Below are 56,409 nucleotides of genomic sequence, written 5' to 3' on the forward strand. Positions count from 1 at the left end.
AGCTGCGCGACAGCGCCGGCACGGTCTTCCTGGTCAGCCACTCGATCGGCTCGATCCGGGACACCTGCGAGCGGACCATCTGGCTGGAGAGCGGCGTCCTGAAGATGGACGGCCCCACCAAGGAGGTCTGCGACGCGTACGAGAACCAGAAGTAGCGCGCCGGAGCGCACCGCACCGGGTTCCGCCCGCGGCGGTGCGCTCCGGCGTCCGCGTTAAGGTTTTCGGATCCATCCCCTTTCACCCAGAGTGAGGTACGGCAATGACGCAGGACCACACCACCGCACCGGACGCCACGCCGGCGAGCCCGGCACCCTGGCGCCCCGCACGTACGGTGGCCGTGATCCTCGCCGGGGGGACCGGCACGCGCCTCGGGCTGGGCATCCCGAAGCAGCTCCTCAAGATCGCCGGTAAGCCGATCATCGAGCACACGCTGGCCGTCTTCGAGGCCGCGGCCGAGATCGACGAGATCATCGTGCTGATGGCGACCGGGCACGTGGACGACGCGCAGCGCATCGTCGCCGACGCCGGCTTCCGCAAGGTCAGCAAGGTGATCGAGGGCGGCGAGACCCGCAACGACACCACCCGCATCGCGCTCGACGCGGTCGGCGAGGGCGACGTCAACATCCTCTTCCACGACGCGGTCCGCCCGCTGGTCAGCGCCCGGATCGTGCGCGAGTGCGTGAACGCGCTCTGGACCTACTCGGCGGTGGACGTGGCCATCCCGTCCGCCGACACGATCGTCCAGGTGGACGCGGACGACTGCATCACCGACATCCCGGTCCGCGCCCGGCTGCGCCGCGGCCAGACCCCGCAGGCGTTCCGCTCCGGCACGATCCGCGAGGCGTACCGCCGCGCCGAGGGCGACCCCGACTTCGCCGCCACCGACGACTGCGGCGTGGTGCTGCGCTACCTGCCCGGCACGCCGATCAAGGTGATCGACGGCTCGGACGAGAACATCAAGGTCACCCACCCGGTCGACGTGCACCTGGCCGACAAGCTGTTCCAGCTCGCCGCCGCCCAGGCGCCCCGGCTGACCGACCACCGCAGCTACGCCGAGGAGCTGACCGGCCGGACCATCGTGGTCTTCGGCGGCAGCTACGGCATCGGCCACGACCTGGCCGAGCTGGCCCGCGGCTACGGCGCCCAGGTCTTCCCGTTCAGCCGCTCCACCACCGGCACGCACGTCGAGCGCGGCGAGGACGTGGCCGCCGCGCTGAAGACCGCGTTCGAGGCGACCGGCCGGATCGACCACGTGGTGGTCACGGCCGGCATCCTGGAGAAGGGCGCGCTGGCCGAGATGGACGAGGAGACGATGGACCGTCTCCTGCACGTCAACTTCGTCGGCCCGGTCACCATCGCGCGCCAGTCGCTGCCGTACCTCCAGCAGACCAAGGGCCAGTTGCTGCTCTACACGTCCAGCTCCTACACCCGCGGCCGGGCCCGCTACGCGCTCTACTCGGCCACCAAGGCCGCGCTGGTCAACCTGACCCAGGCGCTCGCCGACGAATGGGCCGAGTTCGGCGTACGGGTCAACTGCGTCAACCCGGAGCGCACCGCCACCCCGATGCGGACGCGGGCGTTCGGCGAGGAGCCGGAGCACACGCTGCTCTCCTCCGAGGCGGTCGCGCAGGCGTCCCTGGACGTGCTGATCTCCGAGCTGACCGGCCAGGTGGTCGACGTACGCCGGTCCCCCGGCGAGCAGGTGGCCGCGGTACCGGCCCAGCCGGGCCCGCACCGGTCCGAGCTGTCCGCCGACGCCTGAACCCGACGGGACGTACCAGATGCGTGGTGACCTGGTCCGCAAGCTGCTCGCCCGGGTGCTGACCACCGGGCTGGCGGTGCTGGCCTTCCTCGTCGTGGCGCTCACCGGGGCCACCGGCTGGGGCCTGGCCCTGGCCGTCGCGGCCCTCGCCGCCACCGCGTGGGAGCGCCGCGTCCGGCCGTCGGCCGACGGTCTCGCCGAGACGGTGCTCGTCGCCGCCGGCATCCTCGTCGGCTACAGCCGTCGCCTCGACGACGGCTTCGACCCGGCCCTCGCGGCCACCGCGCTCGTCCTGCTCGGCCTGGTGCTGCTGGTCGGCCCGCTGCGACAGGCCGGCGCGCTGGAGATCCGGGCGGCGAACCTCCCGGTCCGCACGTGGACGCCGGTCGTGGCCGCCCGGCTCGGCGACGCGCTGCTGGTGCTGCTCGCCCTGGTGGCGCTCGCCGCTGCCCTGGCCCTGCCGGCCGTCACGGCGCTCGCCGCCACGCTGCTCGTCGGCGCCGGCTGCGGGGCGGTCGCGCTCGACCTCGCCCGGCGCCGGTTCCGGCCGCCCGCCGGAGGTGGCCCGGTCGGCCGCGCCCTGCGCCGCCACCAGCCCGAGTTCGTGCTGCACTTCTCCGCCCCACCCGGCTCGGAATATCAGGTCACCATGTGGCTGCCGTACCTGGAGCGGATCGGGCGCCCGTTCGTGGTGGTGCTGCGCGAGCCGGAACTCCTGCCCGCGGTCGCCGCCGCCACCCGCGCCCCGGTGGTCCTCTGTCCCACGCTGAAGGCGCTGGACGAGGCACTGGTGCCCAGCCTGCGCGTGGCGTTCTACGTCAACCACGGCGCGAAGAACGCCCACCTGATCCGGTTCAACCAGCTCACCCACGTGCAGCTGCACCACGGCGACAGCGACAAGGCGCCGAGCGCCAACCCGGTCTCGGCCATCTTCGACAAGATCTTCGTGGCCGGGCAGGCGGCTATCGACAGGTACGCCCGCGCCGGCGTGGAGATCCCCGCCGACAAGTTCGTCGTGGTCGGTCGTCCCCAGGTCGAGGCGATCGAGGTACGCCGAAAGCCGGTCACCTCGTCGGCGCATCCCACGGTCCTCTACACCCCGACCTGGACCGGGCACCACGCCGACGCCAACTACTGCTCGCTGCCGGTGGCCGAGACGCTGATCCGCCGGCTGATCGACCGCGGGGTCGCGGTGATCCTGCGCGCCCACCCGTACACCGACAAGAACCCGGGCTCGGCCCGTCAGCTCGCACGGCTCACCGAACTGCTCGCCGCCGACCGGGCCAAGACCGGCCGGCCGCACCTGTGGGGCGCCGCCGCGAGCCGCGAGCTGACGCTCACCGAGTGCGTCAACCGCGCCGACGCGCTGGTCTCCGACGTCTCCGGGGTCATCTCCGACTGGCTCTACTCCGGCAAGCCGTACGCGGTCACCGACACCGGCGCCGACGGCGAGCACTTCGTCGAGCGGTTCCCGCTCGCCGCGTCCGGCTACGTGCTGCGGCGGGACATGTCGAACGTGGACGAGGTGCTCACCGACCTGCTGGCCGCCGACCCGAAGGCGGCGCAGCGCTGGGCGGCGCGGACGCGCTACCTGGGTGACTTCCCCGCCGACGGGTACGCCGAGGCGTTCCTCGCCGCCGCCCGCCGGGAGCTGGAACCCGACCGGGCGGTCCCGGCGCCACGCGCCGTGGTGTAGGCCCGCTCAGAGGTACGGGTCGAGCAGGGCGAGCACCGCAGCCGGGTCCTCGACGTGCGCGCTGTGGCCCAGCCCGGGCAGCGTGGCCACCGGCACGCCCAGCTCCTTGAGCTGCGCGTCGGTCACCAGCGGGTCCAGCTCGCCCCGGGCCAGCAGCACCGGCACATCGGTGGCCCCCAGCAGAGCCGGCAGCCGGGGCTCACCGACCGCGAACGCGGCCGGGTCCATCGCGAGCCGCCAGCGGCCGTCCTCCCGCCGCAGCCCCGCCTCCACCACCGGATGGTCCGGGGCGAACAGCCCGGCGAGCCCGGACACCCGCAGGTAGCGGCGGGCCGCCTCGTCGCGGGTGGCGAACCAGGTGACCGGCCGGGCGGCCAGCTCCGCCGACTTCGCCAGCTCGGCCGGGGACCAGACCGCCTTGATGCCGAGCCCCACCACCGCGTCGATCGGAAGACCCCGCTGCCGGGCGGCGAGCGCCAGCGCCACCATCCCGCCGAGCGAGTGCCCGAGCAGCACGAGCCGGTCGTCGGGACCGAGCCGGACCGGGCCGAGCCCGTCGGCCACGCGCTGGGCCAGCGCCTCGAACGAGTAGCCGTCGAGCGGCGGCGACCAGCCGTGACCGGCCAGATCGGGGGCGAGCCAGCGGCCGGGCCAGCGGCGTTCCAGCAGCGGCGCCCAGGGCAGCCACACCTCGCCGGTGGCACCCATGCCGTGCAGGAGAACCAGATGCCGGTCACCCGTCGTATCGCCCATTGACGCAGTCTGCCACCGCCCGCCCCGCCCACGCGAGACGCGAACCCCCACGACGCGCTCCGCCCTGCCGCCCTCTCCGCGCGCGATCTTGCACTTCGGCACCCCCGCATACCTCGCCAACCGGGCGACTCGCGGGCCCGAACCGCAAGATCGCGGGGCGGGACGGTGACAGCGACGAAGGCCGGCCCCCGGAGCGGAGTGCCGGCCTTCGTGCTGGGACGGTCAGGCGGAGTAGCCACGGCTGGCGATCCAGTGCGCCAGGTCGATCGTGGTGACCCAGTACGACGGCAGCGACGGGTCGGCCGAGTCGGCGATCCGTACGAGCCGGCCGTCGTTCTTGTAGCCGACCACGGCGACGTAGTGACCGCCCGGGAACGAGTGCCAGCCGCCGTTGGTGTCGGTGACGTCACCGGCCACGTTGGCGACGACCGCGCGGCCGTTGCTGATCGCCTCGACCACGTCGGCCTGGAGCCGGTCCATCTGAGCCGGGGTGGCCGAGCCGGCGGGAATCATGCGGGTCCGGTACGGGTTGCCCTTGACCTGCTGGTTGAGCACTCGGGTGGTGTCCTCGGCCGAGTTGGTGCCCATCTCGGTGGTGCCGAGCGGGCCGGCGAGCGCGTCCTGGCTGCGCTCGATGCCGGTAGCGCTGAGCGCGTTGCGCACGGCGGCCGGGCCGCAGTAGAAGTAGTTGATCTGCGCCTGGTAGGCGTAGTCCAGCGCCTTGCTCGACGGCGGCTTCGGCTTTGCCTTCGCAGTGGTGTCCGGGTCCGCCGCCGCCTTCGCCGACGGGGAGGCGCTGGACGACGCGCTCGGCGCGGCGGAGGCACTGGGCGACGCCGGCGGGACGGCGGTCCGGGCCCCGCCGCGGCCGGCGGGCTGCTCGCCGAGGCGGGCGGCGCCGAGTTCGGCGACCGATGCGGTGTTCTCCTGGACCGGCGCGTCGTCACCAACGGTGGCGACGGCGCCGGCGCCGACGGCCAGCACGAGCGCGGCGGCCGATCCGGCGATCATCTGGTACGGGCGTTCGGTGACGATCCGTCGTAGCTGACGCTTCAGGTGGTGCTTCACGAAATCCTCCACGGGGCGTGAGCGGCGCACGCCGGCCCGGCACGCGGAGGAACTCACGCGTGCCGGCGGGGCCGGATGGCCGGGGGATCGGGAACGCCCGTGACGCCGGGCGCCCAAGGGGGCGGTCGCGGTCGCGCGTCAGGCGAGCGCGGGCGTTACGTCGCCGTGGAGGCGGCGGGACGATCGGGGGGTGGGCACGAGGTCGGTGCTCCTTCCGTGGCCGCCGACCGGGTTAGCTGACGGATTCGGGCGGGAAGTACGCCCTACCGCGAGCCGTGGGCTCGCGGATTCACCCCGATGTTGCTCATGGGTCCCCGGTTCGTGAGACACGATTGGGCGGGTCGGCGCGGCGTCGCCGTCGGCGATCGGTTACCGCTTCGACGCGCCGACACTACCGGCGGGTATTGCCCCCTGCCAAACGTCCCCACCTGGGCAAACGTGATCCGCGATAACGGATTTCGGAACAGCCGGTTACTGACTTCGCTCGATGGGACAAGCGGTTTTCACGTCACCTCGCGGCGGAAAGCGGACAGACGGCGACCAGCCGACCCGCAATCGCGTGACTCGATGGCCCGTTCTGCGCGCGGCGTCCGATTCGGCGTCCCCTGTCGCCGGGCCCACCACATTCCGGGTAACGATTCGGTCGAGACGACCGTCTCAGCCCACCCGGGCCGGACGCCACCGGGCACGCCGGACCGGTACGGGCACCGGCAGCGGGTTCGTCGCCGCGCTCCGGTACGCCGGAACGGGCCACAGCGCCGCGCTGGCCGCGTACGCCTCAGCGGCGAGCGCACGGGCGGCCCCGGCGGCCAGTTCCGCGTCCCGCCAGGCCTGCCGCTCCCGCGCGGCGGCGCTCTCCCACCCGGCCCGGCGCCCGTCCCGGACGGTGCGGGCCAGCACGATCTCCTGCTCGGCCGGGTGCCGGCGCGGATCCCAGCCGTTGCGGCGGGCCAGCACGTCGGCGAGCTGACGGGCGCTCAGGTCGCCCCGCCAGTGCGCCGTCATGGCGGCGTGGCGCAGCCAGCGCTCCCGGGTCGCGTACTCGGCAGGGGTCCGGGGTGTGCGCGGGGCGGCCAGCGCGGCGGCGCCGGCCAGGCGCCGGGCGGCGCCGTCCGCCTCGTCGTACGCGGTCCAGGCCCGGTCCGCCTCGTCCTGCGCGGCCAGCCACTGCTCCCGGCGGCGCCGGGCCGTCTGGGTGGCCCCGGCGGCGGCCACCGCCACCTCCTCGGCGTACCGGATCAGGTCGTCGCGGCCGACGGCGTCGGCGTCGGCCGGCTCGGGGGCGGCCTCCGGCGCGGCGTCGCGTTCGGGCCGGGCCACGAGCGCGGCGAGCAGGCCGAGGGCGAGCAGCAGCAGGAAGGACCAGATGGCGGCGGCCTCGGGCACGGAGATGAGGAAGTGGTACAGAGCAGTCTGCGACATGGTCGGCACCTCACGGGAAGGACCTGGCGGGAGGACCGCACGACCGGCCGGGGCGTGCCGCGGAGCGGCAGGGCGGCGGGTGCGGGGCGTGGGTTCGGTGGGTGCGTGGAACGGGTGCGGCCCGTGGGTGGATCAGCGGGCGGGCGGGGCCCGCGGGCCGGCCGGCGCGGCGACCCGGCCCGCCGCCACGGGTACAAATTACCGCCGATCCCCCACCGGCGCACCGCCCCACGGCGTGTCGCGGATCGACCGGCCGACGGGGAACGTGGTCAGTCCGGGTGACGCCGCGCGGTCGCGGCGGGACGAGCCGATCAGGCGCATCATCGGCACCTCCACCCAGCGGTGCAGCGCGGCGGCCAGCGCGAGCGTGACCACCAGGAAGCCGAGCACCGCGAGCGGGCCGCGCCAGCCGGTCAGCCCGGTCCCCCAGTGCCCGGTCAGCCGCAGCACGGTGACCATGACCAGCACGTGGACCAGGTAGAACGCGAACGAGACCTCGCCGAGCCAGACCATCGCGCGGGACCGCCAGGGGGTGGGCAGGCCGCGCACGTCCGCGTCCGCCGCGGCGGCGATGACCAGCAGGTACGCCACCGCGAGCAGGGCGGCCCAGAACTCGGCCGGGATCCACAGCGCGGCGACCACCCAGGTGGCGACGAAGACGCCGGTGGCGACGGCGAGGTTGGGTCCGCGCCAGCGGCGCCGGCGCATCAGCTCGGCGGCGGCCACCCCCATCCAGAACTCCAGCGACCGGGTCACCGGGAAGATCTGGGTGAACCACCACCGCTGCTCCTCGGGCACCAGCTGCTGGCCGGGCCACAGCGCCAGGATGAGCAGCGGCGCCGCGACCAGCACGGTCCGCAGCACCCCGGTACGGGCGCGGCGCAGCCACGGCACCACGAGCGGCAGGCACAGGTAGAAGGCCAGCTCGCAGGAGAGCGACCAGCTCACGTTGTTGACGCTGTAGAAGTAGCCGCCCAGCGGGATCCACGCCTGGACCAGGAAGAAGTTGGCGATCGCGGCCCACGGCACGATCGGGTCGGCGAACCAGGCCGCGACCGCCAGCGCGGCCACGAACGTCACCACGTGGTTCGGGTAGATCTTGGCGAGCCGGCGGCGCAGGAACGTCCACGCGCGTTCCCCGTCCCGGTACGACCAGACCAGCACGAACCCGCTGAGGATGAAGAAGAACTCCACGCCGGACAGGCCGAGGCTGAACGCCTTGTCCATCACCGGCTTCAGGTGCGGCTCGGCGATGATCCCCATGGTGCCGGCGTGGAAGGCGAAGACCAGCAGCGCGGCGACCCACCGCAATCCGGTCAGCGACGGCAGTCGTGGGGCACGGGTGACGGTCGGCGCGCTGGTCATTCCGGGCACCCTACCCCGGGGAACCGGGACGTTCCCGGCGAGCCGACGTCCAGCGGACCACCCAGGGGCGGCGGATAGGATTCCGTTCCTGCACGCGCGGGCACCCACCCGGCTCTCGCCCGCACGTCGTGCCGTACGGAAGGTGAGCGAACCGGATGCACCAGCGGATCCTGCTCCGCGCCCGCAAGGGCGCGTTCGACGTCCTCACGCCGGAGGAGACGTTCGCCGGCAACTGGATCGGGGACAACAGCGGCAACCTGGTCTTCAGCCACGCCGCGCACAAGCTGCTCGCCACGTCCACGGCCGAGATCACGCCGACCCGCACCCCGGCCGACCCGCGCCTGGCTGACGAGATCAACGAGCGGTACGACGTCTTCGTGGTTCCGCTGGCGAACGCGTTCCGCCGCAGCTTCGTGCACCGCCTGACGCCGCTGACCAGGCTGATCGAGCGACTGAAGATCCCGGTGGTGGTGCTCGGCGTCGGCGTGCAGACGAACGTCGACGGCGACCGCGAGTACCTGCGGCCGATCGACGAGCCGGTGCGCGCGTTCTGCAAGGCCGTGCTGGACCGGTCGCACAGCATCGGCGTGCGCGGTGAGGTGACCGAGAGCTACCTCAACGCGCTGGGCTTCTCCGCGGTGGAGCAGATCGGCTGCCCGTCGATGTTCCTGCACGGCGACTCGTTCCACCTGGAGAAGACCCGCCCGGAGCTGACCGCCGAGTCGAAGATCGCGATCAACGTCTCCCCGTACGTCCGCTCGATGGCCTCGGTGGTCCGCCACCACCAGGAGCGCTACCCGAACCTCTGCTACGTGCCGCAGGACCTGCGGACACTCGGCACCCTGCTCTACGGCGACGCGCCCGAGCACCGGGGCCAGAGCAGCGACATCCCGCTGCACACCTCGCACCGGCTGTTCGCCGAGGACAAGGTGCGCATGTTCGTCGACCCGTGGACCTGGTTCTCGCACCTGTCCGGGTACGACTTCGCGTTCGGCACCCGCATCCACGGCACCATCAGCGCGCTCGTCGCCGGCACGCCCGGCTACCTGTTCGCCCACGACTCGCGCACCCTGGAACTGGCCCGCTACTTCGGCATCCCGCACCGGATCATGCGGGACGTGCCGGCCGACGTCGACGCCGCCGACCTCTACGCGGAGGCCGACTACACCGCGCTGAACGACGGCCACAAGGCCCGCTTCGAGACGATCACCGCGTTCCTGCGCAAGCACGACCTCGGCACCTCGTTCGCCGACGGCGACAGCGCCGCGCGCTTCGACCGCCGGGTCGGCGAAACGGTGTTCCCGCCGGCTGTCCGGCCCGCCGCCACCACCCCACCGGCCGAACTGCTGACCCGCATCGAGCGGCTGCGCGACGAGAACGCCAAGCTCACCGCCACCCTCGACGCGATGCGCTCGCAGCAGCTCCGGGAGCGGATCAAGCAGGCCGTCCCGGGCAAGGTTCGCCGGATGCTGCGGCGCTGATCGTCGTACGCCTGTTCGAGCGCGGGGTACGATCGGCTGCGTGTCCGACGCGTACCAGCCCTCGATACTCGACCTGGCCGAGCAGGGCCCGGCCCTGGGCCCGCTCGCCGGGGTGCTGCGCCGGCACGAGCTGAGCCGGGGCGCCTGGGTCGACCACCTGCCCGGCTGGGTGCGCGGCTCCGACGCGGTGCTCGACACGCTGCGCCACGACGTGCCCTGGCGGGCCGAGCGCCGCACCATGTACGACACCGAGGTCGACGTGCCCCGGCTGCTCTGCTGGTACGCCGCCGGCCGGCCGCTGCCGCACCCGGTGCTCACCGCCGCCCGCGACGCGCTCACCCGGCACTACGCGCCCGAACTGGGCGAGCCGTTCGTCACCGCCGGCATGTGCCTCTACCGCGACGGCCACGACAGCGTGGCCTGGCACGGCGACACCCAGGGCCGCTCCGCCCACACCGACACCATGGTGGCGATCGTCTCGTTCGGCTCCCCGCGCGCGCTGCTGCTGCGCCCTCGCGGCGGGGGCGGCGGCAGCCTGCGGTTCCCGCTCGGCCACGGCGACCTCGTCGTGATGGGTGGCTCCTGCCAGCGCACCTGGGAACACGCGGTGCCGAAGACCACCCGCCCGGTGGGCCCCCGAATCAGCGTCCAGTTCCGTCCCACCGGCGTCGCCTGAGCCCGGGCCGGGCCCACGGCCCCGCAGGGCACCTGCTAGAAACAACTCTCAGGGTCGATCACGCCCCCGTCACCCGATGACGCGAAGGGCGCCCGATGTCCGAGTCCCCCACTTCCCGCTGGTCCCCGTGGATCCTGCACGGCGACGGTCGCCAGGTACGCCCCGGCGACGTGGTCGCGCCCGACGAGCGGCTCTCCTGGCCGCGCACCATCGGCGTCGGCGTGCAGCACGTGGTCGCCATGTTCGGCGCCACCTTCACCGTCCCGCTGATCACCGGCTTCCCGCCCGCCACCACGCTGCTCTTCTCCGGCCTCGGCACGCTGCTGTTCCTGCTGATCACCGGCAACCGGCTGCCGTCGTACCTCGGCTCGTCGTTCGCGTTCATCGCGCCGGTGCTGGCGGCGAAGACCGACGGCGGCATCGGCGCGGCCCTCGGCGGCATCGTGGTCGCGGGCGTCGCGCTCGCGCTCGTCGGCGTGGTGGTGCAGGTCGCCGGCTCCCGCTGGATCGACGCCCTCATGCCGCCGGTCGTCACCGGCGCGATCGTCATGCTGATCGGCCTCAACCTCGCGCCGGTGGCCTGGGACGGCGGCGGCTCCGGCACCGGCGTGAAGGCGCAGCCGCTGATCGCCGTGGTCACGCTCGCCGCGATCCTGCTCACCACAGTGCTGTTCCGCGGCTTCGTGGCGCGGCTGTCGATCCTCATCGGCGTGGTGGTCGGCTGGGTGCTCGCCGCACTGACCGGCAACCTCGACCAGCAGGCGGTCAGCGGCCTGCGCCAGGCGGCCTGGATCGGTTTCCCCGAGTTCCACACGCCGACCTTCGACGTGCGCGCCGTCGTGCTGGTCATCCCGGTGATCCTGGTGCTGATCGCGGAGAACGCCGGGCACGTGAAGGCGGTCGCCGCGATGACCGGCCGCAACCTGGATCGCGACATGGGCCGGGCGCTGCTCGGCGACGGCGTCGCGACGGTGCTGGCCGGCTCCGGTGGCGGTTCCGGCACCACCACGTACGCGGAGAACATCGGCGTGATGGCGGCGACCCGCGTCTACTCCACGGCCGCGTACTGGGTGGCCGGCGGCACGGCGATCCTGCTCGGGCTCTGCCCGAAGTTCGGCGCGCTGATCCTGACCGTCCCGGCCGGCGTGCTCGGTGGCGCCACCACCGCCCTGTACGGCCTGATCGCCATCCTGGGCGCCCGGATCTGGATCGAGAGCCGGGTCGACTTCCACGACCCGATCAACCTGTTCACCGCCGCGGTGGCGGTGATCATCGGCGCCGCCAACTACACGCTGACGGCCGGCGACCTGTCGTTCAATGGCATCGCGCTGGGCACCACCGCCGCCCTGGTCATCTACCACGGCATGCGCCTGATCGCCCGCCTGCGCGGCACCACCCCCCAGTCCCGCCAGTCCCCCGACCCCGAACTCTGACCCCGCGGGGGCTTTCAGCCCCGCCCTCGCCCGCCCTCGCCCGCCCTCGCCCCGTTGATCATGAAGTTAGCGGCACAAATTGCCCGATTCACGCCCGCCAACTTCATGGTCAACGGGCAATGGGGGTGCGATCGAGGCACCCGGAGGGCCCGACCACGTCGATCATGAGGTTAGCGGCATTTAGTGTCCGTTTTGTCGCCGCTAACCTCATGATCGACCGTGCAGGGTGAGGGCGAGTGCCCAGACACCCGGAACTCGCCAGCCGCCCAGGGCGCCCAGTCCGCCAGGGGCGCCCGCTGCGGTGATCAAGGAGTTTGCGGTCGCGGAAGGCGTGAAAAGGCCGCTAACTCCTTGATCAACCGAGTTGGGAGGGGCCGGGAAGGGCGCAGCGGCAAGGGCGGGGAGGGCGGGTCGGGTGGCCTGAGGGCTGGGCGGCCAGGACCAGGCCGTCGGGCGGGGTGCGGGCGATGGCGGCAGACGAGCGAGAGCGACCGACCGGTTGGGGCGGGTGGGCCGGGCCACCCGCCCCTGCCTCGTCAGTCGCGGTCGATGTGGTGGCCTACGACGGTGGGGCCGAGCATCACGGCGAAACCGGAGCCGTCGCGGCGCGGGTCAGCCGGGGGCAGCTCCACCGGGTCGCCGGTGGCGGTCGCACCCACCGGCCGCGGACCGATCCACGCCACCGACAGGTCCTCCTCACCCTTGAGGAACCGCTGCGCGCGGACGCCGCCGGTCGCCCTTCCCTTCGCCGGGTACGCCTTGAACGGCGTCACCTTCACCGTGGCGCCGGTCGAGGTGACCACCATCGGCTCGCCGTGCGCCGCGTCGTCGGTGCGGATCGCGCCGAAGAAGACCGCCCGTGCGTCGCCCGGCAGGTTGATGCCGGCCATGCCGCCGCCCTTGAGCCCTTGCGGGCGCACCACCGATGCGGCGAAGCGCAGCAGCGACGCCTCCGAGGAGACGAACGCCAGTGTCTCGGCGCCGTCGGTCAGCCAGGTCGCGCCGACCACCTCGTCGCCGTCGCGCAGCGAGATCACCTCGAACTCGTCGGAGCGGACCGGCCAGTCCGGGGCGCACACCTTGACGACGCCCGCCCGGGTACCGAGCGCCAGGCCGGGCGACCCCTGCGCGGACGGCCCCAGCGGCGCGAGCCCGACCACCGTCTCGCCCGGCTCCAGCGGCGCCAGCTCCGCCGCCGACATGCCGCCGCGCAGCGACACCGTGCCGGACTGCTCCGGCAGCACCGGCAGCGGCAACACGTCGATCTTGAACGCGCGGCCGGCGCTGGTCACCAGCAGCACGCGACCCCGGGCGGTGGAGTGCACGATCGCGCGTACCGCGTCGTGCTTGACCCGGCCGCTGCGCCGGCGCGCCTCGGCGGCCTCCTCCGACTCGGCCGCGGTCCGCGCCACCAACCCGGTGGCGGACAGGATCACCTGGCACGGGTCGTCGGCGACCTCCAGCGGACCGGCCGGCACCGAGGCGGCGAGCACCTCCTTGAGGTCGCCGTCGACGAGCGTGGTGCGTCGCGGCGCGCCGAACTGCTTGACCACGGCGGCCAGCTCGTCGGAGACCACCTTCCGCAGCACCTTCTCGTCGTCCAGGATCTTCGACAGCTCGGCGATCTCGCCGCGCAGCTTCTCCTGCTCGGCCTCCAGCTCCAGCCGGTCGTACTTGGTCAGCCGGCGCAGCGGGGTGTCCAGGATGTAGGCGGCCTGGATCTCGGAGAGCTTGAACCGCCGCATCAGGCCGTCCTTGGCCGCCTGGGCGTCCTCGCTGGCCCGGATCAGCTTGACCACCCGGTCGATGTCGAGCAGGGCGATCAGCAGGCCGTCGACCAGGTGCAGGCGTTCCTCCCGCTTGCGCTTGCGGTACGCGCTGCGCCGGGTCACCACCTCGTAGCGGTGCGCCAGGAACACGTCGAGCAGCTCCTTGAGCCCCAGCGTGCGGGGCTGGCCGTCGACGAGCACCAGGTTGTTCACGCCGAACGACTGCTCCAGCGGGGTGAGCCGGTAGAGGTCGGCCAGCAACGCCTGCGGGTTCACGCCGACCTTGCACTCCACCACCAGGCGGGTGCCGTTCTCCCGGTCGGTGAGGTCCTTGACGTCGGCGATGCCGGTGAGCCGCTTCGTCTTGTTCACCTCGTTGGTGATGGCCGCGATGACCTTCTCGGCACCGACCCCGTACGGCAGCTCGGTGACCGTGATGGCCTGCCGGCCACGGCTGCCCTCCAGCGGGCCGATCTCCACCCGCCCGCGCATGCGCACCACGCCGCGTCCGGTCTCGTACGCGCGGCGCACCTCGTCCAGGCCGAGCAGCAGTCCGCCGGTCGGCAGGTCGGGGCCGGGCACGAACTCCATGAGCTTGTCGAGTGTGGCGTCCGGGTGGTTGATCAGCCAGCGGGCGGCCTGGACCACCTCGCCGAGGTTGTGCGGGATCATGTTGGTGGCCATGCCGACCGCGATGCCGGAGGCGCCGTTGACGAGCAGGTTCGGGAACGCCGCCGGCAGCACCGTGGGCTGGGTCAGCGAGCCGTCGTAGTTCGGCTCGACGTCGACGGTGTCCTCGCCCAGTTCGCCGGTGAGCAGCATCGCCTCCCGGGACATCCGGGCCTCGGTGTAGCGCGCCGCGGCCGGCCCGTCGTCCGGGCTGCCGAAGTTGCCGTGCCCGTCGATGAGCGGGACGTTGAGCGAGAAGTCCTGCGCCAGCCGCACCATCGCGTCGTAGATGGCGGTGTCGCCGTGCGGGTGGTACTTGCCCATCACGTCGCCGACGATCCGGGCGCTCTTGACGTGGCCGCGGTCCGGGCGGTGGCCCTGCTCGTACATCGACCACAGGATGCGCCGGTGCACCGGCTTGAGCCCGTCGCGCGCGTCGGGCAGGGCGCGGGAGTGGATGACCGAGAACGCGTACTCCAGGTAGGAGTCCGAGACCTCGGTGACCAGCGGGTTGTCGAAGACGCGGGCGCCGGCCTGGTCGAAGGCGGCCAGATCCGCCTTCGCGCGGTCGTCCTTGCGGCGTGCCATGGTGTGCGTTCCTTCCGAGAACCCGTTGGTCAGGCGTCGATGGCGTCGCGGTCGACCCGGTCGGCGGAGTCGATCAGCCAGTTGCGGCGGGGCTCGACCTTCTCCCCCATGAGCAGTTCGAGGATCCGCTCGGCGGCCTCGACGTCGTCGAGCGTGATCCGGCGGACCGCCCGGGTGGCCGGGTTCATGGTGGTCTCCCACAACTCGTCGGCGTCCATCTCACCGAGGCCCTTGAAGCGCGGGATCGGCGTGACGATCTGCTTGCCGGCCTTCTCCAGCTTGCGGACCGTCGCCTCCATCTCCGCCTGGGTGTAGGTGTAGACGGTCTGCGGGCTGCGCCCCCTAGTGGTGATCTTGTGCAGGGGCGGCATCGCCGCGTAGAGCCGCCCGGCCTCGACCAGCGGTCGCATGTAGCGGGCGAACAACGTGATCAGCAGGGTGCGGATGTGGGCGCCGTCGACATCGGCGTCGGCCATGATGAGCACCCGGCCGTAGCGCAGGGCGGACAGGTCGAACGTCCGCCCGGAGCCGGCGCCGAGCACCTGCACGATGGCCGCGCACTCGGCGTTGTCCAGCACCTGCTGGAGGCTGGCCTTCTGCACGTTGAGGATCTTGCCGCGGATCGGCAGCAGCGCCTGGTACTCCGAGGACCGGGCGAGGCGCCCCGTCCCGAGGGCGCTGTCCCCCTCCACGATGAACAGTTCGCTTCTCTCGATGCCCGCGGCTCGGCAGTCGACCAGCTTGGCCGGCATGGCCGCGCCCTCCAGCGCGGTCTTGCGGCGGGCGGCGTCCTTCTGCTGCTTCTGGGTGAGCCGGACGCGGGCCGCGTCGACGATCTTCTGGAGCACCGTCCGCGCCTCGGCCTTGGTCCGGCGGTCGTCCAGCCAGCTCTTGAGGTGCGCCTCGACCAGGCCCTGGAGCACCTTGGTGATGCCAGCGGTGGACAGCTCGTCCTTTGTCTGCGAGGTGAACTGCGGCTCGGGGATGCGCACGTGCACCACGGCGGTCATGCCCTCCAGGACGTCGTCCAGGCTGGGCGCGTCCTCCTTGGGCTTGAGCAGGCCGCGGGCGTTGCGGGCGGCCTCGGCGAGGGTACGGGCCAGCGCCCGCTCGAAGCCCTTGCGGTGGGTGCCCCCGTGGGCGTTGCGGATGGTGTTGGTGAAGCACTCGACGGTGCGCTCGTAGCCGGTGCCCCAGCGGAACGCCACCTCGACCTCGGCGCGGCGCTGCACGTTGGACTGCATGACGCCGTTGGCGTCGGCGGCGTTCTCCCGGTAGGTGCCCTCGCCGGTGACCAGCAGCGTGCCGGAGACCGGCCGGTCGCCGGCCGGGGCGAGGTATTCCACCATGTCGGTGAGTCCGTCGGGGAAGTGGAAGCGCTCCTCGACGGGTTCCTCGCCGGTCTCGTCGCGCAGCCGGTAGGCCACACCGGGGACGAGGAACGCGGTGTTGCGCAGCTTGAGCCGGACCGCCTCGGTGTCGAGCCCGGCGCCGGTCTCGAAGTAGCGGGGGTCGTGCCACCAGCGGATCGAGGTGCCGGTGCGCTGGCCGCGCTTCATCGCGCCGATGATCTGGAGGCCGGGGCCGGGTGTGAACGGCGCGTCCGGACCGTCGCCGTCGAAGACGCCCGGCACGCCGTGGCGGAACGACATGGCGTGGACCTTGCCGCCGCGCCGGACCGTGACGTCGAAACGACGGGACAGCGCGTTGACCGCCGACGCGCCGACGCCGTGCAGACCGCCGGAGGTCTTGTAGCCGGAGCCGCCGAACTTGCCGCCCGCGTGCAGGCGGGTCAGCACCAGCTCGACGCCGGAGATGCCGGACTTGGCGTGCACGTCGGTGGGGATGCCGCGGCCGTCGTCGTCGACCTGGACCGAGCCGTCGGCGTGCAGGATCACGTCGACCTTCGTGGCGTGACCGGCGACACCCTCGTCGGTGGAGTTGTCGAGGATCTCGTTGACGAGGTGACCCACGCCACGGCTGTCGGTGGAGCCGATGTACATGCCGGGGCGCTTCCGGACGGCGTCGAGGCCCTCCAGATGCGTCAGGTCGTCGGCCCCGTAGAGGGTCTCAGGCTGTGCGGTCAACTGGTCGTACTCCCAGGTCTCGGCGGTGTGGTGCCGTTCACCGTGTGATCCCCCCACGATGATCGCCGGGCGCGGCGCGCCGCAGCGAGCCTAGCCGGGTGCCCCGACAGGTCGGCGGCACCGGGGCGGTGCGTTGCGCGATCGACCTGCCGGCCCGGTCCGCGGCGCGGCCGCGTACGGCGGCACCGGCGGGACGGGCGGGGCGTCCAGGCGGCACAACGACCTGGGCACCGGATGTCTTCCCCGACGAGGGCGGCGCATGTCGAGCCATTGACGTCCGTCACACGCTCGTGATCTGATCGCCACTCTGAAGAATCTTTCACCTTTCGATGTTGTGGAGGGTCGGGCATGTCCCTGTTCCGTCGTTCCGTGCTCGCGGCGGCGGTGGCGCTCGCCGCTGTCGCGTTACCCGCCGCCGCGGCACCCGCCCAGCCGGCCGCCGCCGCGCTGCCCACCGCCGCGGTGGCGCTGGGTGACAGCTTCATCAGTGGGGAGGGCGCCGGGGCGTACGCGCCGGTGGTGGACGTCAACGGGGTGGCCCAGGGCTTCCCCGGCTGGTCCGCCGCCAACGCCAACGCCTACTTCTGCCACCGTTCGCCGAACGCCTCGCTGTTCCAGGCCGACCTGCCCGGCATCTCCGCGCGGTTCAACCTGGCCTGCTCGGGAGGCCAGCCGTACGACATCGCAGGCGCCTCGGCCACCCGCACGAAGGGACGGCAGGTGGCCGCGCAGCTCGACCAGCTCCGGACGGTGGCGCGGACCCACGACATCGACCTGGTGCTGGTCGGCCTCGGCTCGAACAACAGCTCGTTCACCTTCGGCAGCGTGGCGGAGAAGTGCGCCAACCGGTTCATCGCCGACGCGTGGACCGGCTGGTGGGAGTTCTGGGCGTACCTGGGCGGGCCGGTGGAGCAGAAGCCGTGCACGGACGCCGACCTGGGCACCGCCGCGCAGTTCGCCGCCGCCACCGCGGAGACCACCGCGGCGCTGCGGCAGCTGCTCACCACGCTGGACGAGATCGATGCCGACGGCCGGCACCGGGTGGTCTTCCAGGACTACACCAACCCGCTGCCGTTCGAGCTGGACCAGAGCTACTGGACCGAGGACAGCCGCGACGACACCCGGGACAAGTTCCGCGCGCTGGGCGCCGAGCGGTACGCGGCCGGCTGCCCGATCCACCGGGCCAGCCTGGCACCCGGACACCGCTTCTCCCAGGGGCTCGGCACGCTCGTCGGCTCGGTACGCGGCACGCTCGCCGGCGAGTTCCCGCAGGACGACCTGGTCTACCTGAACGTGCAGCGCGCGTTCGACGGCGCCCGGCTCTGCGAGTCGACCGGCAGCCCGGCCAACGCGCTGGCCACGCCGATCCGGCTGATGGACGGGCCGACCGGCACGTTCGTGACCAGCCTGTCCGGATACGACAAGCTGGACATCCAGCGCATCGCCAACGCCTGCGGCACGTACTTCCAGACCTGCCAGGAGTCGTGGCACCCGAACGCCGCCGGGCACCGGGTGCTCGGCCGGTGCCTGGCCGGGGCGGCGGCGACCGGCGCCCGTACCGTCGCCTGCGTCCGCGCCCCGGACGGCACGGTGACCGTGAGCTGAGCCCGAACGGCCGGCGCCCCGCGAGGGCGCCGGCCGAGCCCGGCCGGCACGCGGGCGCGGCCCGGTGCGGCGCGTCAGGCCCGGATCGCGGCGCCGAGGACGTGCGGCGAAGCCGGTGCGGGCAGCCCGGCCGGCGGAAATCGGAAACGGTCCAGCTCGGTCACCGTGAACCCGGCGGCCCGGATCGCGGCCACCGTGTCCCGCGCGGTGTGGCACCCGGCGCAGCACAGCGGCCACAGTGTCGCGTCGGCCAGGCGCTGGGCCCGGCGCAGGCCCGGCGTCTGGGCCACCACATGTTCGTAGAAGCGCAGCTCGCCCCCGGGCCGCAGCACCCGGCACGCCTCGGCGAGCGCGACGGCCTGGTCCGGCACCGAGCAGAGCACGAGCGACAGCACCACGGCGTCGGCGGCGCCGTCGGCGACCGGCAGCGCCTCGGCCAGTCCGGCGGCGACGGTCACCGGCACCGGGGCGGCGGGCGCGGCGGCGCGGGCCAGTGCGCGCAGGCGCGGTTCCGGCTCGACGGCGAGCACGTGGCTCACCCCCGGCGGGTAGTGGGTCAGGTTGCGCCCGTTGCCGGCGCCGATCTCCACCACCCGGCCGTGCAGTCCGGCGACGAGGCGGGCGCGGTGCCCGGCCATGCCGGCCTGGTCCATGGCGACGCTGGCGCGGGCGAACAACCGGGCGAAGATCGGATGGGAGACGGCCATCAGCGACCGGCCGGCGGGTTGCCGAGGCTGAGCAGGAGCGGGCCGGCGGCACCGTCGACCAGGTCGCCGAGGCGTACCCCGTCGAGCACGGCGAGGAAGGCGGCCTGCGCGCGGCGCAGCTCACCGCGGAGCCGGCACTCCGCGACCAGCGGGCAGACCGGCTGGGCGCAGTCGACCACCTCGCCGTCGCCCTCGAAGGCGCGGACCACCCGGCCGACGGTGAGGTCACCGGCGTGCTCGGCGAAGGCCACGCCGCCGGAGCGGCCCCGGATGGTCACCAGGACACCGATGCGCTGCAGCCGCTGCACCACCTTCGCGACGTGGCTGCGAGGCAGCTCCAGCCGGGTGGCGAGCTCGTCGACGGTGGCCCGGACCGGGGACGCGGCGGTCAGCATGGCGATCCGCAGCGCCATGTCGGTCGACCGGTTCAGCCTCACGCACCGACCCTAGCCATTCGGCGCGTCCGCGACACAAGCGGATTCACGGTGACCTATGCCACTGCGCTCCCGGGACCTTCGACCCTGAAAGAGGAATAGACAAGTCCTGTTTCGTGGGATCGACCTGTTCGAGCCCTGGAAGGAGATTCGGTAGTGCTCTCGGAATCCTCAACGGCAGTCGTGACCGCCACCCTGCCCGTCGTGCAGGCGCACGGCGAGGCCATCACCGGCCGCTTCTACAAGCGGATGTTCGACGCCCACCCGGAACTGCTCGACCTGTTCAACCGGGGCAACCAGGCCACCGGGGCGCAGAAGGCCGCCCTCGCCTCGGCCGTGGTCGCGTACGCGGCGCACCTGACCGGCGGGGCCGGCACGCCGTGGGGGCCGGTCCTGGACCGGATCGCGCACAAGCACGCCTCGCTCGGCATCACCGCCACCCAGTACCCGATCGTCGGCCGGCATCTGCTCGCCGCCGTCGGCGAGGTGCTCGGCGACGCCGTCACCGCGGAGGTGGCCGCCGCCTGGGACGAGGTCTACTGGCTGCTGGCCTGCGAGCTGATCGCCCGCGAGGCGCGGCTCTACGCCGGCGCCGGCGTGCCCGAGGCCGCGCCGGTGTGGCGGGAGTGGCGGGTGACCGGCCGCACCCAGGAGAGCGCCGACGTCGTCTCGCTCACCCTCGCGCCGGCCGACGGCGGCGCCGCGCCCGGCTTCACCCCCGGCCGGTACGTCTCGGTCGCGGTCGACCTGGACGGCGGCCGGGGACAGCAGATCCGCCAGTACAGCCTCTCCGGCCGTCCCGGCGCCACGGAGTGGCGGATCACCGTGAAGCGGGTACGCGGCGAGGCCGGCGCACCCGACGGCATGGTCTCCGGTCACCTGCACGACCGGGTGGCCGCCGGCGACACGTTGCGGCTCAGCCCGGCGTTCGGTGAGGTCGACGCCACCGGCGACGAAGGGCCGCTGCTGCTGGTCAGCGCCGGTATCGGGCTCACCCCCGCGATGGCGGCGCTGGCCCACCTGGCGGACCGGGACCCCGGGCGTCAGGTGACACTGGCGCACGCCGACCGGCACGCCGAGGCGCACGCGTTGCGCGCGGAACTGCCGGCGCTCCAGCGGCGGCTGCCGAACCTGGCCGTCCACCTCTGGTATCTCGACGCCGCCGGGGCCGACCTGCCCGGCCTGAAGGCGCAGGTGTCCGCCGGGCTGATCGACCCGGACCGGCTCCCGCTGCCCGCCGGGGTGGCCGTGCACCTGTGCGGTCCGGTGGCGTTCATGAACCTGGTCCGGAGCAACCTGCTGCGCCGGGGCGTGCCGGCCGAGCGGATCGCGTACGAGGTGTTCGGCCCCGGGATGCTGCCGGACTGAGCGCACCGCCACGAAACAGGACCTGAGCAGCCCCGCTTTTCGATACGGGGCACGCGTCGCTGCCCCGCCCAGGGCAAGGAGCCTCCACAGCGGAGGCGGCGGGCCCGCGGAGAAGTCGACGATCTGCTGGTTAGGGGCGGGTCCCGAGGGTAGGGGTCCACCCATGCGTGTCCTCGGCATCAATGCGATTTCATGACCCGGCCGCGGCCCTGGTGGCCGACGGCCGGGTCGTGGCCGCCGCCGGGGAGGAGCGGTTCAGCCGCCGCGAGCACGGCAGACCGGCTCGACGCGGCCACGTGCTCCTTCGCTCCGGGCCTGTGCCGCGACGCGGCCGGCTCCACGAGTAGAAGGTGATGACGCTCGATGGAAGAGGAGACATGCGCATCGCGATGATTTCCGCGCACGCCGACCCACTCGCCGCCCTCGGCGAGGAGGAAGCGGGCGGTCAGCACACGCACGTGGCGGAACTCGCGTCCGCGCTCACCCACGCGGGCCACGACGTCCGTGTCTACACCCGCCGCGACTCCCCCGCGCTGCCCGAGGCGGTGCCCGCGCCGGACGGCTACCAGGTGTGCCACGTGCCGGCCGGTCCCGCCCGGCGAGTGCCGAAGGACGAACTGCTGCCGTACATGGGCGAGTTCGGCAACTGGCTGGCCGGCACCTGGCGCCACGGCGACTGGACGCCGGACGTGGCACACGCGCACTTCTGGATGAGCGGGCTGGCCACCGTGCACGCCGGCCGCCGCACCGGTGTGCCGACGGTGCTGACGTACCACGCGCTCGGCACCGTCAAGCGTCGCCACCAGGGCGCCCGGGACACCAGCCCACCAGGGCGCGTCGGCTACGAGCGGGCGCTCGGCCGGGCGGTGGACCGGGTGGTCGTGCAGTGCTCCGACGAGGTCGCGGAGCTGGTCCGGATGGGTGTGCCCCGCTCCCGGATGGCGCTCGTGCCGTCCGGCGTCAACGAGGCGGTGTTCCGCCCGGACGGCCCGGTCGCGCCCCGCGACCCGGCCCGCCCGCGCATCCTCACCGTCGGGCGGATGGTCGAGCGCAAGGGCTTCCTGGACGTGGTCCGGGCGCTGCCCGCGGTGCCGGACGCGGAGTGCGTGGTGGCCGGCGGCCCGCCGGCCCACCTGTTGCCCGCGGACTCGTTCGCGCGCCGGCTGTCCGCGCTCGCCGACTCGTGCGGCGTGGCCGACCGCGTACGGCTGCTCGGCGGCGTGCCCCGCGAGGAGATGGGCGCCTGGTACCGGTCGGCGGACGTACTGGTGGCCGCCCCCTGGTACGAGCCGTTCGGGCTCACCCCGCTGGAGGGGATGGCCTGCGGCGTGCCGGTGATCGGCACGAACGTGGGCGGCATCGCCGACAGCGTGGTGGACGGACTCACCGGTGACCTGGTGCCGCCGCGCGATCCACGCGCGATCGGTACCGCGCTGCGCCGGCTGCTCGGCGACAACGTGCGCCGGTTCACGTACGCCACTGCCGCGCTGGACCGCATCCGCAGCCGGTACTCCTGGAGGCGCTGCGCCGAGCAGCTCAGCGCCGTCTACGGCACGTTGACCAGCGCGGCCCGGCCCACACCGGCGGTGGCGTGAGGACACACCCCGACCAGCTCGGGACGCACCTGAGCCTGGCCGCCGCGGACGAGGGTGTGCGCCGGCCCACCCTTCCTACCCGGCGGTAGGTTCGGGCCGTACGCTTGTCCGGGTGAGCGGGGACTACACCCAGGAGTTCGTGGACGTCGACGGCGCACGCATCGGCGTGCAGGTCTACCCGGAGCCGGCCGGTCCACCCGGCGCCCCGGTGGTGCTGATCTGGCCCGCCATGGGCGTGCGCGCCCGCTACTACCGGCCGTTCGCCGCCGCGCTGCGCGACGCCGGGCTCGCGGTGATCGTGGCCGACCTGCGCGGCACCGGCGAGAGCACCCCCGCGCCGTCGCGCGCCTGCCGCTACGGCTACCAGGAGATGTCCACCGACATCGGCGCCGTGCTCGACGCGCTCAAGCCCCGGCTCGACGGCCGCACCCGGGTGTTGCTCGGGCACTCCCTCGGCGGCCAGGTCGCGGTGCTGCACCAGGCGCTGCACGACGCCGAGCGGGTGGACGGGCTGGCCCTGGTGGCGGTGGGACTGCCGTGGTGGCGGCGGTACCCGGGCCTGCGCGGGTGGGGCGTGCTGCCGTACACCCAGGCGATCGCGGCGACGGCCCGGCTGCTCGGCGTCTGGCCGGGCTGGGGTTTCGGCGGCCGGCAGGCCGTCGGCGTGATCCGGGACTGGGCGCACACCGCCCGCACCGGCCGGTTCCCGGCGCTGGACGGGGTGGACGCGGAGGCCGCCGTGCGGCGGATCCGCACACCGGTGCTCGCGGTGAGCGTCGACGACGACCAGTACACGCCGCACGAGACGCTCGACCACCTGTGCGAGAAGCTGACCGGCGCGCCGGTGACGCGGCACCGCTACACGGTGACCGAGGCGGGCGCGTCGCTCGACCACTTCACCTGGGTACGCGCGTCAGCGCCACTGGCCGCCCGGATCGCCGCGTTCGCGGGCACGCTCCCCCGCCGGTGAGCCACGCCCGGGCGTGAGTCGCCCGATCGTGGGTATGCCGCTTCGCCCGAACACGGCGGAGGGGGATCTGATGTCAGAACGGCACACCACGCTGCGCTCGATGCACGACCTGGGCCTGGCGGCCTGGTTCGGCGGTTCCCTGATGGGGGCACTCGGCGTCAACGGCGCGGCGGCGCGGATCAACGACACGACCGAGCGGCTTCCGGTGGCCTCGGCCGGGTGGGCGCGGTGGACACCGGTGAACGCGGCGGCGATCGGCGCGCACCTGGCCGGCGCGGTCGGCGAACTGGTCACCGAGAGCCCGCGGATGGCCCGCCAGGCGGGCGTGGGGAAGATGAGCGCGGTGAAGACCGCACTCACCGTCGGCGCGCTGGCGGTGACCGGCTACAGCCGGCTGGTCGGCATGCGGCTGGAGCGGGCCGGCGGGCCGCCGGTCGAGGGGACCACCGAACCCAACCACCACACCCCGGCGAACGTCGCCGCCAGCCAGCGGCAGATGAAGCTGCTCCAGTGGGCGGTCCCGGCGCTGACCGGCGCGCTCGTCGTGGTGTCGGCGTACATGGGCGAGCAGCAGAAGCCGGGCCAGGTGTTCCGGGGCATGCTGGACCGCGCGGGTGGGCTGATGTCCGCGCCGAAGAACATCGGCAAGGCGGCCGCCGTGGGCGCGGCCGGACGTCATCTGGTCGGGGCGGCCCGTTGACCACCGCGCGGCCGGCGACCCACATCGGGGTGGGTCACCGGCCGCGCGGTGCACCGGGACCCGAACCGGCCGCTGGCGGCGGCGCGGGCACAGCAGGCGAGGTGAGGTGACCATGACCAGCAGGAACCGGCCGGGTACGGACGACGGGCGCGGGCCGGAGTCGGCGGCGCCGTGGGGCACCACCGACGGCTTCGACGCCGACCCGCCGTGGGGAGCGGGCGACAGCGACCCGATGGACGAGGGCAGCGAGGAGACCGCGGTGCCCGAGGGGCGGCTCGGTGAACGACGGGCGGCCGGGACCCGGCCGGGCGGGCCGAAGGCCGGGCGGCACGGGTTCGGATCGGTCGAGCCGACCCGGACGCCCATGGCCGGACCGGGTGCGCCGCCGGATCCGGCCCCGTCCGGGCGGACGTTCCCGGACGACAGCGCGGACGGCGACCTCGGCGACAACGCGCTGGAGGAGGCGACCGGGATGCGCCCGGAGACGCGCCCCTGAGAGCTCAGGAGCCGGTGCCGTCCTCACCCGGCCGGCCCGGCGCCGACGGCTCGTTGTCCGGCACCGGCGACTCGGCCACCGGGTGCCCGGTGTCGTCGACCAGGCCCGGCGCCATGCTGCCGCCGTGCGCCTCCTCGGCCTCCCGGGTCGCTCGCGGGTCTCGCTCGTCCTCGCCGTGCCGCTTCTCCACAGCTCCCCCTTCGCGGTCGTCCATGCATCCGGCGGTACCCGGACGACGGCCGGGGAAACGTCAGGCGCGCGCGGCGGCGGACGCGACGCCGAGCAGGTCGGCCAGGCGGGCGGCGTCGCGCTGGGCCTGGTCGCCGCAGCAGTTGTTCATCAGCACATGCAGCTCGGCGCACCGGTCGGCCAGCTCGCGCAGCAGCACCGACCAGTGCCGCAGCTCCCGCTCGCCGTAGGCGTAGCGGAACCGCTCCTGCTTGTCTCCGCTCTCCCAGGCGGTGCTGTGCCCGTGGAACCGGATCACAGCCAGGTCGGTGGTGGCGACCAGGATCGGCGGCACCGAGGAGACGTGCCCCTGCGGCATGTCCACGCACGCGTACCCGAGGTCGTGGTCGCGCAGGAACGTCACGGTGTCGGCCATCGCGTCCCCGTCGAACCACGACGAGTGCCGTAGCTCGACGGTTACCGGCCAGGGACGGCAGCGCCGTGCGGCGTCCAGGATCCGCCGCCGGGCCGCCTCGCTCCGCGCCAGCCACGGCGGGAACTGCAACAGCACGGCGCCGAGCCGGTCGGCCGCCGCGAGCGGCGCCAGCGCCGCGTGGAACCGGTCCCACAACTCGTCGTACGCCCCGGCGGGCAGGTCGCGCCAGCGGATCCGGCTCGGACCGCCGGCCGGACGCAGGTCGCGGGGCAGCGCGTCGACCGGCGTGTGATGGCCAGTGAACATGCGGAACGCCTTGACGTCGAAGGTGAACCCGTCCGGGGTGGCGGCCGCCCACCCCGCCGTGGTCTCCGGCACCGGCACCGCGTAGTACGACGTGTCCACCTCGACCAGTCCGAACCGTTCGGCGTACCAGCCCAGCCTGCCGGCGGGAGTGTTGACCCCGCGCGGATACCAGCCGGAGCGAATCAGCATCTGGTCCGCCCACGAGGACGTGCCCACCTTGATGACACCCATGTAGTTCAGTTCACCGCTACCGCCGGACATCGGCAACTGGAGATGCCTGACCGGCCGTGACCGGCGGCGGGGGTGAACGACCTCACCGCGTCTGCGGCGTCGGAGTGTGACACCGGGCCGGGTGACGGCGCTGAGGGTGACGAGATGGACGCATCCGGCCTGGACCAGGAGACCGTCGAGCGGTTGCTCGCCGGTCGTTCCGGCGACGCGCCGTCCGCTCCCCTGGGCCTGGTCGCCGTGCTGGCCGCGGTCCGGACCGCGCCCGGCGCGGGCGAACTCGACGGCGAGGCGGCAGCGGTGGCGGCGTTCCACGCGGCCCGGCGGGTACGTCGGCGCCGCCGGTTCCGGTTCGCCGCCCGGGTGGCCGTGTCCGCGCTCGCCGCGACCCTCACCAGCGGCGTCGCGATCGCCGCGACCGGTAACCTGCGGCCCGCCACCCGCCCGGCGGCGCCACCGGCCGTCACCGCGCCGCCCACGCCGTCGGCCCGTCCGAGCCCGCCGGCCGGCACGCCGGCGCGCCGGACCCCGCAACCGTCCGCACCACCCGGCCTGTGCGTCGCGTACCGGGCCCTGGCCGAAACGGAACGAGGCCGCGCCCTGGCCGCGCCCGCCTTCACCGACCTCGTCGCCGCAGCCGGGGGCCGCAGCCGCGTGCCGGACTACTGCGCCGGGCTGCTCGGCGACACCGATCCGCCGGGCCGGGCCGGCACACGGGGCGGCGGCAGGCCCGCGCCTCCGGTCCGCCCGTCCGGCGGGCCGCCGCAGGTGGACGTCCCCGCGCCCGGGCACGCCGGCCGCCCGGCCGGCACCCCGCCCGGGCGGCGTACCGGCTGATAACTTGCCCCGGTGACCTCCCGGCGTCGCCTACCGGCGATCCTCCTCCGCCTCGCAGTGGTGCTCGCCGTGCCGGCCGGCATCGTGCTCACCGCCCTGGGCCCCGCCACGGTGACCGGGCTGCTGCCGTACTTCACCATTCAGAGCAACGTGGCGGTCGGTCTCCTCGCCGGGTGCGCCGCCTGGCGCGCGCTACGCGACCGGCCGGAGCCGTCGAGTGTCGTCAAGGGAGCGGTGACCCTCTACATCACCATCACCGGCACCGTCTACCACCTGGTGCTGGCCAACCCGGCGAGCCCGTTCGCCATGACCCAGCCGGACCGGCAACCGGGCGAGTGGTGGGGCAACCAGTTGCTGCACACAGTGGTGCCGCTGCTGGCGGTCGCCGACTGGGCGCTGTTCGACAGGCGCGGCCGGCTGCGCCCCCGGCACGCCGCCTGGTGGCTGGCGTTCCCGGTCGGATACCTGGGATTCGCGCTCGCACGCGGCCTGATCGTGGACAGCTACCCGTACCCGTTCATCGACGCGGGCGAGCTGGGCTACGACGGGGTGGCGGTCAGCGCGGCCGGGTTCGCCGCGGTGTTCTGGCTGCTGGGCCTGCTGTTCGTGGGCGTGGACCGGCTGCTCGCCCGGGCCGGCCGTGCCGAAGCGGCGCAGCCGCCACCCGCAGCCGGCCCGGTGGAGCCGCCGGTGGCCCAGCGGGAGACCAGCGGCACGGGCTGAGCGGCGGGCCGGTCAGGCGGCCGGGCGGGCCGGCCGGCCCCCGCCGCGTTCCCGGCCGTACGAGTCGGCCCGCCCCCACCGGCCCGGCACGTCGAGCAGCTCGATGGGTCCGAAACCGGCCGGGATGGCCGGGTTCACCAGCAGGTTCTCCCCGCACGGGCGCAACCCCAGCATGGTCGACAACAGCATCAGCAGCCCGCCCGACGCCCACGACTGCGGCCGCCCGGCCTCCGGCAACTGGACCGGGTACTTGGTCACCGGGCGGGGATAGCCGACGATCGCCTCCGGGACCGAGCCGCCGAGCGTCTCCGCCACCGCGAACACGCCCGCGGCGATGTCGGCCGCCTCCTCGTCGTAGCCGTACCGCCGCAGGCCCGCCGCGACCATCGCGTTGTCCCAGGGCCACACCGCGCCGAGGTGCGCGCCGACCGGGTTGTACGGCCGCTGCCCCTGCGCGTAGGTGCGCACGCCCCAGCCGGAGAACAGGTCCGGCCCGTACAGGTGCCCGGCCACCGAATCGGCCCGCTCCGGCGCCACGATGCCGCTCCACAGCAGGTGCCCCAGGTGTGAGGTGAGCGCGTCGACCGGCTCACCGTCCGGGGTGAGCGCCAGCGCGTAGTAGCCCCGCTGCGGCAGCCAGAAGTCACTGTCGAACCGTTCCCGCAGCCGCGCGGCGTCGGCCTCCAGTCGCTCGGCGTAGTCCGGGTCGCCCCAGAACTCCCGGGCCAGGCGGGCGCCCCGGATCCGCGCGTCGTACGCGTACCCCTGGAGCTCGCAGGTGGCGCGCGGGTACGGCGGCTCCACGCCGTGCCGGTCGACGATCGCCGCGGGCGTGCTGCGCCAGGCGTGGTTGGCCACCCCGTTGTCCGCGTTGCGGGGCTGGTAGCGCAGGTAGCCGTCGCCGCACAGGTCGCCGTACCGGGTCAGCCAGTCCAGCGCCATCCGGGCCGGGTGCCGCAACTCGTGCACCAGGTCGGTGTCGCCGGTCCAGCGCTCGTACTCGTCGAGCAGGATCACGAACAGCGGCGTGGTGTCGGCCGCCCCGTAGTAGACGGCTGTGGGTTGCTCGCCGAACGCGGCCGCCTCGCCGTACCGCAGCTCGGCGAGGATCTTGCCGGGCTCCTCCTCGCGGAAGTCGTCGAGCTGGCCACCCTGCAACATCGCCAGCGTGTGCAGGGTGCCCCGGGTCAGTTCGGGCGTGAACGGGAGCGTCTGGAGGCAGGTGACGAGCGCGTCGCGCCCGTACAGCGTCATCGCCCAGGGCAGCCCGCCGACCGGCACCCGCTCCGTGTACGCCAGTGGCGTGTACCGCAGGGCGGCCAGGTCGGTGAGGGCCTGCCGGTACACGGCGGTGAGCGCGGGCCGGTCGGCGACCAGGTGCGGCGCCCGGTCCAGCCACCGTTCGAGGTCGTCGCGCATGTCCTGCCGGACGTGGCGGCGGTGCGACTCGATGTCGGCCCGTAGGTCCCGTCCCCCGGCCCCCTGGATGATCATGGCGATGTGCAGGTCGACGTGCCACATGCCCTGCGGTTCGACGGTCACCCGGAAGGTCATCCCGCGCGTGTCCACCTGCCCCCGGGCGGAGCTGGACACGCAGGTCTCCCGGATGAACCGGCCGCGTTCGTACCGGATCCGCAACCGCTGTCCGGCCGGGTCGGGGACGATCGTCGGACGCCGGGTGCCGGGGCGCCGGATCTCCGAGGTGGAGGCGAAGTCGCTGCCCATCTCCAGCCGCACCGTGTACTCGGCGGGTTCGGGCGAGTGGTTGAGCACGGTGATGCTCTCGTGGTACGCCTCGTCGATCGAGCGGTGCCGGATCACCGAGACGTCGGCGTCCACGTAGTGGCTGGCCGCCCCCGGCACCAGCACGAAACGGGTCTCGAAGTAGGTCAGGTCGTCGCGGGACAGCGCGTGCAGCCGTTCGCCGTCGATGGTGAGCACCCAGTGGGACAGGAACCGGGTGTCGAAGGAGAACAGGCCGATCGGGGCGCACGGGTCACGTTCCATGTCGCCCTGCGCGTCGCTCAACGCGAACGCGTTGCCGGCGAGGACGTGGACCAGCTCCTGCTTCATCGGGCCGCCGTCCGTCCGGCCACGTCCCGGGGGTGCCGGGCCTCCGGCGGACCGGGGAAGATCCGGCGCAGCGTCATCAGCAGCCTGAGGTCGCCCCGCGCGGCGAGGTCGTTGCGCAGCAGCGCTTCGAACGGATGCAGGCGCCCCGCCGCCATCCGGTCGAACACCTCCCGATCGGCGCCGACCACCAGGTCCGCCTCCTCGCCCAGGCGGTCCACCCGGACGTCCTGCCGGTCGACGGTCAGGTACCAGTGCTCGGTGGTGCCGTCGTCGCGCAGGTCCAGGCGGATGGTGCCGGAGGTGGTCTCGGGCAGCTCCGGGTGCCAGCCCGCGGTCCCCCGGTTCAGGTGTTCGGCGGCCGAGACGCTCATCGGGCCCTCCTCGTCGGTGGTCGCGGCCGGCGCCGCTCGTCCCGCAGCGTCCCCGCGCTCCGGGTGAGGCGAACTCACCCGGACCGGGTGAGACCAGGCGGTGCGGCGGGTAACCCTGCGGGCCATGACGACCACCGGGGATCCCACCGCCGACCGGGTGCTGCTCGCGCTGCTGACCATGCAGCGCGAGTCCTGGGAGCAGGGAATCCTCGGTCAGGCGCTGCTCGACCTGGGCCTGGACGAGGCCGCCGTGCTGGTCGCCGACGCCGCGGTGACCCGGCAGCGGCCGGACGGGCGGCTCGGGGAGGCGGCCGGCTCGGTGGGCGCGGTGAACGGCGCCGCGTGCGGCGAGGTGGTCCGGCACGCCGCGCGCGGCACCGGCGACCGGCGGTACGCCGACGCGCTGGACGCCCAGCTCGACTGGCTGGCCCGCCGCGCCCCGAGGGCCGCCGACGGCACGCTGTTCCACCTGCTCGACGGTCACCAGGTCTGGGCGGACACGGTCTACATGGTGGTGCCGCTGCTGGCGCTCACCGGCCGGGCCGACGCGGCGGCGGCGCAGGTCGAGGGGCACCGGCGACGGCTGTACGACACGCGTACCGGCCTGTACGCCGCCCGCTGGGACGAGGACCGCGGTGAGCTGGACCGGCCCGGCCCCTGGGGCACCGGCAACGGCTGGGTGGTCGCCGGGGTCGCCCGCGCGCTGCGGCTCGCGCCGCACTGGCCGGGCGACCTGCGCGCCGAGCTGGCCGGGCACGCCGAGGAGGTGCTGACCGCCTGCCTCGCGTACCGGGGTGCGGACGGCCTCTTCCCCGACGTGCTCGACGATCCCGCCGCGTTCCGCGAGGCGAACACCGCCCAGTTGCTCGGGTACGCGGCCCTCACCGGCGTGGCCGACGGATGGCTGCCCCGGCCCTGGTTCGACGTGGGCGCCGATCTGCTGGCCGCCGCCGGCCGGCGGATCGACGCGTACGGCCGGGTGACCGGCGTCAGCGGGGCGCCGCACTTCGAGCGCCCCGGCACCTCGCCCGAGGCGCAGGCCTGTCACCTGCTCGGGCACGCCGCGCTGCGCCGGGCCGGTGCGGCGCTCAGCGCAGGATGAGCCCTCGCACGTACGCGGCCTGGCCGACGTGCTGGAGGTCGTCGTCGAGCACGCTCACCAGCCGCACCCCGAGCGTGACCGGCGGATCCCAGTTCTCGTCCACCACCCGGTCCAGGTCGGCCGGGCGCAGCCCGCGCAGGTAGCCGAGGCTCCGGTCCACCACCGCCCGGTGGTAGCCCAGCAGCACGCCGCCGTTCTCCGGGCGTACCGCCGCGACCTGCTCCGGCCCGTGCCCGAAACCGGTGTCACCGGGATCGGGTGGCAGACCGCACCGCGCCGCCCAGTCGCCGGTGGCCCAGAGCTGCGGCTCGCCCATCACGTCGGCGACATGGTCGTCCTGGATCCGGGTCAGGTGCCAGACCAGCCAGCCGACCGGGTTCGCCCCGTCGGCCGGCGCCCGCCGCAACCGGGCCGCGTCGAGCCCGTCGAGCGCTCCGGCGACCAGATCGGGCAACCGGCCGTACGCCTCGGTCAGCACGTCCGTCGCGTCCACGCGTACCTCACTTCCCTGCTCTCGTACGTCCCTCGGGGCAGTACCGCTGGGCGTGCCCGGCAAACCTCGGCACGGGCCCCGCCTCTAGGGTGAGCGCGTGGTCGCGGCGCTGGAGCTGTATCTGGACACCGACGCCACCCGGCGCATCCGGGTGCTGTGGGACCTGCTGGAGTCCGACGGGGTGCCGAGCATGCGGTCCCTGCTGGCGCAGCGGCACCGCCCGCACGTCTCGCTGGCCGTCGCGCCCCGCCTGGACCCGCACCGGGTCGCCGAGGCGCTGTCCGGAACCGTGGTGGCCGCGCCGCTGCGGCTGGAGTTCCAGCACGCCGGGCAGTTCGTCGGGCGGGTGCTCTGGCTCGGCCCGGCCCCGACGCCGGAGCTGCTGACGCACCACGCCGCCGTGCACGAGCGGCTGGCGCGGGCCGGCGTCGAGGTGGTGGAGCACTACCGGCCGGGCCGCTGGGTGCCGCACTGCACGCTGTCCATGCGGGTGCCGAACCCGCTGATGGGCGCGGCGGTACGCCGGTGCCTGGAGGTGCTGCCGCTGACCGCGACCGTGGTCGGCGCGGCGGTGGCCGACCACGCCCGCGACATCGCCCACCCCCTGCCCTGACCGCCGGCGGCAACACCTGGCGCGGCCCCCCGCTGGGCTGGGCCTAGACTGGGCGCATGGGGCGGGGTCGGTGATCAGCGGGGGTGTGTCGTACCCGGGGTACACCCACGGTTGCCTCGCCTACGACGATCCGGCCGCGCTACGCGCGCTGGCGGTCGAGCAGGTAAGCGCCGGTCTGGCCGCCGGTGAGCAGGTCTGGGTGGTCTGTCCGGAGGATCGCGCCACCGTCACCGGCTGGCTGGCCTCGGTCCCGGGGGTCGAGGCCGCGCCGGCAGGACGCGCTGCGGCTGGTCCCGGTCGGCGAGGCGTACCGGCACGACGAGATCGTCGACCCCGACCGGCAGGTCCGGGCGTACGCGCGGGCCACCGCCGAGGCGCTGACCGCCGGGCACACCGGCCTGCGGGTGCTGGCCGAGGCGACGAGCCTGGTCCGCACCGCCGCCCAGCGGGACGCCTTCGCCCGCTACGAGCACCGGATCGACCACTGGATGCGGCACCGGCCGATGTCGGCGGTCTGCGCCTACGACCGCCGGCAACTGGACGACGCGGCGATCGCCGAGCTGGCCTGCCTGCACCCGCAGACCAACGCCGACGTGCTGTTCCGGCTGCACGCCGGCGGCGGCGACACGGCTGTGGCGCTGGCCGGCGAGCTGGACCCGTCCAACCACTGGGACTTCGCCGCCGCGCTGGAGCGGGCCGACCCGCGGCCGGTGGCGGGCCGGCTCGTGTTCGACGCCGCCGAGCTGCGCTTCGTCGACCACCGCGCTCTGCTGCACCTGCGCGACCACGCCCGCCGGCACGACGCCGTCGCGGTGCTGCGCACGCCGAGCCGGGCACCGGCCCGGCTGGTCGACCTGCTCGGTCTGACCGAGGTACGGGTGGAGGCCGTCCGATGAGGAGCGGTGCCGCCGCCGGCCACGTGGGCTACTTCCACGAGGCGTTCGTCTACGACTCCGACGAGGAGTTGCTGGCGGTGACGCTGCCGTTCCTGCTGGACGGGGTCGCGGCCGGCGAGCCGACGGCGGCGGCCCTGGGCGAGCGCCACGCCGAGCTGGTCCGCCGGGCGCTGCCGCCGGGCGCCGAGGTCACGTTCCTGCCGGTCAGCGACCTCTATGCCCGGCCCAGCGTGGCGTTGCGGACCTACCGGGAGCTGCTCACCTCGTACGTGGCGGCGGGCGCGGCGCAGATCCGGATGGTCGGCGAGCTGTCTCCGGTGCTGCTCGGCGCGACCTGGGACTGGTGGGCGCGCTACGAGTCGGCGATCAACCACGCCTACGACGACTTCCCGCTCTGGGGCATCTGCGCCTACGACCGCCGGGGTACGCCCGCGCACGTGCTGAACGACGTGGCGCGTACCCACCCGCTGGTGGCGCGGCCGGACGGCGGGCACGAGGCGGCCGGTCTCTACACCGATCCGGCGAGTTACCTGACCGAGTACCGCCCGGCGCCGACGGACCCGGTGCAGCGGACCACGCCGCTGGCCGAGCTGATCGACCCGACGCCGGCCGCCGCCCGCGCCGAGGTACACGCCGCCGATCGTGGCCTGCTGCCGCCGGACAGCCTCGACGGCCTGGTCATCGCCGTCAGCGAGGTGGTCAGCAACGCGCTGCGGCACGGCGAGCCGCCGGTGCGGATGCGGCTGTGGCGCGCGTCGGACCGGATCGTGGTGACCGTCCACGATCGAGGCCCCGGCCCCAAGGACCCGTACGCCGGGCTGCTGCGGGCCGGCGACGGCTCCGAGGGCGGGCTGGGCCTGTGGATCAGCCACCAGAGCTGCGACCACGTGACGTACCACCGGGACGCGGAGGGATTCACCATCCGCCTGACGGCGGGGAACCCGCACTTCCCGGTCTGACCGCGACGCCGGTCGGCGGGCCGGGCCCGGGGCGGGGCGAGCCCCGCGCGCGGACGCGGTACCGTAGCGCCTCATCGTGCCCTGCGGGGCGGTCATCCGCCGGCCTGGCGCTGGCGAACCGACGGAGGATGGCGCATGTCAAACGGTGCCGAGCCGTTCGCACCCCACGACGACCTGTCCGCGCGACCGCGATTCGACCCCGCGCTGCGCGGCTACGACAAACGTCAGGTGGACCGGTACGTCGAGCAGGTCGACGCCGAGGTGAGCGCGCTGACCGCCGCGCGGGACCGGGCGTACGCGCAGGTGCGCGACCTGACCGCGCAGGTACAGCGGGCGCAGGCCGAGGCGGTGGAGCTGCGCGACCGTCCGGTGCCGCCGGTGGACCGGGCGTCCTTCCGCGACCTCGGCCCGATGGTCGACCAGATCCTGGACCTGGCGGAGAAGCAGGCCGGCCAGATCACCGAGGTGGCCACCCGGCGCGCGGAGGAGGTCCAGGGTCAGGCGGAGAAGCTGCTCGTCGCCGCGCAGGAGCAGGCCGCCCGGGAGCGGCGTGACCTGGACGAGGACCTGGCCGCCCGCCGGGCCGAGCAGGAGCGGGTGGACGAGGAGCGGCGGGCCGCCGCGCAGGCGGAGCTGACCGCGGTGCGGGAGCTGGCGGAGAAGCTGCGCGTCGAGGGCCAGGCCGTGCACGACCGGGCCCAGCAGGAGGCGAAGCGGATCACCGAGCAGAGCGCCCAGCAGGTCGAGCAGGCGCGTTCGGCGTCCGAGGCGCTGGTGAAGGCCGCGCGGACGCAGATCCAGCAGGAGGTCCAGGCCAACCGCAGCAAGGCCCAGCAGGAGCTGGCCCAATGGCAGGCCACCATGGCCAAGGAACTGGACGAGCGGCGGGCCGCCGCCGAGCAGGAGCTGGCCGACCGGGCCGCCGCCGCGGAGAAGGACATCGCCGCGCTGGTCGCCGAGGCGCAGCAGTACGCCACCGAGGTCCGGGAGCGGGCCGACGAGGAGACGGCGGCGCACCAGGAGCAGCTCGCCGTTGTGCAGCGGGAGATCCAGCAGCGGCAGGAGTCGCTGACCCAGCTGAAGGCGGAGCTGGAGACGGCCTCCCGGCAGCTGGAGGACACCCGCCGGGAGATCGCCGTCATCGAGCGCAACGGCGCCGAGTTGGAGGAGCGGCTGGTCGGCGTACGCCGGGACCTGAGCGCGGAGAGCAAGCGGCTCGACGAGGCGCGGCGCGCGGCGGACCTGGCCGAGCAGCACGCCAAGGACACCCGGGCCCGGGTGCAGCGGGAGGCCAAGCGGGTCGCCAATCTGGCCGCGGCGGCGGTCATGGCCGCCGCGGCGGGCGGCGGCGAGACCGCCGAGTACCCGCAGGTGCCGACGCGGCCGGCGGTACCTGTCCCGGGCGAGGCGGCGCCCCGGGCCTCGGACGGGCGGGCCGAGCCGGACGCAATCGAGCGGGACCGGTCGGAGCCGCCGGCCGTGGAGCCGTTCGTCGAGCGGCTGGACGGTCCGAGCTTCGACGCGTTCGCGGTCCGGACGCCGGCCCCGCGCGGGGTGCCCGAGGCGGAGACCACCGGTACGGACAACGGCGTACCGGCTACCGCCTGAGCAAGGTGCGCGCCGCCGGGCCGGCGGCGCGCACCTTGCCCATCGAGCTTGCTCTATGCAAATATTTGGATCGATCTGCTGATGTATCTCGATCCTTTTGCGGGAGTTGACGGGTATGCGGAAAATCTCCTCCATCGGTGCCGCCGTCGTCCTGACCGCCACCTCGGCGTGCGCCGTGGTGGCCGGTACGGCCGGACCGGCGAGCGCCGGCTGCAGCCACTCCCACTCCAACGTGGACAGCAAGTTCGGCCAGCTCTTCAACGCCACGAACGTCAACATCCGCACCGGCCCGCACACCACCTGCGCCTCCCTGGGCTACGGGCAGCTCAGTCACACGGTCGACTTCCACTGCTTCGCCAGCGGCGACCGGGTCAGCGCCAACGGCCACACCACCTACACGTGGACGTACCTGCGGGACGTCACCACAGGTGTCTCCGGCTGGGTCGCCGACGCGCTGCTGGACAACCTCGGCGGCAACGTCGCCTGCTGACCGGGACCACCCGGCGGGCCCACGACGGGCACAATGACCGGGCATGACCAGCCTGCACCCACCCGTCGAGCCGTACGGCACCCACCGGATCCCGGTCGGTGACGGCCACGTCCTGTACGTGGAGGAGGTGGGGCGGCCGGACGGCGTACCGGTGGTGTTCCTGCACGGTGGCCCCGGCGGCGGCCTGGTGCCGGCGGCCCGCCGGTTCTTCGACCCCGCACGGCACCGGGCCGTGCTGTTCGACCAGCGCGGCGCCGGCCGCAGCACCCCGCACGGCGAGGTGCGCGCCAACACCACCTGGCACCTGGTGGCCGACCTGGAAGTCATCCGGCAACGGCTGGGCATCGGCTCCTGGCTGGTGTTCGGCGGGTCGTGGGGCACGACGCTCGGCCTGGCGTACGCCCAGACGCACCCGGAGCGGGTGACCGGCCTGGTCCTGCGCGGCGTGCTGCTGCTGCGGCGCAGCGAACGGGACTGGTTCTACCAGGGCGGGTTGCGTCACCTTCAGCCCGAGGAGTGGGAGCGGTTCGTCGCGCCGATCCCGCCGGACGAGCGCGGGGACGTGCTGGCCGCGTACCACAGGCGGTTGCACGGCCCGGACGAGGCGCGGGCCCGGGAGTACGCGCGGGCCTGGGGCCGGTGGGAGGCGGTCAACTCGTCACTGCGGCCCGACCCGGAGATGCTCGCCCACTTCACCGCCGACGACCAGGCGCTGCCGGTCGCCCGGATCCTGTCGCACTACGCGGTGCACGGCGGTTTCCTCGCCGAGGGCCAGTTGCTCGACGGCGTGGACCGGGTCCGGCACCTGCCCGCCGTGATCGTCAACGGCCGCTACGACCTGTGCTGCCCGCCGGTGACCGCGTACGACCTGGCCCGGCGCTGGCCGGAGGCGACACTGCGGATCGTGCCTGATGCCGGGCACTCCGCCGCCGAGCCGGGCGTGACCCGGGAGGTGCTGCGCGCGCTGGACGAGGTGACCGCGCGGGCCGGCTGACCGGCACCGGTCGGAGCCCCGACAGCGCGGCCGGCGGGCCTGGTCATCCGGAGGCGTCACTGGCAAGATCGGCCGGGTGACGGGTGCGCTGTACGCGGTCAGTGACCTCCACGTGTCGTACGCGGAGAACCGCGCGGTGGTGGACGGCCTGCGGCCGCGGACGGCGGACGACTGGCTGATCGTGGCCGGCGACGTCGGCGAGGTCTTCGCCGACATCGAGCGGACGCTGCGGCTGCTGCGCGACCGGTTCGCGCAGGTGGTGTGGGCGCCGGGCAACCACGAGCTGTGGACCCACCCGAACGACCCGGTGACGCTGCGCGGCGTGGCGCGCTACGACGCGCTCGTGGCGATGTGCCGCGAGCTGGGCGTGCTGACCCCGGAGGACGACTATCCGGTGTGGCGGGGCACGGACGGGCCGGTCACCGTGGCGCCGCTGTTCCTGCTCTACGACTACTCGTTCCGCGCCCCCGGCACCACGACCAAGGAGGAGTCGCTGCGCAAGGCGTACGACGCGGGCGTGGTGTGCACCGACGAGATGCTGCTGCACCCCGACCCGTACCCGGACCGGGAGTCCTGGTGCTGGGCGCGGCTGGAGGCGACCCGGCGGCGGCTGGAGGCCACCGACCCGGCGCTGCCCACCGTGCTGGTCAGCCACTGGCCGCTGGTGCGTCAGCCCACCGATGTGCTCTGGTTTCCGGAGTTCGCCCAGTGGTGCGGCACCGACCGCACCGCCGACTGGCACGTACGCCACCGCGCCGCCGTCGCGGTCTACGGCCACCTGCACATCCCGCGCACCACCCACTACGACGGGGTGCGGTTCGAGGAGGTGTCGCTGGGCTACCCGCGCGAGTGGCGGCGCCGGGGCGGCGAGCCGGCGCCGATGAAGCGGATCCTCGGATGATCGAGGCGCTGCTGCCGGCCGGGGCGCTGGCCGTGGAGGCGTTCACCGACGTGCCGGGCGAGGCGCCGTACCCGGGCGAGGAGGACTTGATCGCCCGCGCGGTGACCGGCCGCCGTCAGGAGTTCGTCACGGCCCGCCGCTGCGCGCGGGAGGCGCTGGCCCGTCTCGGGTACGCCCCCGCGCCGATCCGTCCCGGCCCCCGTCGGGAGCCGGTCTGGCCGGACGGGGTGGTGGGCAGCATCACCCACTGCGCCGGCTACCGGGCGGCCGCGGTGGCCCCGGCCGGGGCGCTCGCCGGCCTCGGCATCGACGCGGAGCCGCACGAGCCGCTGCCCGACGGGGTGGCCGGCGTGGTCACCGTCGCGGGCGAGCCGGAGCGGCTGGCCGCGCTGCGCGCCGCCGACCCGGCGACGCACTGGGACCGGCTGCTGTTCAGCGCCAAGGAGTCGGTCTACAAGGCGTGGTACCCGCTGACCGGGCGCTGGCTCGGGTTCGAGGAGGCGGAGCTGACGTTCGACCGGGCCGGCCGGTTCGCCGCCCGGATCCTGGTCGACGGCGCCCGCGCCGACGGTGGCCCGCCGCTCGACGTGCTCGACGGCCGCTGGCTGGTCACCGGTGGGCTGCTGCTGACCGCCGTGGCCGTGCCGCACCGACCCTGAGCAGCGATTCCACCATTCTTCCGGTTTGCCCGCCCTGACCTGGGGTAGGGCGGAGAGGGCCTGGACATTTAGCTGTAGGAGGACAGGTCCTGATGGAATCCAGCAAGCCCGCCCAGATCGTCAAGGGTGTCGTCGAAGCCGCCGTCGAGAAGGTCGGCGACGCGCTGACTCCGGACGTGCCGGGCGCTCCCGGCAGCGCGCCCCCGCCGCTGGAGGAACCGACCACGCCGCACGGGCCACTGCCGCCCAAGGCCGAGCAGGGCGCGCCGGACACCCGGACCCCGACCGGCGCCGAGACCGGCGTGCCGAAGATCGCCAAGGGGCAGCAGGGCGCGTACCTGACCACCGCCAACGGGGCCCGGCTGCGGGACACGGACCACTCGCTCAAGGCCGGCCCGCGCGGCCCGGTCCTGCTTCAGGACCACCACCTGCGGGAGAAGATCACCCACTTCGACCACGAGCGGATCCCGGAGCGGGTGGTGCACGCCCGGGGCGCGGGCGCGCACGGCACGTTCGTGGCGTACGGCACCGCCGAGGAGGTGACCCGGGCCGGGTTCCTGAAGAAGGGCCGCGAGACGCCGGTCTTCGTCCGCTTCTCCACGGTGCTGGGCTCGCGCGGCTCGGCCGACACGGTCCGCGACACCCGCGGCTTCGCCACCAAGTTCTACACCGACGAGGGCACGTTCGACCTGGTCGCCAACAACATCCCGGTCTTCTTCATCCAGGACGCGATCAAGTTCCCGGACGTCATCCACGCCGGCAAGCCGCACCCGGACCGGGAGATCCCGCAGGCGCAGAGCGCCCACGACACGTTCTGGGACTTCGTCTCGCTGCACACCGAGGCGCAGCACCACACCATGTGGAACATGTCCGACCGGGGCATCCCGCGGTCCTACCGGACCATGGAGGGCTTCGGTGTGCACACGTTCCGCCTGGTCAACGAGGCCGGGGCGACGGTGCTGGTCAAGTTCCACTGGAAGCCGAAGCTGGGCGTGCACTCCCTGACCTGGGAGGAGGCGCAGCTCATCGGCGGCATCGACCCGGACTACCACCGCCGCGACCTGTACGACGCGATCGAGGCCGGCGCGTACCCGGAGTGGGAGCTGGGCATCCAGGTCTTCCCGGACACGCCGGAGGAGACGTTCGCCGGGATCGACCTGCTCGACCCGACGAAGATCGTGCCGGAGGAGCTGGCGCCGGTGCAGCCGATCGGCAAGCTCACCCTCGACAAGACGCCGCGCAACTTCTTCGCCGAGACCGAGCAGGTGGCGTTCCACGTCGGGCACCTGCCGCCGGGCATCGACGTCACCAACGACCCGCTGTTGCAGGGCCGCCTCTTCTCGTACGTGGACACGCAGCTCACCCGCCTCGGCGGGCCGAACTTCACCCAGATCCCGATCAACCGGCCGCACGCCGACGTCAACGACATGTTCCGTGACGGCTTCCACCAGCACGCGGTGCACGCGGGCGTGGCGCCGTACCGGCCGAACTCGCTCGACGGCGGCAACCCGTTCCCGGCCGGCGACCGCGAGCACGCGTTCGTGGACACGCCGGTGACGGTGGCCGAGGCGCCGAAGGTGCGGGCCTCGCCGGCCTCCTTCGACGACCACTACAGCCAGGTACGCCTGTTCTGGCAGAGCATGTCGCCGGTGGAGAAGGAGCACATCATCCGGGCGTACACGTTCGAGCTGGGCAAGTGCTACCACCAGGCGATCAAGGAGCGGCAGCTCCAGTGCCTGGCGAACGTGGACCCGGTGCTGTGCGAGCAGGTGGCGATCGGCCTGGGCCTGCCCGTGCCGCAGCCGACCGTTCCGCTCGCCGAGGTGCAGCCCAGCCCGGCGCTGTCCCAGGTGGGCCGCGAGTGGCCGGCCGACGGCCGGATGGTCGGCATCGTGGTCGACGCCGAGGGTGCCCTGGACGACGTGCACGAGGTGCGCCGGGAGGTGTTCGCCGCCGGCATGGTGCCGCTGCTGATCGCCGCGCACGGCGGCACCGTCGACGGGCTGCCGGTGCAGCGCACGTTCGCCACCGGCCGCTCGGTCGAGTTCGACGTGGTGCTGCTGGCCGGCGCGCCGGCCCCGGCGCCGGACGCGCTGCCGGCCCGCGACGCCAAGGCCGGCGCGGCGGGCTCGGCCACCGTCGACCCGCGGGTCCTGCTGCTGGTCGAGGAGGCGTGGCGGCACGCCAAGGTGATCGGCGCCTGGGGCGCGGGTGCCGAGGTGCTGAACCAGGCCGGTGTCACCGGCACGCCCGGCGTGGTCACCGGTGGTTCCGGCACCGAGGTGCTCGCCGAGGTGCAGCGGCTGATGGCGGCGCACCGGGTCTGGGAGCGGTTCCCGGCCTCGGTCGCCTGATCGAGTCCCCGGCGTGGGGCGGTCCCGGATCCGGGGCCGCCCCACGCCGCTGCGCGCCCCCGGAGCCGTCGCCCGCCGTCACCAGCGGTTGCGGGCCTCCTCGGCCCAGCCGGTCAGGCCGTCCAGGTCCACACGCTCGCCGTCGTCGGTGGCCGCCCAGCCGGTGAAGTGCCCGAAGCACTGATGCGTCTCCCCGGCCAGCACGAGCAGGTTGGTACGCGCCACCCGCTCGTGGAACGGGTGAAACGTCACGTCCACCCGGTCGCCGGTGATCCGCCACGGCCGAAGCCAGTCGGCCCGGTCGTACGACCAGGTCAGGTCAGCGCCGATCTTGTGCAGCCGCCCGTCCACGAAGACGGCGTTCTCGGTCGAGCCGGTGCCGTCGGTCCACTTGCCGCCGAGCTGGATCGACCGGCCCGGTCCGCTGCCGGCCGCCCAGTTCCACCGCACCGCGTACCGCCACTTGCCCCGGCCGTGGTCGAGCGCCGCGTACGACCCCTCCCCCACCGGGTACGCCGTGCCGTCGGCGGTGATCGTGCCGTGCACCGGCCGGCCGATGTCCTTGACCGTGTACTGGAACCGGCGGGTGCTCCACGGCACCACCACGCCCAGCGACTCGTGCCCCGGCGGCAGCGGCACGGTCAGGTCCACCTCGACACCGGGCGCGCCGGCCCGCACCGTACTGCCGTCCGGGCCCTGGTCCACGGCGATGGCGAGCTTCCCGCCCCGGGCCCGGACCGGTCCGGCGCCGCTGACCGGAGGCAGCGCCGTGCCCCGGGCCAGCGGCACCACCGCCTCCGCCGTCGTCTCCCGACCGGTGGCCCGGTCGAGCAGGTAGAGGCTCTGCACCCCGGCGTAGTCCAGCGACGACGCGACCAGGCCGAGGATGTGCGTCGGGGTGACCACGCCCCAGTGCTCCCACCGCTTGGCCCGGCCCCAGCCGCGCAGGTTCGCCCGGTGCAGGGGCCGGCGGCTCCAGCCGACCGCGTCCGGGTTCAACCGCCCGTCCGGCCGGCACAGGTCGACCGGCTCGGTGATCTCCCGCTCATGCGTCATCGCCGCAGGTTACCGGCGACGACGCGGGCCCGGCGGGCGGCCTGGGCGGCCCGGCGGCCGTCCCGCCGGGCCGTCGCGTCAGCGTCCCTGCTTGGCGCGGCAGATCTCCACCGGCACCGCCGGGGCGCCGTCGACCGGAGCCGGGTCCTCCGGCGTGGGCGCGATGCCGCCGGCCGAGATCCGGTCCAGCGTGGCCAGCCCGGCCGCGTCGACCTGGCCGAACACCGTGTAGTTGGGGCGCAGCGCCGAGTCGGCCTGGACCAGGAAGAACTGGCTGCCGTTGGTGTCCGGGCCGGCGTTGGCCATGGCGAGGGTGCCGCGCGCGTACAGGCGGCGTACACCGGTCGGGTCGGTCGGCGCGGGCGGCAGGTCGGTGGGCAGCTCGTCGCGGTAGCGGTAGCCCGGGCCGCCCTCGCCGGTGCCGGACGGGTCGCCGCACTGGAGCACGGTCAGCGTCGGGTACGCGGTGAGCCGGTGGCAGGGCGTCCGGTCGTAGAAGTGCTTGCGGACCAGGTGCAGGAAGCTCTGCACGGTGCACGGCGCCTGTTCGCGGTCCAGCGTCAGCCCGATCGGTCCCTGGTTGGTGCGCAGCGTGACCCGAACGGTGCCCCGGTCCGGCGTGCGGCGCGGGTCCGGCGGCAGCGGCACCGGACGGGCGGCCGGCTCGTCCGGCGTGGGCGTGTACGCACACGGGCCCTTGGTCGGCGCGGGGTCGGCGGGCGGCGCCGCGCTTGCGGCCACACCGGCGCTGGCGACCAGCGCCGCGGCGGCCACGCTCACCCCGGCGAGGCGGGCCAGCAGGGGTAAGGCGGCGTGCGTTCGGGTTTCGCTCGACACGGTGGTCCTCCCTGGACTCGTGGTACCAGAACGACCGGAGTCTATGGAGCGGGTGCGGCGATGTCGACGTGAACGCGTCGCCTGTCGAAAGTCGGTTGCCGCCCCGCGGCCGCCTCCGGGAGGCTGAGCGCATGACGTTCTGACGGACCGCACCCCAGCTCGCAGGCCATCGCCGCCTGCCGTTCCCGCCTCTCTTTCCGCAGAAACGAGCGTCTGTGTCCGCGTACCCCTCCGGGCGGGCCGTCGTGCCCGCCACCGTCTCCGTCTTCTCCTCTCCCGGCAGCTGGATCGAGTCCGCCGCGCTCGACCAGTGCCGTCAGGTCGCCGCCCTGGACGGCATGGCGCACGTGGCCGCCATGCCGGACCTGCACCCCGGCAAGGGCGCGCCGATCGGCGCCGCGATGTCCTCGACGGTGCTCTACCCGTTCCTGGTCGGCTCCGACATCGGCTGCGGCATCGCGGTGTTCCCGATCGCGCTGCGCCGGGCCGTACCGGAACGGCTCGCGGCCCGGTTCCCCGACCTGGACCGGGCGCTCGACCCGGACCGGGACGCCGACGACCCGGCCTGGTCGGTGCTGGACGGCGACGTGCCGGCCGGCCACCTGGACGGCCTCGGCACGGTCGGGCGCGGCAACCACTTCGTCGAGCTGGCCCGCGTCGGGCCGGTCCTCGCGCCGGAGCACGCCGCGCGGCTCGGGCTGGACGCCGGTGACCTGGTGCTCGTGGTGCACTCCGGGTCACGCGGGCTGGGCGAGCGGATCCTGCGCGAGCACACCGAGACGCACGGCGCCGGCCCCGCGCCCGACCCGGACGCCTACCTGGCCCGGCACGACGCGGCCGTGCGGTGGGGTTCGCTCAACCGGCGGCTGCTGGCCGCGCGGGTCGCGTACGCGCTCGGCGCCGAGCCCACCGAACCGGTCGTCGACCAGTGCCACAACCTGGTCGAGATCCGCGACGGACACTACCTGCACCGCAAGGGCGCGGCCCCGGGCGACGGCCGGGACGTGCTGATCGCCGGCACCCGTGGCACGCCCTCCTACCTCGTGGCCGCGCACGCCGGACCGGACGCCGGCTACTCGGTGGCGCACGGCGCCGGGCGCAAGATGTCCCGCGCCGACGCGCTGCGCCGGGGCCGGGCCAGGCACACCGTCGAGGAGCTGCGGCGTACACCGGTCGGCTCGGTGGTGGTGTGCGGCGACCGGCAGTTGCTGTTCGAGGAGGCGCCCACCGCGTACAAGCGCATCGAGCAGGTGATCGGCGACCTGGTGGCGCACGACCTGGCCACGCCGATCACCACCACGGTTCCGCTGGTCACCTACAAGACGCCGGACGCCGGCCGTCGTGACGAGCGCCGGAAGGGTCGGCGGTGACCGAGCTGCTGCTGTCCGCCGGGCGCGGACCCGCCGAGTGCGCGTGGGCCCTCGCCCGGCTGCTGTCCCGCCTGGAGGGCGAGGCGACCCGGCGCGGCCTGCGTACCGACCGGGTCGAGACGGTGCCCGGCGACCGGGCCGGCACCTACCGGTCGGTGCTGCTCCGGATCACCGGCGCCGGGGCGGAGGCGTTCGCGGCCGGGTGGACCGGCACGCTCTGCTGGCAGGCGCCCAGCCCGTACCGGACGGGTCACGGCCGCAAGAACTGGTACGTCACCGCACAGCCCTGCCGGACCGACGTGGTGGTCACGCCGTTCCACGAGGCCGACGTCGAGTTCGTGCCGTGCCGCACCGGCGGGCCGGGCGGTCAGCACCGCAACAAGGCGAGCACAGCCGTCCGGGCCACGCACCGCCCGTCGGGCCGGACGGTGGTGGTGGACACCGAACGGCACCTGCACCTCAACCGCCGGATCGCCGTCGAGCTGCTGCGGCAGCGGATCGCCGACGACGACGAGGCGGCCCGGCGGGCGGGCGTCGACGCCCGCTGGCGCGTCCACGACGACCTCGTGCGCGGCGACCCGGTACGGGTGGAGCGGCCCTGACGCGGCCCGATCCGTCGTCGCTGACCGGTCCGGCTACCGTGGGCGCGGCGACCGGGCGGCCCCGGCCCGCCGACGTGAGGCGCGAGGAGGACGGATGCGACGGAGAAGGACCGGTCTGGTGGCGGCACTGGCGCTCTCGCTCGCCTCCTGCGGCGGGGACGCCGGCACCGATCCCGAGACCTACCTCCGGGACGCGATGCGCGAGGCCGTGTCGATCAAGCAGGAGGCCGGGCAGTTCCCCCGAGGCGTCAGCGATCTGTCGATCGGGGACTACGACGGCGTCGGCGTCGTCACGTTCGTCACGAACAACGACGCGTCGTCGCTCTGCGTGCAACTGTCGGTGCCGGACGCCAGGTACAGCGTGTACTCCGACGACCCCGGCCAGGTCACCGAGGGCGCCTGCGACATGGACCGCGTCCAGTGAACGGGCTGGTGCGGCGCTTCCGCGCCGTGGTCGCGATGTGGATCTTCGTCGGCGGGGGCGGGTTCCTGCTGGCCGGCCTCCTCGGCCTGGCCCTGCTGACCCAGACGGGTCCGTTCGCGGCCGCGTCGACCTTCTCCGCCGACGCCGAGTTCGCCCCCGGCGCGGAGATCAAGGTGAGTGACACCGGCGTACGTCCCGGCAACATCCTGATCCTCGCCACCCCGGCCACTGTGGACCCGGCGACCGTCCGGTGCACCGCGAAGAGCCGGGTCTACACCACCGGCGAGCAGCGGAGCAAGGAGCTGACCGGGGCCCGGCCCGAGGGGACCGCGGCGGTGATGCGCGACCGCGGCGACGAGTTCACTCCGGTGCTGGTCACCGGCGGGCTCACCTGGATGGAGACCGACTTCGTGAGCTGCACCGGTGACGGCGCGGAGGCGTTCGCGCTGACCACCGCCAAGGGCATCCAGACTGACAGCTTCCGGCTCGCCACCGGACTGCTGCTCATGCTGCTCGCACCGGTGTTGGCCGGTCTCGGCTGCCTCGCGCTGTACCTCACCCGGAAGTGGAACCGGGAGGCGCGGCTAGGCGGCGGATCGACGAACTGGCCCTACCGGTGACCGGGACGCGCCTGCACGTCGGCTGTGCCATGTGGACGCACAGATCCTGGTCCGGCCGCTTCCTGCCGCACCCGCTGCCCGCGCACGAGCGGCTGCGCGCGTACGCCAGGTGGTGCGACGCGGTGGAGGGAAACACCACGTTCTACGCGACCCCGGCCCGGGCGACGGTGGCGTCCTGGGCCGAGCAGACCGGCCCGGGCTTCCGTTTCCTGCCGAAGCTGCCGAAGGTGGTCACCCACGAGCGCCGGCTCACCGGCGGCGAGGCGGAACTGCGGGCGTTCCTGCACGCGATCGAGCCGTTCGGCCACCGGGCGGACTCGCTCTGGATCCAGTTGCCCGGCTCGTTCGGCCCCGGTGACGTGCCCGACCTCGACCGGTTCCTGCGCACGCTGCCCACCACCCACAGGTACGCCGTCGAGGTCCGCCACCCCGCCTTCTTCACCGAGCCCGGTGCGGCACACGCGCTGGAGGCGACGCTGCACCGCGCCGGCGCCGAATGGATCCCGTTCGACACCACAGCGTTCTTCCGGACGCCGCCGACGAGCGACGCGGAACGGGAGGCGTGGACGCGCAAACCGCGCCTGCCGCTGCGCACCCGGGCGCTGACCGACCGGCCGATCGTGCGCTACCTGGGCCGCGACGACCCGGCCCGCACCGTCGAGGGCTGGCAGCCGTGGCTGGACGTGGTGACCGGCTGGCTGCGCGAGGGCCGCTCGCCGACAGTGTTCGTGCACACGCCGGACAACGCGGACGCCCTCGAGCTGGCCCGCCGCTTCCACGACCAGGTCCGCGCGCGGGTGCCCGGGCTCGCGCCGCTGCCGGAACCGGAGCCGGTCGGCCCGGCCACGCTGTTCTGAGCGCCGGACGGGATCGCCCGGTCAGCCCGGACGGCCGCCCTCGGGCGGGGGCACCCGGTCGTCGTACACGCCGGACGGTCCCGCGTACCGCTCGCCGCGCAGGAACGGCAGCGGGTTCGGGGTGCAGCCGTGCAGGCCGAGCGTCTGCTGCTGCATCACCGGCGCCGGCCGGCCCCGCCCCGGGCAGCGTTCGTGACCGTGGCCGAGGCGGTGACCGACCTCGTGGTTGACCACGTACCGCCGGTACGCGGCGAGGTCGCTGCCGTAGGCCGGTGCGCCGCGCACCCAGCGGGCCACGTTCACCACCACCCGGCTCCCGTTACGGCAGGACGTGTACCGGTCCGGCCCGCCCTGGCACAGGTCGTCGCGCGTGCCGGGGGTGGCGAGGTGGACGGTGAAGTCGGCGGGTCCGCGTGCGCCGACGCGACGCAGGGTGAGCCGTCCGTCGGTCGTCCAGCCACCCGGGCCGGCGAGGATGGCGGTGACCTGCGCCGCGAACTCGGCCGCCGACAGGCCGGTGATGTCCCGCTCCACCGCCACCCGGTAGCGCATCAGGCGGCCCGTACCCCCGGAGCCGGCCGGCTCGGCGGCGGCGAACCGCCACTTGTTGTCGCCCTCGGCGGGATAGCCGATCGACGCCGGCCGGGCGCGGGCGGGCGCGGCCGTGGTCGCCACCGGTGTGACGGCGGGCGGGCCGGCCGGTGCGGTGGCGGGCTGGTCCGCCGCGGCCGGCACGCAGCCGGCCAGCAACGCCAGCAGGGTGATGGTCGCGCCGCCGCGCGTCCGGTCCACGGTCCCGGTCATCTCGTCTCCCCTCACCGCCCGGTCTCGGGCGCAGCGATGAGGACGGGTGATCCGTCGCGAAAGTTGGTCCGGCGAGGGCTCAACCTTTTGCCCGCCTCGCACGTCCTGGTCGAGGTGAGAGGTGCAGAGGGCCGGCATGGCCCGGGGTGATGCGGAGTTCGTCGAGTTCGCGCGGGCGTCCTCCGCGCGGCTGACGCACGCCGCCTTCCTCATGACCGGCAACCACCACCACGCCGAGGACGCCGCACAGACCGCGCTGGTGCGCACGTACGCGTCCTGGTCCCGGATCCGCAACGGCGACCCGTACGGATACGCCCGGTCGGTGCTGGTGAACCACCTCGTCGACACCTGGCGACGGCCGATCCGCGAATACCCGAGCGACGACCTGCCGGAGCGGCACGGCGGCGACCTGGCCGAGGAGGTGGCCACCCGGCGGTGGCTGGTCACCGCGCTCGGCACACTCACCGCGCGCGAACGCGCCGTCGTCGTCCTACGTCACTACTTCGACCTGCCGGAGGCCCAGGTGGCACGCGAACTCGACGTGTCGGTCGGCACCGTCAAGAGCACCGCGTCCCGGGCGCTGGAGAAGCTGCGCACCGCCGGGCTGGCCGCGCCGCGACCGCGGGAGACGTGCCGGTGACCGAGATGGACGAGCTACGCCGCGCGATGCGGGCGGCCGAGCGGGCCGACGGACTGGACATCGCCGACATCATGCGCCGGGGACGCCGGCTGCGCCGCCGCCGCCGGATCGGCGCCGGAATCGCGGCGGCGGCGGTGATCGCGGTGGTCGTCGGCGTCGACGCCGTGGCGACGCGGCCCGGCCCGCCGCACGCCCCGGCCGGGGAGCCGACCGCCGCCGCGCCCGCCCGCACGGCCTCACCCACGCCGACCGCCGAACCGACCGAGGCGCCGCCGCGACCGCTCGGGACCGTCGTGGGCAGCGGCATCCGGTACGGTGCCGACGAGCGTGTGTTCTTCATGGTCCCGCTCGACGTTCCGGAACTGCCGCGCGTGACGATCGGCCTGGTCGCCGGCCGGCGCACACCGGGCGGGCGCCTGACCTCCGACTTCCTGGTCAACGACGTGTCCGGCAGCGACCGCCGGTCGGGGTTCCACGAGATCGGGTACGACCAGCAGCGGGTGCCCGCCGACGCGCCGGTGCCGACGTTCGGCTACTTCGTCGGCCCGGCGGCACGCATCGTCGGGACGGTCGACGGCCGGCAGGTCGAGGCGAAGCTGGTCCGGTGGAGCGAGGACCCACAGGTGGTGATCTTCTGGTTCGACCCGAGGACGCTCACCCCCGGCACCCCCCTGGACGGCATCACCGCCCACGATCCCCAGAACCGCCGCCTGTAGTCCCCTCCGCCCCCCTCGCCCCGGTGATCAAGGAGCTTGCGGCGGGCAACGGCGGACCGGACTCCACCTCCCGACGATCTTGCACTTTCTGCCCGGGCAGGCCGGACATTCGCGACATCTGCTGGGCCACAAGTGCAAGATCGCGGAGAGCCGGAGAGCCGGAGGGCGGGACGGGTTCGGGAGGGGAGCGGGGTGGGTGTGAGGATCGGGGCATGCGTGCTGTGGTGTTCGAGCAGTTCGGGGTTCGGCCGGAGGTCCGGGAGGTGGACGATCCGGCGCCGGCGCCGGACGGGGTGGTCGTCCGGGTCGGCGCGACCGGCCTGTGCCGCAGTGACTGGCACGGCTGGCAGGGCCACGACCCGGACATCCGCCCGCCGCACGTGCCGGGGCACGAGTTCGCCGGTGTCGTCGTGGCTGTCGGCGCTGACGTACGCGGCTGGCGGTCCGGCGACCGGGTGACCGTGCCGTTCGTCTGCGCGTGCGGGCGGTGTCCCTCGTGCCTGGCCGGCGACCAGCAGGTCTGCGAGCGGCAGACCCAGCCGGGCTTCACCGGATGGGGCTCGTTCGCCGAGTTGGTCGCGGTGCGGCACGCCGACGTCAACCTGGTCCGGCTGCCGGACGAGCTGGACGAGACGGCCGCCGCCGCGCTCGGCTGCCGGTTCGCCACCGCGTTCCGGGCGGTCGTCGCGCAGGGCCGCGTGGCGGCGGGCGAGTGGGTGGCGGTGCACGGCTGCGGGGGCGTCGGCCTGTCCGCCGTCATGGTCGCGGCGGCGAGCGGCGCGCGGGTGGTGGCCGTGGACGTCTCGCCCGCCGCGCTGGAGCTGGCCCGCCGCAGCGGCGCCGCGGTCTGCCTGGACGCGAGCGCGCTCGACGGTCCGGGCGAGGTGGCCGCCGCGATCCGGGACGCCACCGGAGGGGGCGCCCATCTCTCGCTGGACGCGCTGGGCAGTCACGCCACCTGCGTGGCGTCGATCGAGGGCCTGCGCCGGCGCGGCCGGCACGTGCAGGTCGGGCTGCTGCCCGCAGCGCGGGGCCGGCCCGCGCTGCCGATGGACCTGGTGATCGCGTACGAGCTGGAGCTGCGGGGCAGCCACGGCATGCCGGCGCACGCGTACCCGGAGATGCTGCGGCTGGTCACCGCCGGGGTGCTGCGCCCCGCCGAGCTGGTCACCCGCACCATCGACCTGGCCGCCGTGCCGGAGGCACTCGCCACGATGGACCACCCGGCCGGCGCCGGGATGTGCCTGATCCGGCCCTGAGCCAGAGCGGGCCGGCCCGGCGCCGGGAGGACCCGGCGCGGACCGGCCCGCGATGCCCGCCCGTCAGTCGGTGACGGTCACCGTGACGGTACGCGGCGGCTGCTGGTACTGCCCGCGGTTGTCCATGCCGCGGATCGTCACCGTGTACGTGCCGGCCGGGATCACCGGCGACGTGTACGCGAAGTTCGACCCCGGCGATCCCGGGCTGGTGAGGAACGTGGCGATCCACGGCCAGCCGGTCGGCGCGCCCGCCCGGCCGAACGTGCCGGCGGAATTCATGCCCTGACCGGCGCTGTTGCCGATCTGCACCTCGACCTTCTGCATCCCGCCGTCGTCCACCGCCCGGCCGGTGATCACGATCCGGCCGCCGGTGTACGCCTGACCCTCGACCGGCGTGATGCTCGGCTCCAGCGTCGGGTCGGTGTCACCCGGGTAGACGAGGTAGCGGGCGGTGGCGCCGCTTGTCGAGTTGTCCTGCTGGCCCGCGGTGTCCACGGCCCACGCCTCCACGCTGTACGTGCCCCGCGCGGGCAGGTTGATCGAGAGCGTGAACGGGGTGCTCGTCGCACCGGGCGAGGCGAGCGTGGCGTCGACGGTGGCGAACGCGGCGGCCATGGTGCCGTTGGGCTGCACGTACCGGCCGGTGTCCAGGTCGCGCAGTGCGATCCGGACCGCCCGGACGCCCTTGTCGTCGGTGGCGGTGCCGGTCAGGTCCAGGTGCAGCTGGTCGATGTCCTGGTTGGTGCCGGTGAAGCTGAGCAGCCCGTTCGGGAAGGCGTCGCCGGGCACCTGGGCGGTGACCGTGAGCCGGCCCATGTTGTTGCTGGACGTGGTCAGGCCGAGCTTGTCGGTCGCCCGTACCCGGAAGTCGTAGACACCGGGGGTGAGCGGCACCGTGGTGAACGACCAGTCGAACGTCGCGGCGTCGAGGTTGGCCGGCGAGATCCGGTGGTAGCCGGCGATCGAGTCGGCGCCCCACGTGCCGTCGCTGGCGAGGGCCTCGCGGGTGGTGTTGTTGCGCAGGTAGATCTCGACCGACTTCAGGGCGTCGTCGTCACGCGCCGTACCGGAGAACGTGACGGTGCCGCCGGGCGCGACGGTGAACGGCGCGGCGTTGCCCGGCGGGGTCATCGCCACCGGCGAGGTGATCGCCACGGTCGGCGGTACGCCGGTGGCCGAGACGGTCCAGTCCCGGTTGTCGCCGCGCAGGTCACTCTGGCCGGTCGTGTCGACGGCGGTGGCGGTCATCTTCCACTGGCCCTCGGTCGGCAGGGTGACCTCGTACTGCCAGGTGGTGGACGTCGCGCCGATCACGTCCGGCTCGCCCCGGAAGGTGTTGTAGACGGCGGCGACGGTGCCGTCGTCCTGGAGGTACCTGTTGTCCAGGGTGCGGAACGAGTAGATCAGCGAGTTGACGCCCTTGTCGTCGGTGGCGGTGCCGGAGGCCACGAACGTCTGCGTGGCGACCAGGCCCGCCGACGGCGAGCTGATCCGGGTCGTCGGCGGCAGGTCGTCGAAGCGGAACGCCTCGATCTTCTTGACCGCCTTGGTGGTGTCGCCGGCCCCGTTACGGTCGAACGTCTTGGCCTGCAACTGGTAGACCCCGGCCGGCAGCGTCACCGGCAGGCTCCACGTGGTGGAGGTCGCGTTCGGCGCGGCCACAGTCGTGTTGATCGCCTTGAACGCGCCCCAGGTGGTCAGGTCGGCCTGGAGGTACTTGCCGCTGTTGCGATCCTGGATCTCCAGCTGGACCCGGGCCACGCCGGCCGGGGCGAGCGCCTGGCCGCTGATGGTGAACGACTCGCCGGCCGGCTTCACCGCGCCCTCGATCGGCGTGGTGACAGTGGTGTCCAGCGGCGCCGGCGCGGGCTCCTTGGAGAGGTCGAAGAAGGCCACCCGGCCGGTGGTCTTGCCGCCCTTGACGTTGCCGTCGCCGCCGACGAGCAGGCCGCGCGAGGTGGCGAGCATCGCCTTCTCGCCCTCGTAGGAGTTGGAGCCGGGGTTCCACTCCAGCGCGGTGCCGGTGAGCGGGTCGAGCGCGCCGAGGTGGTCGCGGCGGACCACCTGGTCGCCGAGGCCGTAGCCGCTGAGCCCCTGGCCGGTGCCGTAGCCGACGTTGTCCAGGCCGGGCCACGGCACGTTCGAGGTGGGCGACTCCTGCCAGCTGAAGTGCCCGCCGACGTAGACGGCGGTGTCGGTGATCGCCACCGAGTAGATGCTGTCGAAGTGCCGGGAGATCCAGAGCGGCTCGACGTTGTCGTTACCGGTCAGCGGATACGCGATGGCGGTGTCGTTGATCGGCGGACGGTCGCCGCCGGAGCCGCTGGTGACGACGAAGTACGAGTCGTCCGGCGCGATGTCGCCGGCGAAGACCCGCTGGATGCCGCCGACGAAGGAGAGGTTGTCCTCCCACAGCCGGGTACGCCACGGCAGCAGCGCCTTGCCGGCCGTACCGATGAGGGCGACGCCGTAGCGGTCCTGGCCGGCGATCTGGCGGCCCGTGTGCACGACCAGCAGCTTGCTGCGGTCGTGGGTGAGCTTGAGCTGCTGCACGGTGAGCATGCCGCCGACGCCGATGCCGCCGGTGAGCGGCAGGTCGAAGCCGGTGTCGACGGCGCCGGTGGTGGGGTTGAGCGCGGCCAGGCCGCTGCGGCTGACCCCGTTGACGGTGGCGAACTGGCCGCCCACGTAGACGGCGTTGCCGCTGACCGCGAGGGCGGTGGCCCGCGCGTTCGCGGTGGCGGTGAACGCGGCGACCGGCGCGCCGGTGGCCGGGTTCAGCCGGGCGATCTTGCGCTTGGCCACGCCGTTGATCGTGTTGAACGAGCCGGCGATGTAGAGCGACGACCCGTCCGGCGACGCCTCCACCGCGGCGACCGCGCCGTCGATGACCGGCTTGAACCCGGTGTCCACCTTGCCGGTGTCCAGGTTGTACGACGCCAGGGACTTCTGCGCGATCGCGGACCCGCCGACGTTCGCGATCGAGGTGAACGTGCCGGCGATGAAGACGCGGTTGCCGATCACCTCGATGTCGGTGATCTCGCCGTTGGTGATCCGCGGCGTGTCGGTGCGGGGCGTGGTCGGCATCAGCCGGGTGTCCCCGGGGGTGACCAGCGCACGGGTCGCGGTGGTACGCGCGGCGCCGAGCGCGGCGCTGCCGCCCGTCGCCTGGGCGCCGGTCTGGCCGGCCACGCCGGCGTCCCGCACGACGACGGTGCCGGCCAGCGCCGGTACTCCCGCCACCACGACCGCGCCGGCGGCGACCACCGACATCGCGCGAAGCCAAACTCGCATCGAGTCAACTCTCCCTGTCCGCCGGGACGGCCCTCCCGGGTGATTCCCGAGTCCCCTCCGTCCGCGTGCCGGACGTCACCGTAGGAGGCAGAGACCTCTCGCGATACACGCCGCACCGGTAATCGACCGGTCGCCATCAATTCCGGCCACATCGGTGGCCCGCCTCCACCGATCGTGTCACCCGTCCGGCCGTCCGGCCGCCGCGCTCAGGGCGCCTCGCTGCCGCACCCGGCGCCCCCGAACGGCGGCGCGAAGTGCCAGTGGAGCTGCCACCGGAACTCGCGGCCGGTAGAAGTCAGTCGCCCCGTACCCGGGGTTGGCGGTGGTCGGTCAGCCGCAGGCCGACGCCGCGTACCGCCGCGATGGTGACGCCGGTGCCCAGCTCGTCGAGCTTACGGCGCAACCGCTTCACCAGGGACTGCACGTCGGCCCGGCCGTGCGTCGGCGCGTCGCGCCAGACCGCCCGGTGCAGCTCGGCGTAGGTCCACACCCGTGCCGGCTCGGCGGTCAGGCAGGTCAGCAGGTCACGCTCCAGCCGGGTCAGGGCGGTCTCCCGGTCACCCCACCGGGCTGTCGACCGGGCCGCGTCGATCACCAGCGCGCCGTCCGGCGCAGGCCCGGCCGGGGGTACGGGCCGAGCCGGCGCGTCGGCCGGGGCCGGCGCATCCGTCATGATCAGCTCGCGCAGCTCGTCCAGATCGGTGACCATCAGAAGAGGCGCCACGCCGTCCAGCAGCTCGGTCAGCCGCAGCCGTTCGGCGGACGACGGCGTCACGCCGATGACGAGCGAGAAGGGCCGCTCCGGCGGGTCGGTGCCGGAGTCAGCCGCGTTCGTGCCGTCAGTCGTCACCGCGCCCCCACCGTGACAGAAACTGTCAACAGGCCACCCGATCCGGGGGCCTGTTGGTGACATGTTGCTTACGTACGGTCATTGATCGCTCGTCACTGTCGATCATAGTGTCCACTCAGGCGTCCGGCGCAGACCCGCACGGACGCCTAGGGGGCCTGGGGGGTTCTTGCAACACCGGTGCGACCAGTCGGGAGAGTTCGTCTCCTGGCCCTTCTGCCATGGCTCGATCATCAGCGGGTCATCGGAGTAGGAGGCAGCACCGAATGCTGAGACGTTCACACAGATGGGGCCCGGCCCGGCGGCTGGTGAGCGCGGGCGCCGTCCTGGTGCTCGCCGCCACCGCGCTGGCCGCCACCGGCACGGCGGCGCAGGCGGAGACAGGCGCCGGCGCGTCGGCCGGCGACAAGATCCGCCCGGAGCTCACCCGTGCGCTCCAGGGCAAGAGCGAGGGCGACTTCTGGATCCACTTCGGCGCCAAGGCGGACCTGAGCAAGGCCGCCGCGATCAAGGACTGGAACGAGCGCGGGGCCCTCGTCGCGGCGGCGCTGAAGAAGACCGCAGCCGACAGCCAGTCGAAGATCCGCGCCGAGCTGGACCGCTCGGGCACGAAGTACCAGACCTTCTGGGCGACGAACGCCATCAAGGTCACCGACGGCTCGCTGACCATGGCGCAGAACTTCGCCGCCCACTCCGAGGTGGACGGCCTGTACGCGCCGGTGGAGTACAAGCTGCCGGAGACCACCCCGGGTACCGACGAGAAGTCGGCGAACGCCCTGGAGTGGGGCATCGCCAACATCAACGCCGACGACGTCTGGTCCCAGTACGGCGTCAAGGGCGCCGGGATCACCGTGGCCAGCATCGACAGCGGCGTCCAGTTCGACCACCCGGCGCTGGTGAACGCCTACCGCGGCAACAACGGTGACGGCACCTTCGACCACGACTACAACTGGTTCGACGCGGCCGGCGAGTGCGCCACCGCGCCGTGCGACTCCGACGGCCACGGCACCCACACCATGGGCACCATGGCCGGCGCCGACGGGGCCAACCAGATCGGTGTCGCCCCCGAGGTCAAGTGGATCGCCGCGAACGGGTGCTGCCCGTCCGACGCCGCGCTGATCAACTCGGGCCAGTGGATGCTGGAGCCCACCGACCTCAACGGGCAGAACCCGGACGCCAGCAAGCGGCCGAACATCATCAACAACTCGTGGGGCACCACGACGCCGTCCAACGAGCCGTTCATGGAGGACGTCACGAACGCCTGGACCGCCTCGGGCATCTTCGGCGTCTGGTCCAACGGCAACAACGGCCCGTCCTGCCAGACCAGCGGCTCACCGGGCAGCCTGGGAAGCAATTACTCGACCGGTGCGTACGACATCAACAACAACATCGCCAGCTTCTCGTCCCGGGGCACCGGGCAGAGCGGCGAGATCAAGCCGAACATCTCGGCGCCGGGCGTCAACGTCCGCTCCAGCGTGCCGAACGACACCTACGCCACCGCCAGCGGCACCTCGATGGCGGCACCGCACCTGGCCGGTGCGATCGCGCTGCTCTGGTCCGCGGCACCGAGCCTGGTCGGTGACATCACGGCGACCCGCGCGTTGCTCAACGACACCGCCGTGGACAAGGCCGACACGCAGTGCGGTGGCACCGCAGACGACAACAACGTGTACGGCGAGGGCCGGCTGGACGCGCTCGCACTGCTCGCCGCCGCGCCGATCGGCGACAACGGCACGCTGGCCGGCAAGGTCACCGACGCCCGCAGCGGCGCCGCCATCGCCGGCGCGACAGTCACCCTGACCGGCGCGGCGGACCGTACGCTGACCACCGGCGCGGACGGCGTCTACTCCTCGCTCCTGCCGGCGGGCGACTACCAGGTGGTCGTCTCGGCGTACGGGTACGCCAGCCGCACGTTGTCCGCGACTGTCACCGCGAACACCACGACCACGCTCGACGTGGCGCTCAGCGCGGTACCGAGCGTGACGGTCAGCGGGCAGGTCACCGACGGGTCCGGGCACGGCTGGCCGCTGTACGCGAAGGTGAGCGTCGAGGGCACGCCGATCTCCGACTACACCACGCCGGCGACCGGCCGCTACAGCCTGTCGCTGCCGTCCGGGACGACCTACCGGCTCACCGTCGAGCCGCAGTACGCCGGCTACCTGACCACCACCAAGGAGGTCACCGTCGGCGCGGCAAACGTCACCGCCAACATCGCGGTGCAGGCGGAC

51 protein-coding genes, 1 pseudogene and 1 riboswitch (2 of these 53 only partly in view) are annotated in these 56,409 nt (G+C 73.8%); of the genes and pseudogenes, 34 read left to right on the forward strand and 18 right to left on the reverse strand.

The genetic code is table 11. The features are described 5' to 3' along the window. The 3 genes from ACFYO8_RS08380 to ACFYO8_RS08390 form a co-directional block, all read left to right on the forward strand. Positions 1-155: the 3' end of an ABC transporter ATP-binding protein gene (locus ACFYO8_RS08380; protein WP_354867380.1), read on the forward strand. Its footprint begins 646 nt before the window's first position; the window shows 155 of its 801 coding nt (coding positions 647-801); the start codon falls outside the window, past its left edge; its stop codon occupies positions 153-155. Between the two features lie 104 nt (positions 156-259). Beyond that, positions 260-1,762: a bifunctional cytidylyltransferase/SDR family oxidoreductase gene (locus tag ACFYO8_RS08385; protein WP_354867383.1), complete on the forward strand. Its 1,503-nt coding sequence runs from the start codon at positions 260-262 to the stop codon at positions 1,760-1,762. 19 nt (positions 1,763-1,781) lie between these two features. Next, positions 1,782-3,458 carry a CDP-glycerol glycerophosphotransferase family protein gene (locus ACFYO8_RS08390; RefSeq protein ID WP_387189122.1) on the forward strand — a complete coding sequence of 559 codons (1,677 nt, stop codon included), beginning with the start codon at positions 1,782-1,784 and terminating at the stop codon, positions 3,456-3,458. Between the two features lie 6 nt (positions 3,459-3,464). On the opposite strand, the gene ACFYO8_RS08395 is transcribed toward ACFYO8_RS08390, so the two are convergent. The 4 genes from ACFYO8_RS08395 to ACFYO8_RS08410 form a co-directional block, all read right to left on the reverse strand. Then, the gene (locus ACFYO8_RS08395) at positions 3,465-4,211 is read right to left on the reverse strand and encodes an alpha/beta fold hydrolase (protein WP_387189121.1); all 747 of its coding nucleotides are present in this window, start codon (positions 4,209-4,211) and stop codon (positions 3,465-3,467) included. Between the two features lie 222 nt (positions 4,212-4,433). Next, a complete protein-coding gene (locus ACFYO8_RS08400; RefSeq protein ID WP_387189120.1) occupies positions 4,434-5,291 on the reverse strand; it encodes a C39 family peptidase in 858 nt (285 codons plus the stop codon). A gap of 194 nt (positions 5,292-5,485) precedes the next feature. Next, positions 5,486-5,628: riboswitch (cyclic di-AMP (ydaO/yuaA leader) on the reverse strand. 308 nt (positions 5,629-5,936) lie between these two features. Continuing rightward, complete coding sequence (locus tag ACFYO8_RS08405) at positions 5,937-6,701, reverse strand: hypothetical protein (protein WP_387189119.1); 765 nt, start codon at positions 6,699-6,701, stop codon at positions 5,937-5,939. Positions 6,702-6,899: 198 nt separating this feature from the next. Continuing rightward, on the reverse strand, positions 6,900-8,066 hold the full coding sequence (locus tag ACFYO8_RS08410) for an acyltransferase (RefSeq protein WP_355096845.1): 1,167 nt from the start codon (positions 8,064-8,066) through the stop codon (positions 6,900-6,902). A gap of 155 nt (positions 8,067-8,221) precedes the next feature. Between ACFYO8_RS08410 and ACFYO8_RS08415 the strand changes: the two genes are divergently transcribed. The 3 genes from ACFYO8_RS08415 to ACFYO8_RS08425 all read left to right on the forward strand — a co-directional run bounded on the left by ACFYO8_RS08415 (position 8,222) and on the right by ACFYO8_RS08425 (position 11,656). Further along, a complete protein-coding gene (locus ACFYO8_RS08415) occupies positions 8,222-9,547 on the forward strand; it encodes a polysaccharide pyruvyl transferase family protein (protein ID WP_354867397.1) in 1,326 nt (441 codons plus the stop codon). A gap of 40 nt (positions 9,548-9,587) precedes the next feature. Further along, positions 9,588-10,223, forward strand: a complete 636-nt coding sequence (locus ACFYO8_RS08420; protein WP_354867399.1) for an alpha-ketoglutarate-dependent dioxygenase AlkB — start codon at positions 9,588-9,590, stop codon at positions 10,221-10,223. A gap of 95 nt (positions 10,224-10,318) precedes the next feature. After that, positions 10,319-11,656: a solute carrier family 23 protein gene (locus tag ACFYO8_RS08425; RefSeq protein WP_354867402.1), complete on the forward strand. Its 1,338-nt coding sequence runs from the start codon at positions 10,319-10,321 to the stop codon at positions 11,654-11,656. Positions 11,657-12,192: 536 nt separating this feature from the next. Here the strand turns inward: ACFYO8_RS08425 and ACFYO8_RS08430 are convergent. Both ACFYO8_RS08430 and ACFYO8_RS08435 read right to left on the reverse strand, forming a co-directional pair. Then, the gene (locus ACFYO8_RS08430; protein ID WP_354867405.1) at positions 12,193-14,682 is read right to left on the reverse strand and encodes a DNA topoisomerase IV subunit A; all 2,490 of its coding nucleotides are present in this window, start codon (positions 14,680-14,682) and stop codon (positions 12,193-12,195) included. 29 nt (positions 14,683-14,711) lie between these two features. Further along, complete coding sequence (locus tag ACFYO8_RS08435; RefSeq protein WP_354867407.1) at positions 14,712-16,826, reverse strand: DNA topoisomerase IV subunit B; 2,115 nt, start codon at positions 16,824-16,826, stop codon at positions 14,712-14,714. Between the two features lie 291 nt (positions 16,827-17,117). On the opposite strand from ACFYO8_RS08435, the gene ACFYO8_RS08440 reads away from it, so the two are divergent. Beyond that, the gene (locus tag ACFYO8_RS08440) at positions 17,118-18,374 is read left to right on the forward strand and encodes a hypothetical protein (RefSeq protein WP_354867409.1); all 1,257 of its coding nucleotides are present in this window, start codon (positions 17,118-17,120) and stop codon (positions 18,372-18,374) included. Positions 18,375-18,448: 74 nt separating this feature from the next. On the opposite strand, the gene ACFYO8_RS08445 is transcribed toward ACFYO8_RS08440, so the two are convergent. Continuing rightward, on the reverse strand, positions 18,449-19,081 hold the full coding sequence (locus ACFYO8_RS08445; RefSeq protein WP_354867412.1) for a methyltransferase domain-containing protein: 633 nt from the start codon (positions 19,079-19,081) through the stop codon (positions 18,449-18,451). Then, positions 19,081-19,518 (reverse strand): Rrf2 family transcriptional regulator, encoded by a 438-nt coding sequence (locus tag ACFYO8_RS08450; RefSeq protein ID WP_354867414.1) that lies wholly within the window; start codon positions 19,516-19,518, stop codon positions 19,081-19,083. The genes ACFYO8_RS08445 and ACFYO8_RS08450 overlap by 1 nt, the downstream gene beginning before the upstream one ends. A 153-nt stretch (positions 19,519-19,671) precedes the next feature. Between ACFYO8_RS08450 and ACFYO8_RS08455 the strand changes: the two genes are divergently transcribed. From ACFYO8_RS08455 to ACFYO8_RS08475, 5 genes are all read left to right on the forward strand, one after another. Further along, complete coding sequence (locus tag ACFYO8_RS08455) at positions 19,672-20,883, forward strand: globin domain-containing protein (RefSeq protein ID WP_354867417.1); 1,212 nt, start codon at positions 19,672-19,674, stop codon at positions 20,881-20,883. A gap of 377 nt (positions 20,884-21,260) precedes the next feature. Continuing rightward, the gene (locus tag ACFYO8_RS08460) at positions 21,261-22,478 is read left to right on the forward strand and encodes a glycosyltransferase (protein WP_354867420.1); all 1,218 of its coding nucleotides are present in this window, start codon (positions 21,261-21,263) and stop codon (positions 22,476-22,478) included. 112 nt (positions 22,479-22,590) lie between these two features. After that, positions 22,591-23,448 carry an alpha/beta fold hydrolase gene (locus ACFYO8_RS08465; protein WP_354867423.1) on the forward strand — a complete coding sequence of 286 codons (858 nt, stop codon included), beginning with the start codon at positions 22,591-22,593 and terminating at the stop codon, positions 23,446-23,448. A 70-nt stretch (positions 23,449-23,518) separates the two neighbouring features. Continuing rightward, positions 23,519-24,148 (forward strand): hypothetical protein, encoded by a 630-nt coding sequence (locus tag ACFYO8_RS08470; RefSeq protein WP_354867425.1) that lies wholly within the window; start codon positions 23,519-23,521, stop codon positions 24,146-24,148. Between the two features lie 112 nt (positions 24,149-24,260). Next, entirely contained in the window at positions 24,261-24,644 is a 384-nt protein-coding gene (locus ACFYO8_RS08475; protein WP_354867428.1) for a hypothetical protein, read from the forward strand. A 4-nt stretch (positions 24,645-24,648) separates the two neighbouring features. On the opposite strand, the gene ACFYO8_RS08480 is transcribed toward ACFYO8_RS08475, so the two are convergent. Beyond that, positions 24,649-24,858 carry a GTPase activator gene (locus tag ACFYO8_RS08480; RefSeq protein ID WP_354867431.1) on the reverse strand — a complete coding sequence of 70 codons (210 nt, stop codon included), beginning with the start codon at positions 24,856-24,858 and terminating at the stop codon, positions 24,649-24,651. Between the two features lie 36 nt (positions 24,859-24,894). Next, positions 24,895-25,785 (reverse strand): DUF72 domain-containing protein, encoded by an 891-nt coding sequence (locus ACFYO8_RS08485; RefSeq protein ID WP_354867434.1) that lies wholly within the window; start codon positions 25,783-25,785, stop codon positions 24,895-24,897. Between the two features lie 144 nt (positions 25,786-25,929). Between ACFYO8_RS08485 and ACFYO8_RS08490 the strand changes: the two genes are divergently transcribed. Further along, on the forward strand, positions 25,930-26,619 hold the full coding sequence (locus ACFYO8_RS08490) for a hypothetical protein (RefSeq protein WP_354867436.1): 690 nt from the start codon (positions 25,930-25,932) through the stop codon (positions 26,617-26,619). A gap of 12 nt (positions 26,620-26,631) precedes the next feature. Then, complete coding sequence (locus ACFYO8_RS08495) at positions 26,632-27,342, forward strand: Pr6Pr family membrane protein (RefSeq protein WP_354867438.1); 711 nt, start codon at positions 26,632-26,634, stop codon at positions 27,340-27,342. Between the two features lie 12 nt (positions 27,343-27,354). Here the strand turns inward: ACFYO8_RS08495 and ACFYO8_RS08500 are convergent, their stop codons facing one another. Continuing rightward, complete coding sequence (locus ACFYO8_RS08500; RefSeq protein ID WP_354867440.1) at positions 27,355-29,415, reverse strand: glycogen debranching N-terminal domain-containing protein; 2,061 nt, start codon at positions 29,413-29,415, stop codon at positions 27,355-27,357. Continuing rightward, entirely contained in the window at positions 29,412-29,786 is a 375-nt protein-coding gene (locus ACFYO8_RS08505; RefSeq protein WP_354867442.1) for an SCP2 sterol-binding domain-containing protein, read from the reverse strand. The genes ACFYO8_RS08500 and ACFYO8_RS08505 overlap by 4 nt, the downstream gene beginning before the upstream one ends. A gap of 124 nt (positions 29,787-29,910) precedes the next feature. On the opposite strand from ACFYO8_RS08505, the gene ACFYO8_RS08510 reads away from it, so the two are divergent. After that, entirely contained in the window at positions 29,911-30,888 is a 978-nt protein-coding gene (locus tag ACFYO8_RS08510; RefSeq protein ID WP_354867444.1) for a glycoside hydrolase family 88 protein, read from the forward strand. On the opposite strand, the gene ACFYO8_RS08515 is transcribed toward ACFYO8_RS08510, so the two are convergent. Then, positions 30,875-31,381: a DinB family protein gene (locus ACFYO8_RS08515; protein ID WP_354867447.1), complete on the reverse strand. Its 507-nt coding sequence runs from the start codon at positions 31,379-31,381 to the stop codon at positions 30,875-30,877. The two genes, ACFYO8_RS08510 and ACFYO8_RS08515, sit on opposite strands and share 14 nt — an antisense overlap. A gap of 97 nt (positions 31,382-31,478) precedes the next feature. Here ACFYO8_RS08515 and ACFYO8_RS08520 point away from each other — a divergent pair, with 97 nt between their 5' ends. The 10 genes and pseudogenes from ACFYO8_RS08520 (at position 31,479) to ACFYO8_RS08565 (ending at position 40,855) form a co-directional block, all read left to right on the forward strand. Further along, entirely contained in the window at positions 31,479-31,994 is a 516-nt protein-coding gene (locus tag ACFYO8_RS08520) for a 2'-5' RNA ligase family protein (protein ID WP_354867450.1), read from the forward strand. 85 nt (positions 31,995-32,079) lie between these two features. After that, positions 32,080-32,512: pseudogene (locus ACFYO8_RS08525) on the forward strand (MEDS domain-containing protein); the annotation flags it as partial. Continuing rightward, entirely contained in the window at positions 32,498-32,890 is a 393-nt protein-coding gene (locus ACFYO8_RS08530; protein ID WP_387187909.1) for an STAS domain-containing protein, read from the forward strand. The pseudogene ACFYO8_RS08525 and the gene ACFYO8_RS08530, both read left to right, overlap by 15 nt. Then, complete coding sequence (locus ACFYO8_RS08535) at positions 32,887-33,849, forward strand: sensor histidine kinase (protein WP_355095874.1); 963 nt, start codon at positions 32,887-32,889, stop codon at positions 33,847-33,849. The genes ACFYO8_RS08530 and ACFYO8_RS08535 overlap by 4 nt, the downstream gene beginning before the upstream one ends. A 135-nt stretch (positions 33,850-33,984) precedes the next feature. Then, positions 33,985-35,457 carry a hypothetical protein gene (locus ACFYO8_RS08540; RefSeq protein WP_355095876.1) on the forward strand — a complete coding sequence of 491 codons (1,473 nt, stop codon included), beginning with the start codon at positions 33,985-33,987 and terminating at the stop codon, positions 35,455-35,457. Between the two features lie 115 nt (positions 35,458-35,572). Next, positions 35,573-35,947 carry a hypothetical protein gene (locus ACFYO8_RS08545; protein ID WP_355095878.1) on the forward strand — a complete coding sequence of 125 codons (375 nt, stop codon included), beginning with the start codon at positions 35,573-35,575 and terminating at the stop codon, positions 35,945-35,947. Positions 35,948-35,990: 43 nt separating this feature from the next. Continuing rightward, complete coding sequence (gene pip, locus ACFYO8_RS08550; protein ID WP_387256880.1) at positions 35,991-36,941, forward strand: prolyl aminopeptidase; 951 nt, start codon at positions 35,991-35,993, stop codon at positions 36,939-36,941. Between the two features lie 76 nt (positions 36,942-37,017). Next, a complete protein-coding gene (locus ACFYO8_RS08555) occupies positions 37,018-37,842 on the forward strand; it encodes a metallophosphoesterase (RefSeq protein ID WP_354867466.1) in 825 nt (274 codons plus the stop codon). Then, positions 37,839-38,501 carry a 4'-phosphopantetheinyl transferase superfamily protein gene (locus ACFYO8_RS08560; protein WP_354867469.1) on the forward strand — a complete coding sequence of 221 codons (663 nt, stop codon included), beginning with the start codon at positions 37,839-37,841 and terminating at the stop codon, positions 38,499-38,501. Before ACFYO8_RS08555 ends, ACFYO8_RS08560 begins: the two co-directional genes overlap by 4 nt. A 92-nt stretch (positions 38,502-38,593) precedes the next feature. Next, positions 38,594-40,855, forward strand: a complete 2,262-nt coding sequence (locus tag ACFYO8_RS08565) for a catalase (protein ID WP_387256882.1) — start codon at positions 38,594-38,596, stop codon at positions 40,853-40,855. 78 nt (positions 40,856-40,933) lie between these two features. Here the strand turns inward: ACFYO8_RS08565 and ACFYO8_RS08570 are convergent, their stop codons facing one another. Continuing rightward, the gene (locus tag ACFYO8_RS08570) at positions 40,934-41,911 is read right to left on the reverse strand and encodes a DUF2804 domain-containing protein (RefSeq protein ID WP_354867474.1); all 978 of its coding nucleotides are present in this window, start codon (positions 41,909-41,911) and stop codon (positions 40,934-40,936) included. A 78-nt stretch (positions 41,912-41,989) separates the two neighbouring features. Continuing rightward, positions 41,990-42,748 (reverse strand): peptidylprolyl isomerase, encoded by a 759-nt coding sequence (locus ACFYO8_RS08575; RefSeq protein WP_354867477.1) that lies wholly within the window; start codon positions 42,746-42,748, stop codon positions 41,990-41,992. Positions 42,749-42,963: 215 nt separating this feature from the next. On the opposite strand from ACFYO8_RS08575, the gene ACFYO8_RS08580 reads away from it, so the two are divergent. The 5 genes from ACFYO8_RS08580 (at position 42,964) to ACFYO8_RS08600 (ending at position 46,621) form a co-directional block, all read left to right on the forward strand. Next, positions 42,964-44,118: an RNA ligase RtcB family protein gene (locus tag ACFYO8_RS08580; protein WP_354867480.1), complete on the forward strand. Its 1,155-nt coding sequence runs from the start codon at positions 42,964-42,966 to the stop codon at positions 44,116-44,118. Beyond that, positions 44,115-44,720, forward strand: a complete 606-nt coding sequence (gene prfH / locus ACFYO8_RS08585) for a peptide chain release factor H (RefSeq protein WP_354867483.1) — start codon at positions 44,115-44,117, stop codon at positions 44,718-44,720. The genes ACFYO8_RS08580 and prfH overlap by 4 nt, the downstream gene beginning before the upstream one ends. A gap of 94 nt (positions 44,721-44,814) precedes the next feature. Then, positions 44,815-45,144, forward strand: a complete 330-nt coding sequence (locus ACFYO8_RS08590) for a hypothetical protein (RefSeq protein ID WP_387256883.1) — start codon at positions 44,815-44,817, stop codon at positions 45,142-45,144. Next, the gene (locus tag ACFYO8_RS08595) at positions 45,141-45,764 is read left to right on the forward strand and encodes a hypothetical protein (protein ID WP_387256885.1); all 624 of its coding nucleotides are present in this window, start codon (positions 45,141-45,143) and stop codon (positions 45,762-45,764) included. The genes ACFYO8_RS08590 and ACFYO8_RS08595 overlap by 4 nt, the downstream gene beginning before the upstream one ends. Before the next feature lie 29 nt (positions 45,765-45,793). Then, entirely contained in the window at positions 45,794-46,621 is an 828-nt protein-coding gene (locus tag ACFYO8_RS08600; RefSeq protein WP_387256922.1) for a DUF72 domain-containing protein, read from the forward strand. A gap of 21 nt (positions 46,622-46,642) precedes the next feature. Here ACFYO8_RS08600 and ACFYO8_RS08605 read toward each other — a convergent pair whose 3' ends face one another. Continuing rightward, positions 46,643-47,425 carry a DUF3152 domain-containing protein gene (locus tag ACFYO8_RS08605; RefSeq protein ID WP_354867492.1) on the reverse strand — a complete coding sequence of 261 codons (783 nt, stop codon included), beginning with the start codon at positions 47,423-47,425 and terminating at the stop codon, positions 46,643-46,645. A 136-nt stretch (positions 47,426-47,561) separates the two neighbouring features. On the opposite strand from ACFYO8_RS08605, the gene ACFYO8_RS08610 reads away from it, so the two are divergent. The 3 genes from ACFYO8_RS08610 to ACFYO8_RS08620 all read left to right on the forward strand — a co-directional run bounded on the left by ACFYO8_RS08610 (position 47,562) and on the right by ACFYO8_RS08620 (position 50,040). Continuing rightward, positions 47,562-48,065, forward strand: a complete 504-nt coding sequence (locus ACFYO8_RS08610) for a SigE family RNA polymerase sigma factor (RefSeq protein ID WP_354867494.1) — start codon at positions 47,562-47,564, stop codon at positions 48,063-48,065. A gap of 5 nt (positions 48,066-48,070) precedes the next feature. Further along, positions 48,071-48,781 (forward strand): hypothetical protein, encoded by a 711-nt coding sequence (locus ACFYO8_RS08615; protein ID WP_354867623.1) that lies wholly within the window; start codon positions 48,071-48,073, stop codon positions 48,779-48,781. 212 nt (positions 48,782-48,993) lie between these two features. Then, positions 48,994-50,040, forward strand: coding sequence for a zinc-dependent alcohol dehydrogenase family protein (locus tag ACFYO8_RS08620; RefSeq protein ID WP_354867497.1), 1,047 nt, complete (start codon positions 48,994-48,996; stop codon positions 50,038-50,040). A 63-nt stretch (positions 50,041-50,103) separates the two neighbouring features. Here the strand turns inward: ACFYO8_RS08620 and ACFYO8_RS08625 are convergent, their stop codons facing one another. Together ACFYO8_RS08625 and ACFYO8_RS08630 are read right to left on the reverse strand one after the other, a co-directional pair. Continuing rightward, entirely contained in the window at positions 50,104-53,334 is a 3,231-nt protein-coding gene (locus tag ACFYO8_RS08625; protein WP_354867499.1) for an Ig-like domain-containing protein, read from the reverse strand. 295 nt (positions 53,335-53,629) lie between these two features. Further along, positions 53,630-54,184 carry a winged helix-turn-helix domain-containing protein gene (locus ACFYO8_RS08630; RefSeq protein WP_354867502.1) on the reverse strand — a complete coding sequence of 185 codons (555 nt, stop codon included), beginning with the start codon at positions 54,182-54,184 and terminating at the stop codon, positions 53,630-53,632. A gap of 263 nt (positions 54,185-54,447) precedes the next feature. Here ACFYO8_RS08630 and ACFYO8_RS08635 point away from each other — a divergent pair, with 263 nt between their 5' ends. Next, positions 54,448-56,409, forward strand: partial view of a S8 family serine peptidase gene (locus ACFYO8_RS08635; protein WP_354867505.1) — the 5' end (the start) only. The gene runs 2,436 nt beyond the window's last position; 1,962 of the gene's 4,398 nt are visible here — the first part of the coding sequence; its start codon is at positions 54,448-54,450; the stop codon falls past the right edge of the window.

Origin of the sequence: Micromonospora sp. NPDC005257 (genome assembly GCF_042872445.1) — a bacterium.
Classification (GTDB): Bacteria; Actinomycetota; Actinomycetes; order Mycobacteriales; family Micromonosporaceae; genus Micromonospora.

Excerpts from the sequence above, each read along its gene's own strand:
- ACFYO8_RS08385 (WP_354867383.1), top strand. The coding sequence starts at position 260 with ATGACGCAGGACCACACCACCGCACCGGACGCCACGCCGGCGAGCCCG.
- ACFYO8_RS08390 (WP_387189122.1), top strand. The coding sequence starts at position 1,782 with ATGCGTGGTGACCTGGTCCGCAAGCTGCTCGCCCGGGTGCTGACCACC.
- ACFYO8_RS08395 (WP_387189121.1), bottom strand. The coding sequence starts at position 4,211 with ATGGGCGATACGACGGGTGACCGGCATCTGGTTCTCCTGCACGGCATG.
- ACFYO8_RS08405 (WP_387189119.1), bottom strand. The coding sequence starts at position 6,701 with ATGTCGCAGACTGCTCTGTACCACTTCCTCATCTCCGTGCCCGAGGCC.
- ACFYO8_RS08410 (WP_355096845.1), bottom strand. The coding sequence starts at position 8,066 with ATGACCAGCGCGCCGACCGTCACCCGTGCCCCACGACTGCCGTCGCTG.
- ACFYO8_RS08415 (WP_354867397.1), top strand. The coding sequence starts at position 8,222 with ATGCACCAGCGGATCCTGCTCCGCGCCCGCAAGGGCGCGTTCGACGTC.
- ACFYO8_RS08425 (WP_354867402.1), top strand. The coding sequence starts at position 10,319 with ATGTCCGAGTCCCCCACTTCCCGCTGGTCCCCGTGGATCCTGCACGGC.
- ACFYO8_RS08430 (WP_354867405.1), bottom strand. The coding sequence starts at position 14,682 with ATGGCACGCCGCAAGGACGACCGCGCGAAGGCGGATCTGGCCGCCTTC.
- ACFYO8_RS08440 (WP_354867409.1), top strand. The coding sequence starts at position 17,118 with ATGTCCCTGTTCCGTCGTTCCGTGCTCGCGGCGGCGGTGGCGCTCGCC.
- ACFYO8_RS08445 (WP_354867412.1), bottom strand. The coding sequence starts at position 19,081 with ATGGCCGTCTCCCATCCGATCTTCGCCCGGTTGTTCGCCCGCGCCAGC.
- ACFYO8_RS08460 (WP_354867420.1), top strand. The coding sequence starts at position 21,261 with ATGCGCATCGCGATGATTTCCGCGCACGCCGACCCACTCGCCGCCCTC.
- ACFYO8_RS08470 (WP_354867425.1), top strand. The coding sequence starts at position 23,519 with ATGTCAGAACGGCACACCACGCTGCGCTCGATGCACGACCTGGGCCTG.
- ACFYO8_RS08475 (WP_354867428.1), top strand. The coding sequence starts at position 24,261 with ATGACCAGCAGGAACCGGCCGGGTACGGACGACGGGCGCGGGCCGGAG.
- ACFYO8_RS08480 (WP_354867431.1), bottom strand. The coding sequence starts at position 24,858 with ATGGACGACCGCGAAGGGGGAGCTGTGGAGAAGCGGCACGGCGAGGAC.
- ACFYO8_RS08485 (WP_354867434.1), bottom strand. The coding sequence starts at position 25,785 with ATGGGTGTCATCAAGGTGGGCACGTCCTCGTGGGCGGACCAGATGCTG.
- ACFYO8_RS08490 (WP_354867436.1), top strand. The coding sequence starts at position 25,930 with ATGGACGCATCCGGCCTGGACCAGGAGACCGTCGAGCGGTTGCTCGCC.
- ACFYO8_RS08500 (WP_354867440.1), bottom strand. The coding sequence starts at position 29,415 with ATGAAGCAGGAGCTGGTCCACGTCCTCGCCGGCAACGCGTTCGCGTTG.
- ACFYO8_RS08505 (WP_354867442.1), bottom strand. The coding sequence starts at position 29,786 with ATGAGCGTCTCGGCCGCCGAACACCTGAACCGGGGGACCGCGGGCTGG.
- ACFYO8_RS08510 (WP_354867444.1), top strand. The coding sequence starts at position 29,911 with ATGACGACCACCGGGGATCCCACCGCCGACCGGGTGCTGCTCGCGCTG.
- ACFYO8_RS08530 (WP_387187909.1), top strand. The coding sequence starts at position 32,498 with ATGTCGGCGGTCTGCGCCTACGACCGCCGGCAACTGGACGACGCGGCG.
- ACFYO8_RS08535 (WP_355095874.1), top strand. The coding sequence starts at position 32,887 with ATGAGGAGCGGTGCCGCCGCCGGCCACGTGGGCTACTTCCACGAGGCG.
- ACFYO8_RS08540 (WP_355095876.1), top strand. The coding sequence starts at position 33,985 with ATGTCAAACGGTGCCGAGCCGTTCGCACCCCACGACGACCTGTCCGCG.
- ACFYO8_RS08545 (WP_355095878.1), top strand. The coding sequence starts at position 35,573 with ATGCGGAAAATCTCCTCCATCGGTGCCGCCGTCGTCCTGACCGCCACC.
- pip (WP_387256880.1), top strand. The coding sequence starts at position 35,991 with ATGACCAGCCTGCACCCACCCGTCGAGCCGTACGGCACCCACCGGATC.
- ACFYO8_RS08560 (WP_354867469.1), top strand. The coding sequence starts at position 37,839 with ATGATCGAGGCGCTGCTGCCGGCCGGGGCGCTGGCCGTGGAGGCGTTC.
- ACFYO8_RS08565 (WP_387256882.1), top strand. The coding sequence starts at position 38,594 with ATGGAATCCAGCAAGCCCGCCCAGATCGTCAAGGGTGTCGTCGAAGCC.
- ACFYO8_RS08570 (WP_354867474.1), bottom strand. The coding sequence starts at position 41,911 with ATGACGCATGAGCGGGAGATCACCGAGCCGGTCGACCTGTGCCGGCCG.
- ACFYO8_RS08590 (WP_387256883.1), top strand. The coding sequence starts at position 44,815 with ATGCGACGGAGAAGGACCGGTCTGGTGGCGGCACTGGCGCTCTCGCTC.
- ACFYO8_RS08600 (WP_387256922.1), top strand. The coding sequence starts at position 45,794 with ATGTGGACGCACAGATCCTGGTCCGGCCGCTTCCTGCCGCACCCGCTG.
- ACFYO8_RS08605 (WP_354867492.1), bottom strand. The coding sequence starts at position 47,425 with ATGACCGGGACCGTGGACCGGACGCGCGGCGGCGCGACCATCACCCTG.
- ACFYO8_RS08610 (WP_354867494.1), top strand. The coding sequence starts at position 47,562 with ATGGCCCGGGGTGATGCGGAGTTCGTCGAGTTCGCGCGGGCGTCCTCC.
- ACFYO8_RS08615 (WP_354867623.1), top strand. The coding sequence starts at position 48,071 with ATGGACGAGCTACGCCGCGCGATGCGGGCGGCCGAGCGGGCCGACGGA.
- ACFYO8_RS08620 (WP_354867497.1), top strand. The coding sequence starts at position 48,994 with ATGCGTGCTGTGGTGTTCGAGCAGTTCGGGGTTCGGCCGGAGGTCCGG.
- ACFYO8_RS08625 (WP_354867499.1), bottom strand. The coding sequence starts at position 53,334 with ATGCGAGTTTGGCTTCGCGCGATGTCGGTGGTCGCCGCCGGCGCGGTC.